General features: G+C 36.6%; 53 protein-coding genes (2 of these 53 running past the window's edge). 31 read left to right on the forward strand and 22 right to left on the reverse strand.

The features are described from left to right. Nucleotides 1–590 carry the 3' portion of a TonB family protein gene (locus tag V4P54_RS01620; RefSeq protein WP_455477413.1) on the forward strand. It extends 193 nt beyond the left edge of the window, so only the last 590 of its 783 coding nucleotides appear in the window; the start codon falls outside the window, past its left edge; its stop codon occupies nucleotides 588–590. A gap of 85 nt (nucleotides 591–675) precedes the next feature. On the opposite strand, the gene V4P54_RS01625 is transcribed toward V4P54_RS01620, so the two are convergent. Further along, entirely contained in the window at nucleotides 676–2,793 is a 2,118-nt protein-coding gene (locus tag V4P54_RS01625; protein ID WP_455477414.1) for a lytic transglycosylase domain-containing protein, read from the reverse strand. A gap of 231 nt (nucleotides 2,794–3,024) precedes the next feature. Here V4P54_RS01625 and dapA point away from each other — a divergent pair, with 231 nt between their 5' ends. Further along, nucleotides 3,025–3,915, forward strand: a complete 891-nt coding sequence (dapA, locus tag V4P54_RS01630; protein ID WP_455477415.1) for a 4-hydroxy-tetrahydrodipicolinate synthase — start codon at nucleotides 3,025–3,027, stop codon at nucleotides 3,913–3,915. A gap of 13 nt (nucleotides 3,916–3,928) precedes the next feature. Continuing rightward, entirely contained in the window at nucleotides 3,929–4,405 is a 477-nt protein-coding gene (smpB, locus tag V4P54_RS01635; RefSeq protein WP_455477416.1) for an SsrA-binding protein SmpB, read from the forward strand. Nucleotides 4,406–4,458: 53 nt separating this feature from the next. On the opposite strand, the gene V4P54_RS01640 is transcribed toward smpB, so the two are convergent. Then, the gene (locus V4P54_RS01640; protein ID WP_455477653.1) at nucleotides 4,459–5,127 is read right to left on the reverse strand and encodes a uracil-DNA glycosylase; all 669 of its coding nucleotides are present in this window, start codon (nucleotides 5,125–5,127) and stop codon (nucleotides 4,459–4,461) included. A gap of 511 nt (nucleotides 5,128–5,638) precedes the next feature. On the opposite strand from V4P54_RS01640, the gene rpoZ reads away from it, so the two are divergent. The 11 genes from rpoZ (at nucleotide 5,639) to panB (ending at nucleotide 15,034) form a co-directional block, all read left to right on the forward strand. Further along, entirely contained in the window at nucleotides 5,639–6,037 is a 399-nt protein-coding gene (gene rpoZ / locus V4P54_RS01645) for a DNA-directed RNA polymerase subunit omega (RefSeq protein WP_455477417.1), read from the forward strand. A 134-nt stretch (nucleotides 6,038–6,171) separates the two neighbouring features. Beyond that, nucleotides 6,172–8,400, forward strand: coding sequence for a RelA/SpoT family protein (locus V4P54_RS01650; protein WP_455477418.1), 2,229 nt, complete (start codon nucleotides 6,172–6,174; stop codon nucleotides 8,398–8,400). Between the two features lie 17 nt (nucleotides 8,401–8,417). Further along, nucleotides 8,418–8,996: an orotate phosphoribosyltransferase gene (pyrE, locus tag V4P54_RS01655; RefSeq protein WP_455477419.1), complete on the forward strand. Its 579-nt coding sequence runs from the start codon at nucleotides 8,418–8,420 to the stop codon at nucleotides 8,994–8,996. Between the two features lie 96 nt (nucleotides 8,997–9,092). Continuing rightward, entirely contained in the window at nucleotides 9,093–9,695 is a 603-nt protein-coding gene (locus V4P54_RS01660) for a DUF2062 domain-containing protein (RefSeq protein ID WP_455477420.1), read from the forward strand. Then, complete coding sequence (gene acpS / locus V4P54_RS01665; RefSeq protein ID WP_455477421.1) at nucleotides 9,692–10,093, forward strand: holo-ACP synthase; 402 nt, start codon at nucleotides 9,692–9,694, stop codon at nucleotides 10,091–10,093. The genes V4P54_RS01660 and acpS overlap by 4 nt, the downstream gene beginning before the upstream one ends. A gap of 84 nt (nucleotides 10,094–10,177) precedes the next feature. Then, the gene (gene lepB, locus V4P54_RS01670; protein WP_455477422.1) at nucleotides 10,178–10,987 is read left to right on the forward strand and encodes a signal peptidase I; all 810 of its coding nucleotides are present in this window, start codon (nucleotides 10,178–10,180) and stop codon (nucleotides 10,985–10,987) included. Beyond that, complete coding sequence (rnc, locus tag V4P54_RS01675; RefSeq protein ID WP_455477423.1) at nucleotides 10,968–11,675, forward strand: ribonuclease III; 708 nt, start codon at nucleotides 10,968–10,970, stop codon at nucleotides 11,673–11,675. The genes lepB and rnc overlap by 20 nt, the downstream gene beginning before the upstream one ends. Continuing rightward, nucleotides 11,668–12,573 carry a GTPase Era gene (gene era / locus V4P54_RS01680; protein ID WP_455477424.1) on the forward strand — a complete coding sequence of 302 codons (906 nt, stop codon included), beginning with the start codon at nucleotides 11,668–11,670 and terminating at the stop codon, nucleotides 12,571–12,573. The genes rnc and era overlap by 8 nt, the downstream gene beginning before the upstream one ends. 1 nt (nucleotide 12,574) lies before the next feature. After that, nucleotides 12,575–13,321 carry a DNA repair protein RecO gene (gene recO, locus V4P54_RS01685; protein ID WP_455477425.1) on the forward strand — a complete coding sequence of 249 codons (747 nt, stop codon included), beginning with the start codon at nucleotides 12,575–12,577 and terminating at the stop codon, nucleotides 13,319–13,321. Nucleotides 13,322–13,348: 27 nt separating this feature from the next. Continuing rightward, entirely contained in the window at nucleotides 13,349–14,203 is an 855-nt protein-coding gene (panC, locus tag V4P54_RS01690; RefSeq protein WP_455477654.1) for a pantoate--beta-alanine ligase, read from the forward strand. Between the two features lie 3 nt (nucleotides 14,204–14,206). Beyond that, complete coding sequence (panB, locus tag V4P54_RS01695; protein WP_455477426.1) at nucleotides 14,207–15,034, forward strand: 3-methyl-2-oxobutanoate hydroxymethyltransferase; 828 nt, start codon at nucleotides 14,207–14,209, stop codon at nucleotides 15,032–15,034. A gap of 693 nt (nucleotides 15,035–15,727) precedes the next feature. Here panB and ygfZ read toward each other — a convergent pair. Continuing rightward, a complete protein-coding gene (ygfZ, locus tag V4P54_RS01700) occupies nucleotides 15,728–16,594 on the reverse strand; it encodes a CAF17-like 4Fe-4S cluster assembly/insertion protein YgfZ (protein ID WP_455477427.1) in 867 nt (288 codons plus the stop codon). Between the two features lie 70 nt (nucleotides 16,595–16,664). Here ygfZ and V4P54_RS01705 point away from each other — a divergent pair, with 70 nt between their 5' ends. Beyond that, complete coding sequence (locus V4P54_RS01705) at nucleotides 16,665–17,993, forward strand: dihydroorotase (protein WP_455477428.1); 1,329 nt, start codon at nucleotides 16,665–16,667, stop codon at nucleotides 17,991–17,993. 140 nt (nucleotides 17,994–18,133) lie between these two features. Here V4P54_RS01705 and V4P54_RS01710 read toward each other — a convergent pair whose 3' ends face one another. Continuing rightward, nucleotides 18,134–18,505, reverse strand: coding sequence for a TIGR02301 family protein (locus tag V4P54_RS01710; protein WP_455477429.1), 372 nt, complete (start codon nucleotides 18,503–18,505; stop codon nucleotides 18,134–18,136). Nucleotides 18,506–18,897: 392 nt separating this feature from the next. On the opposite strand from V4P54_RS01710, the gene cysS reads away from it, so the two are divergent. The 4 genes from cysS (at nucleotide 18,898) to pssA (ending at nucleotide 24,285) form a co-directional block, all read left to right on the forward strand. Continuing rightward, nucleotides 18,898–20,406 (forward strand): cysteine--tRNA ligase, encoded by a 1,509-nt coding sequence (gene cysS, locus V4P54_RS01715; RefSeq protein WP_455477430.1) that lies wholly within the window; start codon nucleotides 18,898–18,900, stop codon nucleotides 20,404–20,406. Nucleotides 20,407–20,745: 339 nt separating this feature from the next. Beyond that, on the forward strand, nucleotides 20,746–22,629 hold the full coding sequence (locus V4P54_RS01720; protein WP_455477431.1) for an ABCB family ABC transporter ATP-binding protein/permease: 1,884 nt from the start codon (nucleotides 20,746–20,748) through the stop codon (nucleotides 22,627–22,629). Between the two features lie 109 nt (nucleotides 22,630–22,738). Next, a complete protein-coding gene (locus tag V4P54_RS01725; protein ID WP_455477432.1) occupies nucleotides 22,739–23,437 on the forward strand; it encodes a phosphatidylserine decarboxylase in 699 nt (232 codons plus the stop codon). Nucleotides 23,438–23,445: 8 nt separating this feature from the next. Further along, nucleotides 23,446–24,285 (forward strand): CDP-diacylglycerol--serine O-phosphatidyltransferase, encoded by an 840-nt coding sequence (gene pssA / locus V4P54_RS01730; protein WP_455477433.1) that lies wholly within the window; start codon nucleotides 23,446–23,448, stop codon nucleotides 24,283–24,285. An 87-nt stretch (nucleotides 24,286–24,372) separates the two neighbouring features. Here the strand turns inward: pssA and V4P54_RS01735 are convergent, their stop codons facing one another. The 9 genes from V4P54_RS01735 to rpsF form a co-directional block, all read right to left on the reverse strand. Next, nucleotides 24,373–25,122, reverse strand: a complete 750-nt coding sequence (locus V4P54_RS01735; RefSeq protein ID WP_455477434.1) for an SDR family NAD(P)-dependent oxidoreductase — start codon at nucleotides 25,120–25,122, stop codon at nucleotides 24,373–24,375. Nucleotides 25,123–25,124: 2 nt separating this feature from the next. Beyond that, complete coding sequence (gene purF, locus V4P54_RS01740) at nucleotides 25,125–26,615, reverse strand: amidophosphoribosyltransferase (RefSeq protein ID WP_455477435.1); 1,491 nt, start codon at nucleotides 26,613–26,615, stop codon at nucleotides 25,125–25,127. Nucleotides 26,616–26,754: 139 nt separating this feature from the next. Further along, on the reverse strand, nucleotides 26,755–27,270 hold the full coding sequence (locus V4P54_RS01745; RefSeq protein WP_455477436.1) for a CvpA family protein: 516 nt from the start codon (nucleotides 27,268–27,270) through the stop codon (nucleotides 26,755–26,757). Between the two features lie 141 nt (nucleotides 27,271–27,411). After that, nucleotides 27,412–28,788 carry a DNA repair protein RadA gene (gene radA / locus V4P54_RS01750; protein ID WP_455477437.1) on the reverse strand — a complete coding sequence of 459 codons (1,377 nt, stop codon included), beginning with the start codon at nucleotides 28,786–28,788 and terminating at the stop codon, nucleotides 27,412–27,414. 6 nt (nucleotides 28,789–28,794) lie between these two features. Continuing rightward, nucleotides 28,795–30,297, reverse strand: coding sequence for a replicative DNA helicase (locus V4P54_RS01755; RefSeq protein ID WP_455477438.1), 1,503 nt, complete (start codon nucleotides 30,295–30,297; stop codon nucleotides 28,795–28,797). Between the two features lie 530 nt (nucleotides 30,298–30,827). After that, entirely contained in the window at nucleotides 30,828–31,424 is a 597-nt protein-coding gene (rplI, locus tag V4P54_RS01760; protein ID WP_455477439.1) for a 50S ribosomal protein L9, read from the reverse strand. 26 nt (nucleotides 31,425–31,450) lie between these two features. Further along, entirely contained in the window at nucleotides 31,451–32,431 is a 981-nt protein-coding gene (locus tag V4P54_RS01765; protein ID WP_455477440.1) for a hypothetical protein, read from the reverse strand. Nucleotides 32,432–32,586: 155 nt separating this feature from the next. Beyond that, the gene (rpsR, locus tag V4P54_RS01770) at nucleotides 32,587–32,835 is read right to left on the reverse strand and encodes a 30S ribosomal protein S18 (RefSeq protein ID WP_455477441.1); all 249 of its coding nucleotides are present in this window, start codon (nucleotides 32,833–32,835) and stop codon (nucleotides 32,587–32,589) included. Continuing rightward, nucleotides 32,835–33,242, reverse strand: coding sequence for a 30S ribosomal protein S6 (rpsF, locus tag V4P54_RS01775; RefSeq protein WP_455477655.1), 408 nt, complete (start codon nucleotides 33,240–33,242; stop codon nucleotides 32,835–32,837). The genes rpsR and rpsF overlap by 1 nt, the downstream gene beginning before the upstream one ends. 342 nt (nucleotides 33,243–33,584) lie before the next feature. On the opposite strand from rpsF, the gene V4P54_RS01780 reads away from it, so the two are divergent. The 7 genes from V4P54_RS01780 (at nucleotide 33,585) to gmk (ending at nucleotide 39,771) form a co-directional block, all read left to right on the forward strand. Beyond that, nucleotides 33,585–34,172, forward strand: coding sequence for an undecaprenyl-diphosphatase (locus V4P54_RS01780; RefSeq protein ID WP_455477442.1), 588 nt, complete (start codon nucleotides 33,585–33,587; stop codon nucleotides 34,170–34,172). 71 nt (nucleotides 34,173–34,243) lie between these two features. Further along, entirely contained in the window at nucleotides 34,244–35,188 is a 945-nt protein-coding gene (gene fabD, locus V4P54_RS01785) for an ACP S-malonyltransferase (protein ID WP_455477443.1), read from the forward strand. Nucleotides 35,189–35,206: 18 nt separating this feature from the next. Beyond that, entirely contained in the window at nucleotides 35,207–35,944 is a 738-nt protein-coding gene (gene fabG, locus V4P54_RS01790; protein WP_455477444.1) for a 3-oxoacyl-[acyl-carrier-protein] reductase, read from the forward strand. Between the two features lie 268 nt (nucleotides 35,945–36,212). Next, a complete protein-coding gene (locus V4P54_RS01795) occupies nucleotides 36,213–36,452 on the forward strand; it encodes an acyl carrier protein (protein WP_455477445.1) in 240 nt (79 codons plus the stop codon). Between the two features lie 99 nt (nucleotides 36,453–36,551). After that, nucleotides 36,552–37,814, forward strand: a complete 1,263-nt coding sequence (gene fabF, locus V4P54_RS01800; protein ID WP_455477446.1) for a beta-ketoacyl-ACP synthase II — start codon at nucleotides 36,552–36,554, stop codon at nucleotides 37,812–37,814. A gap of 106 nt (nucleotides 37,815–37,920) precedes the next feature. After that, entirely contained in the window at nucleotides 37,921–39,030 is a 1,110-nt protein-coding gene (gene mltG / locus V4P54_RS01805; RefSeq protein ID WP_455477447.1) for an endolytic transglycosylase MltG, read from the forward strand. Between the two features lie 75 nt (nucleotides 39,031–39,105). Further along, nucleotides 39,106–39,771, forward strand: a complete 666-nt coding sequence (gmk, locus tag V4P54_RS01810) for a guanylate kinase (RefSeq protein ID WP_455477448.1) — start codon at nucleotides 39,106–39,108, stop codon at nucleotides 39,769–39,771. A gap of 20 nt (nucleotides 39,772–39,791) precedes the next feature. Here the strand turns inward: gmk and rsmA are convergent, their stop codons facing one another. From rsmA to lptF, 6 genes are all read right to left on the reverse strand, one after another. Next, nucleotides 39,792–40,622 (reverse strand): 16S rRNA (adenine(1518)-N(6)/adenine(1519)-N(6))-dimethyltransferase RsmA, encoded by an 831-nt coding sequence (gene rsmA / locus V4P54_RS01815; RefSeq protein ID WP_455477449.1) that lies wholly within the window; start codon nucleotides 40,620–40,622, stop codon nucleotides 39,792–39,794. Next, entirely contained in the window at nucleotides 40,619–41,626 is a 1,008-nt protein-coding gene (gene pdxA / locus V4P54_RS01820) for a 4-hydroxythreonine-4-phosphate dehydrogenase PdxA (protein ID WP_455477450.1), read from the reverse strand. Before pdxA ends, rsmA begins: the two co-directional genes overlap by 4 nt. Continuing rightward, entirely contained in the window at nucleotides 41,626–42,582 is a 957-nt protein-coding gene (locus V4P54_RS01825; protein ID WP_455477451.1) for a SurA N-terminal domain-containing protein, read from the reverse strand. Before V4P54_RS01825 ends, pdxA begins: the two co-directional genes overlap by 1 nt. A 96-nt stretch (nucleotides 42,583–42,678) precedes the next feature. Further along, nucleotides 42,679–45,039, reverse strand: coding sequence for an LPS-assembly protein LptD (locus tag V4P54_RS01830; protein ID WP_455477452.1), 2,361 nt, complete (start codon nucleotides 45,037–45,039; stop codon nucleotides 42,679–42,681). Then, nucleotides 45,040–46,131 (reverse strand): LPS export ABC transporter permease LptG, encoded by a 1,092-nt coding sequence (lptG, locus tag V4P54_RS01835; RefSeq protein ID WP_455477453.1) that lies wholly within the window; start codon nucleotides 46,129–46,131, stop codon nucleotides 45,040–45,042. Beyond that, nucleotides 46,128–47,318: an LPS export ABC transporter permease LptF gene (gene lptF, locus V4P54_RS01840; protein WP_455477454.1), complete on the reverse strand. Its 1,191-nt coding sequence runs from the start codon at nucleotides 47,316–47,318 to the stop codon at nucleotides 46,128–46,130. The genes lptG and lptF overlap by 4 nt, the downstream gene beginning before the upstream one ends. Nucleotides 47,319–47,671: 353 nt before the next feature. Here lptF and V4P54_RS01845 point away from each other — a divergent pair, with 353 nt between their 5' ends. Further along, nucleotides 47,672–48,118 carry a DNA polymerase III subunit chi gene (locus V4P54_RS01845; RefSeq protein WP_455477455.1) on the forward strand — a complete coding sequence of 149 codons (447 nt, stop codon included), beginning with the start codon at nucleotides 47,672–47,674 and terminating at the stop codon, nucleotides 48,116–48,118. Nucleotides 48,119–48,219: 101 nt separating this feature from the next. Then, a complete protein-coding gene (locus tag V4P54_RS01850; RefSeq protein WP_455477656.1) occupies nucleotides 48,220–48,483 on the forward strand; it encodes a hypothetical protein in 264 nt (87 codons plus the stop codon). Here V4P54_RS01850 and V4P54_RS01855 read toward each other — a convergent pair. Then, entirely contained in the window at nucleotides 48,480–49,769 is a 1,290-nt protein-coding gene (locus V4P54_RS01855) for an MFS transporter (RefSeq protein WP_455477456.1), read from the reverse strand. The two genes, V4P54_RS01850 and V4P54_RS01855, sit on opposite strands and share 4 nt — an antisense overlap. Nucleotides 49,770–51,267: 1,498 nt before the next feature. Here V4P54_RS01855 and V4P54_RS01860 point away from each other — a divergent pair. The 3 genes from V4P54_RS01860 to ndk all read left to right on the forward strand — a co-directional run bounded on the left by V4P54_RS01860 (nucleotide 51,268) and on the right by ndk (nucleotide 55,783). Then, nucleotides 51,268–51,699 carry a hypothetical protein gene (locus tag V4P54_RS01860; RefSeq protein ID WP_455477457.1) on the forward strand — a complete coding sequence of 144 codons (432 nt, stop codon included), beginning with the start codon at nucleotides 51,268–51,270 and terminating at the stop codon, nucleotides 51,697–51,699. A 590-nt stretch (nucleotides 51,700–52,289) separates the two neighbouring features. Next, nucleotides 52,290–54,953 carry a BafA family autotransporter gene (gene bafA / locus V4P54_RS01865; RefSeq protein WP_455477458.1) on the forward strand — a complete coding sequence of 888 codons (2,664 nt, stop codon included), beginning with the start codon at nucleotides 52,290–52,292 and terminating at the stop codon, nucleotides 54,951–54,953. Between the two features lie 407 nt (nucleotides 54,954–55,360). Beyond that, nucleotides 55,361–55,783, forward strand: a complete 423-nt coding sequence (gene ndk, locus V4P54_RS01870; protein WP_455477459.1) for a nucleoside-diphosphate kinase — start codon at nucleotides 55,361–55,363, stop codon at nucleotides 55,781–55,783. 101 nt (nucleotides 55,784–55,884) lie between these two features. Here ndk and pgsA read toward each other — a convergent pair whose 3' ends face one another. Together pgsA and uvrC are read right to left on the reverse strand one after the other, a co-directional pair. Next, a complete protein-coding gene (pgsA, locus tag V4P54_RS01875) occupies nucleotides 55,885–56,466 on the reverse strand; it encodes a CDP-diacylglycerol--glycerol-3-phosphate 3-phosphatidyltransferase (RefSeq protein ID WP_455477460.1) in 582 nt (193 codons plus the stop codon). A 73-nt stretch (nucleotides 56,467–56,539) separates the two neighbouring features. Further along, nucleotides 56,540–57,671, reverse strand: partial view of an excinuclease ABC subunit UvrC gene (uvrC, locus tag V4P54_RS01880; RefSeq protein WP_455477461.1) — the 3' portion only. It continues 854 nt past the right edge of the window; only the last 1,132 of its 1,986 coding nucleotides appear in the window; its start codon lies off the right edge, out of view; it ends in the stop codon at nucleotides 56,540–56,542.

Consider the following 57,671-nt stretch of genomic DNA (forward strand, 5'->3'; position numbering starts at 1 on the left):
TAAATGATAATGATATGAATTTATCGAATATTGACACAGTTCCAGAAACATCAAATCCTGATTCTTTAGAGCAAGAATTTGAGGTATTGGAACAAGCAGAAGAAATTCAACAAAAAGATTCTCAGCATACTGAAGAAAACGGTTTTGTTTTGTCAAAACCTTTTGAAAAGCCTATTCCGCAAAATATGGAAGATAAATCCTTTGTAAAGAAGCAGTTACCAAAACCCAAAACGCTAGCAAAGCGAAGTAATGCGAAGGTTATGCACTCATCCTCCTCTGCGACTAATTGGAATGCAGGAGTGCTTGAGAGTACATTGTCAGAGAAGTGGTTGGCAAAAATACAGGAGCAATTGGAAAGGCAAAAAAAATATGCTGTTGGACAACGCACAGGTGCAGCAAAAGGAACAGCGCAATTAGAATTTAGAGTGCGTGAACAGGGAAATATTTTTTCTAGCCGCATTGTACGCTCTACAGGTAATCAGGAACTTGATAAACTAGCTATGGAGGTACTCCAACGCGTTGGAACTTTTCCACCACCACCACCGTCAGAGGTAAATAAAATTATTAGAGTTTCTTTGATATTTAGTTGATTATTACATAATTTTCATATTTTTTTATTCTTGTTATAACGTTGTTATTTATAAATGAAAAAATAGAATAAAAGAATTTTCGATATTATTTCCATTTTCCAGAAATTAAATCTGTTTTTATATCCGCTGTTCCGATAAGCCTAGCTTTGTAAATTTCATAATTTTCCATAACGCGCATTACGTAGTGGCGTGTTTCTGTGTAGGGGATGCGTTCAATCCAGTCGATGACTTTATCAATAGGCTGTCCTCGAGGATCACCATAACGGTTTATCCACTCATTGACTCGGCGGGATCCTGCGTTATAGCTAATGAGAGTTAATATGTAGGATCCATTAAAATGTTCTAGCTGTTCTCTTAAAAAATGGGCTCCTAACGTTGCGTTATAACTAACATCATTACGAAATTTTTTTTGTGACCATGCAATTGAATGTTTTTTTGCAAGCGCTTTTGCTGTTGTGGGCATTAATTGCAGTATGCCGTGTGCGCCTGCTTTTGATATAGCCATTTGGTTAAATTCACTTTCTTGGCGTGCAATAGCATAGACAAGTGCTTGTCCTGCTAGAGAAATATTGGCGGATGTTGGAATAGCACCGATAGGGTGGGAAAGAGCACCAACATTTTTACCTTGAAAAACAGCAGTTTTTCCTATTTTGAGGCTGGTATGATAGTCGCCATTTTTTTCTGCCATAACAGCGAGGAGAGTTAATTCACCGGGGCTTTCTATTTTTTCACTAAGTTCCTTATAGAAAATTTTAGCGAGATTAGCATAGCCAATCGTTTCAAGTCGTTGAATTGCTTTAATAGCTTTTCGTGCGCTAAAACGTTTCCTTTCGATTGTTGTTGGTTTAGGAAAGGGAATTTCGAGTTTTTTCTTATTTAGTCGTGATGCTGCCAACTGACCATAATAAGTTGCATTAAAGTAGGCAGCACGATGAAAGTAAGTTTTGGCGGTTTCATGTTCGCCAATTGCTTCTGCAGATCGTCCCATCCAGTAATATCCACAGGATGTTGAGTGAGGTGAGGATGATAATTGAGGAATACGTGAAAAATGGTGTATAGCCAATTTAGGATCATGAAGGAAACGCAATGCATACCATCCTGCATGAAATTCAGCATCGACTGCCAGTGAAGATAGTATCCCAATGTGGGTTGAAACAATTTGATAGGCAATGTTAGGTTTGTTCAAATCTAGCATTTCACGAGAAAGGGCACGTCGTTCTATCCACCATGTATCAGGATTAATAAGACTTAACACATCTTTTGGCGCCTGCATCATGAGTGTTGCTGCAGCATGGTATTTTCTATTTCGTCGAAGGTGGCGAATTTTAGCAAACTGTAAGAGAGGATCTTTTTTCCATGATTTTTCTGCGGCTTGTAATTTTTGTGCGGCTCTTGGATCATTTTTTTCAACAGCGACAAAAGCATGAAAAAGAGATTGAGCGTGAGCTAATTTTGCAACACGTTCAGCTGAGTTAATTCGATGTGCATAAAGCATAAATTTCATACGTTTCAGATGGTCGATAGGTTTTAACAAGGTATTTGCATTTTTAAGAATAAGCTCTTCTTCTTTTGTATTAAGCTTTGTTTTATGCCACCATGGTGCAACAATTTGTTGAGCACGGGTGGTTTGTCCAGTTGCAATAAGTGATTTAGTTAATGCAGACATGCCTTGTGCTGTAAGAGGGGGAGTATGAGAAAACTTTTTTATGATTACATGTGTTGAATTTGTTTCGTTAACAAAAGCACGTTCGGCATTCTGCTCCATAATGGCTATTCCGGGCCATCCTTTGAGTTCGTTGATTGCATTAAGTATTTCAGAACTTGGTATGTTAGTTTGAGTTGATATACCAATTGCCCATGTTAAAATGCAACGATCGAGATTATTTTTTTTTATTGCATTACGAATGATAATTGTTTTTACAACGTTGTTATTTGAGAGTGCATCTAGTCCATATTTAAGCTGATTAAGTGAAGTTGTATCATTGATTGCAGTAGGGTGATTGTGGGCTGTATTACGAATCTCTTGTAACAGCTTTTTAGGCTTTTCTCGTGTAATAGTAAAGAAATTAGGTCGTTTCGAGGGGATTGGTAATTTTTCTTTTTGAAGGGTTGTTTGTGCATATGTACTTGAAAATGAAATTATTGTGGCCAGTATAAATACAGTAAAGTTTTGTATGAAAAAAACAGAAAAGGATATGTGCATAGAGAAAAGACCTACAACCTCACTTTTTGTAAATAATTATAGTTTTCATAAAACAGAAGCATAAAAAACGAGTTAATGTATGACCGATATCCTATAGGAATATTCTGAATCAAAAAATAGACAGATTGATTTTAGCTTCTATGAAATTCATCTTGCGTCAATGATGGAGCGGGATTATGCTTTCTCGTTGGCAATTCGTAAAGGTTATTTAATATTACAAGGGAGTTTATTATGCTCAAGGGAGCCTTGACTGCACTTATCACCCCGTTTGATAATAATGGTGCTATTGACGAGAAAGCATTTTGCAATTTTGTTGAATGGCAAATTACACAAGGTATCAACGGTGTAAGTGCTGTCGGGACAACAGGTGAGTCGGCGACTTTAAGCCGCGAAGAACATAAACAAGTTATAGAACTGTGTGTTAAACAAGTTGCTAAACGTGTTCCTGTTGTTGCTGGAGCGGGATCAAGCGATACAAGCGAGGCTATAGAGCTTGCGCAACATGCAGAAAAAAAAGGTGCAGATGCAGTTTTAGTTGTTACCCCTTATTACAACAAGCCCAATCAGCGTGGTTTATACACGCATTTTTCTTCTGTTGCGAATGCGATTTCTATCCCGATTATAATTTATAATATTCCTGGACGTTCTGTTATCGATATGTCTGTGGAAACTATGAGAGATCTTTGTAAGGATTTTAAAAACATTATTGGTGTAAAGGATGCGACAAGCAAAATTGAGCGTGTTAGTGAACAACGTGAAAAATGTGGTAAAGGTTTTGTGCAACTTTCTGGTGATGACTGCACGGCATTGGGGTTTAATGCACATGGAGGGGTAGGATGTATTTCTGTTTCATCCAATGTTGCTCCAAAACTTTGTTCAGAACTTCATTCAGCTTGTCATCATGGTGATTATAAAAAAGCACTAGAATTAAATGATCGTTTAATGCCTCTTAACCGCGCAGTATTTATTGAACCAAATCCTGCAGGTATTAAATATGCAGCTGCGAAGTTAGGACTTTGCTGTGATACTGTTCGGTCGCCAATTGTTCCGTTATCGGATCCAACAAAGAAGATTATTGATACCGCTTTACAGCATGCAGGTCTTCTCAGTGGATTGAAGTGATTTTGACACAAACATGAACAAAAAAAAGACTGCACCAGTACGAAAAATAATTGCTGACAATCGTAAAGCTCGTTTTAATTTCGAAATTATCGATAATATTGAGGCTGGTCTCGTTTTACAGGGAGCAGAGGTGAAGTCCTTACGTTCTAATTCTGCCAATATTTCTGAAAGTTATGCTAGCTTTGAAAATGGAGAATTATGGTTAATTAATAGCTATATTCCTGAATATACTCAGGCGAATCGCTTTAATCATGAACCACGTCGTTTGCGTAAGCTGTTGATTTCAAAAAGAGAAATGAATCGTTTTTGTAATGCTGTTTCTCGTGAAGGGATGACACTTGTTCCGCTTAAACTTTATTTTAATGAACGAGGTCGTGCCAAATTAGAGATAGCTCTTGCACGTGGGAAAAAGCTTCATGATAAGCGTGAAACGGAAAAAAAACGCGATTGGGGGCGCGAAAAGGCAAGGCTTTTAAAAAGACATAAATAACAGGATTTTTTGTATTTTTTCATGGTTGTACATGAGGGCTTTGTTAAAAAAAATCAGCATTGATCCAAATGTATTCTAGCTGCATGAAAAATATTATGGAACATAGTATCTGTCAGTCGTCCGGTGTTTGTATTATATCGTGAGCAATGATAACTCGAAAAAATGCGTAATCTTCCGATATTACTCGTTTCCCCATGTCTAAAGGGGTGTGCTGAGATTTTTGCGTTTAGGGCGCGTATGGTTGAATGATGAGCAACAGTACCAAGGGTAATAACTGCTTTAAGTTTAGGAAGGTTTGTTAAAAGGGGTGAAAAAAAATTTCTACAAGTATTAATTTCGATGCCAGTAGGTTTATTCTCTGGTGGAACACAACGAACTGAATTAACAATTGCTGCATCAATTAGTTCGAGACTGTCGTTTGCCCTTTCTTCGAATGTTCCTCGAGCAAAACCAAATTTTTTTAAAGTAGAATAAAGTAATCGTCCGGCGTAATCGCCAGTGAATGGTCGCCCAGTTCTGTTTGCTCCACGTAATCCAGGAGCAAGTCCTACAATTAAAAGGCGTGTTGTAATCGCGCCTTTGTAGGGAAAAAATGGGCTTACAGGTGCATTATGCCAGTCTGGTTCTTTTATACGCCAATCAGAGATAAATTTGTGTAAGCGAGGGCATAAATCACAATCTTGTGGTGGTTTTGGGCAAAGAGATATTAATTGATTATTCATATCGGTAGACATAAATCACTCTTTATAAAAAAATCTCATTACAATTATGCTATTATAAACAATCTCATAATCAATATAAACGAGTTGTTTATAAGAAAAATTTTAAAATGAATAATACATTGTTTGTAAGCTTGTAAGATAAACTTTTGTGTTGCTGTTGCTGATAACAGTTTTACGATTAAGCTAGTGCTGTATTAAATTTTGTTTAAAAAACAATAAATTTTAATAGTCTATAAAATTTAAAAGTCAAAAAAAATTAAGGAGAGTAATTTTATTAAAAATTATATTTTTTATCTAACTTGATATCATTAGATTCTCTGTTCATAATAATACTCGCAGTTTATTTGAACAGGCTGTATGTCTTTTGGGAACCTTCCCAAGAATTTTCTTAAAGTGATCTTTTAGCAAAAAAATATTAAATTTTGTGTTGTTTTTCTTGTGTTTTATTTTGATTGTTGTATATATTTTATACCCATTATGGAATGTTTGAATCTTTAAGAAAGGGGCAGAGATGGCCCGCGTAACGGTAGAAGATTGTATTGATAAAGTTGATAATCGCTTTGAATTAGTGCTTTTGGCTGGGCATAGAGCGCGCCAAATTTCACAGGGTGCGCAGATTACGGTTGATCGTGATAACGATAAAAATCCTGTTATTGCGTTGCGCGAAATAGCAGAGGAAACTTTATCTTCTGCCGATTTAAAAGAGGATCTTATTCATTCGTTGCAGAAGCATGTGGAAGTAGATGAGCCGGAATCGGCGGGAGAATTTATTTCTCACTCCGGCGAAGTTGATGGCGTTTTTGGTGCCTCATCGGAGGAAGAGGGGTGTTCTTTTGATTATATGTCAGAAGAAGATCTTTTAGCAGGCATTGAAGGTTTGGTTGTTCCTGAAAAAAGTGATGATTATTAACCGTTTCAATTTGTATCATTGCTGTGGGAATGAAGCGTGATGTCACGTAGTGGCGATTTTTTTCTCGTCTTTGGCACTGAAAATATTTATATTCAATGGGCGAGTGTCTGTGAAAATATAGGGAATGTGCATCTATGATGCGTCAGTGTGAGCTTGTGGAGCGCGTTCGGCGATATAAGTCTGACGTGGATGAGGATTTATTAAATAAAGCTTATGATTACGCAATGCAAAAGCATGGTCATCAGAAGCGCGCGTCAGGTGATCTCTATTTTTCTCATCCTTTGGAAGTAGCTGCTATTTTGACAGATATGCGGTTAGATGAGGCAACAATTGCTGTTGCCCTGTTACATGATACAATTGAAGATACAAGTGCTACACGGGTAGAAATTGACCAGCTTTTTGGTTCTGAGATTGGCAAGCTAGTTGAAGGGCTTACAAAACTTAATAAGCTTGATCTGGTATCAAAGAAGGCTGTACAGGCAGAAAATCTCCGTAAGCTTCTTATCGCTATTTCCGACGATGTTCGTGTTCTTTTGGTAAAACTTGCAGATCGTCTTCATAATATGCGTACTCTTGGTGTTATGCGTGATGATAAACGTAGAAGAATTGCTGAAGAGACAATGGATATTTATGCGCCGCTTGCTGGGCGTATGGGTATGCAAGATATGCGCGAGGAATTAGAAGATCTCTCTTTTTTTTATTTGAATCCAGAAGGTTATCATACTATCACCAATCGACTTTCTGAATTATCGAAACGAAACCGCGATTTGCTTTCTACAATCGAAAATGAATTGACAAAACTTTTTTTGGAGAATGGTATTAAAGCTGATGTTAAAAGCCGTCAAAAAAAATCTTATTCAGTATTCCGTAAAATGGAAAGCAAGGCATTATCTTTTGAGCAATTATCTGATATTTATGGGTTTCGTGTAATTGTTGAAACGGTGAATGACTGCTATCGTTCTCTTGGTGTCATTCACACTACGTGGCCAATGGTTCCTGGTCGTTTTAAAGATTACATTTCTATTCCAAAGCAAAATGATTATCGTTCCATTCATACAACGATTGTTGGACCTTCAAGGCAGCGCGTTGAATTACAGATTCGAACTGCTGCTATGGATGAAATTGCGGAATATGGCGTTGCTGCGCATTCTATTTACAAAGATCATGGTTCTAATTATTCGAATTCAAAATTGTCAAGTGAGACAAATGCTTATGCATGGTTACGTCAAACAATTCAATCCTTGTCAGATGGAGATAGTCCAGAAGAATTTTTAGAACACACAAAACTTGAGCTTTTTCAAGATCAAGTTTTCTGTTTTACTCCAAAAGGTCGATTAATTGCGTTTCCACAAGGTGCAACACCTATTGATTTTGCGTATGCAGTTCATACCGACATCGGTGATTCCTGTGTGGGAGTAAAAATCAACGGTCGCATTATGCCTCTAATGACCAAATTACAAAATGGTGATGAGGTTGATATTATACGTTCACAAGCTCAAATCCCGCCAGCAGCGTGGGAAGCTTTTGTGGTAACGGGAAAGGCACGTTCAGCTATTCGCCGGGCAACTCGTGCAGCGGTTCGTAGGCAATATTCTGGTTTAGGATATCGTATTTTAGAGCGTTCATTTGAATATGTAGGAAAACAGTTCTCAAAGGATGTACTTAAGCAGGTTTTACCGCGTTTGGCACACAAAGATGTGGAAGATGTATTGGCCGCTGTTGGACGTGGTGAGTTGCCTTCTTCCGATGTAATTAAAGCAGTTTATCCTGACTATCAGGATCACCGTATAACACAGAAATCTTCCTTTAAATCTGGAGAAGAGGGATGGTTCAATATTGAAAATGCTCAGGGTATGATTTTTAAAGTTCCAGAAAATGAAAAAAGTGAAACAGTGGAGAGTAACACTCAGGTCAGAGCATTGCCTATTCGGGGGACACGTGGGGATATTCCAGTACGATTTTCTCCGGAAGGAGCTGTCCCAGGGGATCGGATTGTTGGCATTATGCAACCAGGGGCAGGGATTATTATTTATCCAATACAATCTTCGGCTTTGATGGCATATGATGATCAACCAGAACGATGGATTGATGTGCGATGGGATATCGATACTCAGATGAATGAACGTTTCCCCGCTCGGATTAATGTTTTGGCCGTTAATAGCCCTGGTTCTTTGGCTGAAACAACTCAGGTTATTTCTGCAAATGATGCCAACATTCAAAATCTATCTTTTATCCGTACCGCACCAGATTTCACAGAAATTATGATCGATTTAGAAGTTTGGGATTTAAAACATTTGAATCGTATTTTTTCTCAATTAAGAGAAGCAAATTCAGTTAGCGCAGTGCGCCGAGTTCATGGATAAAAACGAAAGATTTTGCAATGAACACACAAGATGTTATTGATATTTTTAAGCAAGCAGATGCTATTTTAGAAGGACATTTTATTTTAACATCAGGTCGTCATAGCGCTGTTTATATGCAGAAGGCGAAGGTTTTTATGCATGCAGATTTAACAGAAAGATTATGTGTTGGATTAGCTGAAAAGATTAAAAGATGTATTCATAAAAAAATTGATTATGTTGTTGGGCCTGCGATTGGTGGTCTTATTCCATCGTATGAGACTTCACGTCATCTTGGTGTTCCTTCTATTTGGGTAGAACGTGTTAATGGTGTTTTTCAGCTGCGTCGTTTTGATATCAATAAAGGTGCTCGTGTTGTTATCATCGAAGATATTGTGACAACGGGTCTTTCTATTCGTGAGACGGTTTCAGCTTTAATTTCTGTAGGAGCGGACGTTTTAGCAAGCGCATGTATCTTTGATCGTTCTGGTGGTAAGGTTGATGTTGGAGTTCCGTTAATTTCCCTTGCTGAGTACGAGCTAGTCTCTTATTCTAGTGATGCATTACCCGCTGAGCTTGCTATGATTCCGGCAGTCAAACCAGGAAGTCGAAATATTTAAAAATACTTACTGTCTTTATATTTTTTTATTTTTGTGTAAGAACTTGGTGCAACAATAAGAATTGCCTCTTTTCGTAAGACATATATTGAGAATCATATGCTTTTTCGCCGTCGAGAACCAACAGATTTTATTAAGCGTATTCGACTTTGGTTATGGCCACGTCGTTCATTTTCTCGCTCATTTAGCTATCTGCGAAAGCGTGTTTTGCGTATATCAGCAACGCCGCATAAAGTGGCTTTAGGTTTTGCTATCGGTATTTTTTTAGCATGTTCTCCTCTTTTGGGAGTGCATATTATCTTGGCAGTATTTTTTTCTTGGATTTTGCGTGGTAATTTTGCTGCTGCGATAATTGGGACTGTTTTTTCTAATCCATTGACATTTCTTTTGATCATAATGGCTGATTATAAGGTAGGATATTTATGTTTGTCGCTCTTTAGCGATATGAATGAGATTTCTCTTTCTCAAATCCGCATTTTGTTTGATGGTTTAACGCTCTCCAATATGTCTTTGCTTTTTAAGGGCACATGGAGTTCGATTATGAGGCCGATGATTTTAGGTGGTATACTTCTAGGTTTTGTTTTTGGTAGCTTATCCTACATAAGCGTCTACAGAGCTATAGCTCGTTTTCAACGAAAACGATATCAGAAAATTATGAAAAAAAAATGCTCATGGCAAGAAAACTCAGGTAATATTATATGATAGTTAGTCTTGGAAGCGACCTTATCGATATAAGACGTATCGAGAAGATATTGGCTCGTTATGGTAATCGTTTTATTCAACGTATCTTTACGGATGCTGAGAGGAGCAAATCTGAAAACTCTTTTAAAAAAAACTCTTTTTATGCAAAAAGGTTTGCTGCTAAAGAAGCGTGTGCTAAGGCCTTAGGAACTGGAATTGCTTGTGGTATCAGGTGGAAGGATATAGGAGTGATAAATTTGCCATCTGGAAAGCCAACCATAGAATTAACTAATTGTGCGCAATTACAATTACAAAAATTATCACCTCCTCACCATGAGGCTATTATTCATCTTAGCATAACGGATGATTTTCCTTGGGCGCAGGCATTTGTTATTATTGAAGCAGTTTCAAGGGGATAGATGCAGGTAGATATTGTTCTTTTGATGTTCGAACAATATGATGAAGAAGATAAATTGTGTTTATGATTAAGAAGGTAATTTGTAATGGTTCAGAAAGAAAAGACGCATAAAAAGAAAGAAGATGGAATCCTCGATTTTATTTTCGTTTTAATACAGGCTCTCTTTTTGGCTGCGTTTATTCGTACGCTTTTTTTTCAGCCTTTTAGCATTCCCTCCGGTTCAATGCGTCCAACTTTGTTAATAGGAGATTATCTTTTTGTTTCTAAGTATGCATACGGATATTCTCATTTTTCTATTCCTTTTTCTCCTCCTATTTTTTCAGGACGTATTTTTTCATCTCAGCCTCGTCGTGGCGATGTTGTTGTTTTCCGTTTGCCGAGTAATCCAGACATTGATTATATAAAACGTGTCGTTGGACTTCCTGGTGATCGTGTACAAGTTCGTAAAAGTGTCCTCTATATTAATGATGAGGCCGTTTCACGTAACTTTCTTGGAAGAGTTAATAATCCTGATATAACAGAAGTGAATTATCCTGTTGATGTTTATCGCGAAACAATGTCCAATGGTGTCAGTTATGATACACTTGATTTAGGTTTCTTCCCACAAGTTGATGAAACAAAAGTCTTTGAAGTTCCTCAGGGACACTATTTTATGATGGGCGATAATCGCGATAATTCTGATGATAGCCGTTTGGATGTTGGTTATGTTCCAGAGGAAAATCTTGTTGGCCGAGCAAGTTTGATTTTTTTCTCTATCAGCAATGGTTCAAGTGCGTGGAAAATTTGGCGTTGGCCGTTTGATATACGTTGGAAGCGTTTGTTTTCTTTCATTAATACAGTTCATGATTTACCGCTTGATAAGCAGGGGATCAAAGATGAACAATTCGATAATTAATCAGCTTGAAAGACTGACTGGGTATCATTTTAAAGATAAAGATAAATTAAAAAGGGCGTTAACTCATTCTAGTGTACAAGATCCAGAGAATGGGAATTATGAGCGATTAGAATTTTTAGGTGATCGAATTCTTGGACTTTTAATTGCAGAAATGCTGTATGAATTTTTTCCACGAGCGAGTGAAGGTGAGCTATCGGTACGTTTGAATGGTTTGGTAAATGCACAGACGTGTGCTGATATTGCACTGGAAATGGGGATTCCTGATATGATACATGTTGGTTTTGAGATGAAAAGCTTAGAAGGTCGAAGACTCACCAATATGTATGCAGATGTCGTTGAATCTCTTATTGCTGTAATATACCTTGGTGGGGGATTGGAAAGTGTTCGTCCTTTCATTCGAAAATATTGGCAGAATCGGGCGAAACAGATGGATGCTGGTCGACGTGATGCGAAAACAGAATTGCAGGAATGGGCTCATGTGCAGGGAAGTGCACAGCCACATTATCGTGTCGTAAAGCGTGATGGTCCGGATCACGATCCTGTTTTCGTCGTAGAGGTAAGTATTTCTGGTTTTGCACCGGAAATTGGAAAGGGTCCTTCTAAAAGATATGCTGAAAGAATGGCAGCTGAAAAAATTTTACGACGAGAGGGAATATGGAAAACATCGGTGAAAAATAATCATGGATGATGTTATCAAAACGCGTTCTGGTTTTGTTATACTCATTGGGCTACCTAATGTTGGTAAGTCGACGTTGGTTAATCAGTTAGTTGGAACGAAAATTTCAATTGTAACGCATAAAGTACAAACTACACGAACTTTGATTCGTGGTATTGTCATTCACGATGATGCTCAGATTGTGTTGATTGATACACCAGGTGTTTTTCGTCCTCATAAACTGCTAGAACGTGCCATGGTATCTGCTGCTTGGGGGGGGGTAAAGGGTGCTGATGTTCTTCTCATTTTGATAGATGTTCAGAGTGGCCTTTCAGATGAAGTTTGTGCAATGTTGGATATTGTAAAAACAGTTAAGCAGGATAAGATTCTTGTTCTTAATAAAATTGATACGGTTGCTAAACCTTTTCTTTTGGAACTTACTGCAAAAATTAACAAACGGGTAGAATTTTTGCAGACATTTATGGTGTCAGCCTTGAATGGTTCTGGTTGTAAAGATTTGCTTCATGCACTGAGCAAAATGATGCAAAAAGGGCCGTGGCATTATCCCGAAGATCAAATTTCTGATATGCCCATGCGCCAACTTGCTGCTGAAATCACACGGGAAAAACTTTTTCTTCGTTTTCATGATGAACTTCCCTATTCTTCGACTGTTGAAACAGAAAATTGGGAAGAATATTTAGACGGTTCAGTCAAAATTAATCAGGTCATTTATGTAGAGCGCGATAGCCAGAAAAAAATTATTCTAGGAACAAAAGGAGATGCAATTAAGGCAGTTGGTCAGGCAGCACGTAAGGAATTGATGGAAATTTTGGATCAGAAGGTTCACCTTTTTCTATTTGTAAAAGTGCGTAGTAATTGGGATACAGATTCAGAGCGTTATCGTGAGATGGGATTAAATTTTTTAAAGTAAGATGAAATGGAAAGAACCTGCCATTATACTTGGCACACGTAAGTACGGTGAAACAAGTGTGATACTTGAAATTATGACGCGCCAGCATGGCCGTTACATGGGAGTAGTAAAAGGAGGACGTTCTCGTCGTATGGCGGCGCTTCTACAACCGGGGAATTTTGTAGAAGCTGAATGGTGGGCGCGCTTGGATGAACATTTGGGGATTTTTAGACTTGAGGCGCTTGATTTACATGCTGCACGATTAATTATCTTACCGGAGGCACTTTATTCCTTGCAGTTAATAGCATTGCATTTGCGCCTTTTACCTGAGCGTGATCCGCATCCAATTTTGTATGATATTTTATATCTTTTTATGCAAAATTTTGATGAACCATTCGTAAATGCTGAATTATCTGTTCGTTTTGAAATGCATCTCCTTGAAGAACTTGGTTTTGGTATTGATTTATCTAGCTGTGTTGTAACGGGTGTCAGAGAAGGACTCTGCTATGTATCGCCAAAATCAGGACGTGCTGTCTGCGAAGAAGCAGGACGTCCTTGGAAAGAGAAGCTCTTGATTTTACCGCAGTTTCTTGTGCAAAGAACTACCCGTCCTGTTGATTTTAACGACATAATGAACGGATTTGTTTTAACAGGATTTTTTTTAACGAGGCATATTTGGGAGCCGAGGAACATACAGCATCCATCGGTGCGCATCAATCTAATACAATTGTTTGAGCGACGATTTCGTACAAAAACATTGATTTGTTGATTTGATTAAAGTGAGTCAAATATGAAAATGAAAATCCTAAAAACAATTGCTAAAGTACGAAAATGTCTTGCGGAGGAAAGACAGTTGGGACACTCCATTGGTTTTGTTCCAACTATGGGCGCATTGCATGATGGTCATCTTGCATTAATCCAGCAAGCAATGGCAATGTGTGATCGAGTATTGGTTTCAATTTTTGTCAATCCAAAACAATTTGATCTTCATGAAGATTTTGATAAATATCCGAGAGATTTGTTAGGTGATTATTCTTTATTAGAAAAAACAGGTGTTGAATATGTTTTCGCTCCTTCTGTAGAAGAGATGTGGCCACTTGGCAATGAGACAATTGTTAAGGTGGAAAAATTATCGCGAATTTTGATAGGAAGATTGCGTCCGAGACATTTTTGTGGTGTTGCTAGTGTTGTTGCTAAGCTTTTTAACATTGTTCAGCCAGATAAAGCCTTTTTTGGAGAAAAAGATTTTCAACAGATCATGATTATTCGTCGTATGGTTAAAGATTTAGCTTTTCCTATTGAAATTGTTGGAGTGCCTATTTTACGTGAAGATGATGGTGTGGCGAGATCTTCACGTAATCAGCTTTTAACATTAGAGGATCGTAATGCTGCAAGAATTATTCCTAAAAGCGGTAAAGCTGCTGAGAAACTTTATCACCAAGGTGAGAGATCTGTTAATAAATTATGCAAAGTTGTTCGTGATATTCTGCGACAAGAATCGCGTGCGATTGTTGAATCAGTTGATTTACGAGATATGGAAACTTTATGCACGATCAAAGGAAGACTGGATAAGCCTGCAGTTTTATTATTAACTGTTCGCTTTAGGGATGTTAGGCTTATTGACCAATATATATTGCAACAGAAGAGCTAAAAAATGAATGCACACAAAGCTATAAAACGTACTACTGCTTCTAAAATACGGTCAAGAAAAGGACAAGAGCCGATCGTCGCTTTAACAGCTTATCAGGCTTATACTGCGCGGATTGCGGATCCATATTGCGATTTTCTTTTGGTTGGTGATAGTGTAGGGATGGTTGTGTATGGATTTGATACAACACTTCCTGTGAGTGTGGATATGATGATTTTGCATGCACAGGCAGTTGTGCGTGGATCTAAGAGGGCACTTGTTGTTGTGGATATGCCTTTTGGCTCTTATGAAGAGAGCAAAGAACAAGCTTTTCTCAATGCATCGCGTATTCTCGCAGAAACGGGGTGTGGTGCGGTGAAGCTTGAAGGAGGTGTTTATATGGCGGAAACAATTGATTTTTTGTGCAAACGCGGCATTCCAGTTATGGGGCATATTGGTCTCACTCCACAGGCGGTAAATCGTTTTGGAGGGTTTAGGACGCAGGGAGGTAAGAAAGGGGATTGGAAAAAGATCGAAGATGATGGTGCGGCGATTGAAGATGCAGGTGCTTTTTCTGTTGTTATTGAAGGGGTTGTAGAACCTTTAGCAGTAAAGCTTACAGAAAAACTGTCTATTCCCACTATTGGTATTGGTGCATCTAATCAGTGCGATGGACAGATATTGGTGATGGAAGATATGTTGGGCTATGGTGCTTATGCACCTAAGTTTGTGCGCCGTTATGGTGCTATTGAACAAGTTGTGGAGACTGCGATCAAGAATTATGCAAATGATGTTAGATCGCGCGCTTTTCCGAATGATACAGAAGTTTATAAATTAGAGTTGAATTCAATTTAATACAAAAGCATTCTCAAAAGAATGTATGCTGAAAAATTATAATCGGTGTGTATTTCTTTTATTTAAAAGAGAAAGATATGATTGTTTCTCTTATTTTAGCATATTTCCCATCTTAGGCGATACACATCTTTTTATTTCTTATGCTCAATTTAAACAGTGAGTTTTTAGGTAGTAAGTTATAGCGAATATCAAAAATCTAGTAATTCTAAAAAAATTATCGATGATGTAAAGGCGAAAATAGAAGGATAAGGAAGCTAGATTTTTTGATGTTGAGGTTATTGAAACAGATTGAGAAGTTATACTAAATTTGTTACGTGGAGTATGGTTCAAATTTTGTTCATTAGGCATTTTGTATACGTTTTTTATGGTTTGTATTTTTCCCTATAACAACTTTAAAGGATGAAATTATATCACCGATGACGTATTCTGGTGCATAATGAAAAAAAGCATGGCTGTTTTATTTTGAAAAGAATTTTAAAATATTGTCTCTGCCAAAAGTGAATGCTGTACAATACAATAGATATTCTCTCCTTTCTTTTTGGCTATTCCAACATGTAATATAAACGAGCCCATGCGCGATACTTTCGATCTCGATATCAAATAGAGAAAAATTTAGTAAATCAGTTTGCTGTTCTGAAAGCATCCTTCACTAAACACACTCTTCTTCGTTTTTGGATAATGCATATTTAGCAATTAGTTAATTTTCTCAGTGCTTTCAGGAAAAGTAAAGTTCATATTTTCAGCAATACTTATTGTGACAGGGTAGTTTTTTACTGTAAACGGAATACCGTTATCCATAGCATCTTTGACATGATCAATACGCATTAAAGTTAAGGCTTCATTTCCAGCGCATGTCCCTAGGCAACCAAGCACCTTAGTTCCTGCCTCTACATTGGATTCTGGAATCAATTTGTTTTGGCTTTTTACTACTAAAACACGGCGACGTGCTGTGCTTCTGTGATGCATTCGAGAAATAACTTCTTGTCCAATATAACAACCTTTATTAAATGTTAATCCACCTATTTGATCGTAATTAATATCGTGTGGAAAGACTTTACCTATTTCATAATCTTTACCACTTTCTGCGATTGCATAACGGATACGCATTTTGTCCCAATTACTATTATAATCGATAGCAAAAGAAGGTATTTCCCCGTAAATTCTTCTTATTTTTTCTTTTTGTGGAAATCTCTTATCAACAAAACTTAAGCTACAATCTGAGATATCCATTTCATTGTTCCAGAAAACTGTAACAACCTCTTGTAATGGTTGTGTAATCTCTACATTTGAATGTAATTTGTAAAGAAGCAGCTGTTTCTGAAAAGAATCGGCTAAAGATGTATTAATATCAATCAAATAACCATAATCTATCTTACCGATTAAAAAATCAGCAACAACTTTTCCTTGTGGGGATAAGAGGGCTCCAGGAAAAATTTCTTGTGATCCAATTCTTTTGACATCTGTTGTAATGAGAATTTGCAGAAAATGTGTTGCTTCTTCACCTGTAACTTTAATAATTTTACGATTGTTTAAGAAAACGGCATTTTGTTTTTCAATCATGGTTCTTGCCTTTTTTTCCAAAGTTACCTAATCGATATAGGAAAGATATATTTAGAGGGTATGTATAGCCATGTCTAAGACATTTGATACAATTTTTAAAGGGGCAATGCTTGTCAATCATGATGGAAAAAGCAAGCGTGACGTTGGCGTTATTAATGGTTGTATTGCTGAAATTGGTGATCTTACATGCGCCTTTGCTGATGAAGTTATTGATTGTACAGGGCTTCATATCTTACCTGGAATCATCGATAGCCAAGTTCATTTTCGTGAGCCAGGGGGTGAGCATAAGGAAGATTTAGAAAGTGGTTCATATTCTGCGGTTTTGGGAGGAGTGACAGCGGTTTTTGAAATGCCAAATACCAATCCATTAACTACTTCAGAAGAAGCATTGGCTGATAAGGTTAAACGTGGATTTCATCGTATGCATTGTGATTTTGCATTTTGGGTTGGGGGAACGCGTGAAAATATGCATGAATTAGCAGATCTCGAAAAACTTCCTGGTGCAGCTGGAATTAAAGTATTTATGGGCTCTTCCACAGGAGATCTTCTGGTAGATGATGATGAAAGTGTGCGTTTTATTTTGGAAAATACACGCCGTCGTACAGCTTTTCATTCTGAAGATGAAACGAGGCTCAAGGAGCGTAAAATGCTTTGCGTTGAAGATAATCCAGCATCACATCCGATTTGGCGCGATGAAGTTGTAGCATTAAAATGTACACAGCGTTTAGTTAAAATTGCACATGAAACAAAGTCACGCATTCATGTTTTGCATCTTTCTACGGCAGAAGAAATTGATTTTTTAAAAAATCATAAAGATGTTGCAACAATTGAAGTTACCCAGCACCATCTAACCTTGACAGCTGATGATTATAAACGATTTGGAACATTGATTCAAATGAATCCCCCTATACGTGGGAGGAACCACCTTGAATCTCTCTGGTATGGTGTTCAGCAGGGTATTGTTGATGTTTTGGGTTCAGATCATGCACCACATACACTTGAAGAAAAGCACAAGCCTTACCCTTCTTCTCCTTCGGGGATAACAGGTGTACAGACAACAACAGCAATCATGTTGACACATGTAAATGCGGGAAAGATATCTCTTGAGCGTTTTGTTGATATGACTTCACATGGGCCAAGTCGTGTTTTTGGCATAAGCCGTAAAGGACGCCTTGCTGTTGGATATGATGCTGATTTGACCATTGTTGATCTTAAACGGGAAGAGATTATTACAAATGAATTAATTGGTTCGCGTGCAGGTTGGACGCCTTACGACGGTAAAAGGGTTAAGGGGTGGCCGATTGGGACCATTGTTCGTGGTATGCGTGTCATGTGGGAAGGTGAAATTATTACACCTTCACAAGGCGAGCCTATCAAGTTTGTAGAATCTTTTGCATGATAAGATACAAAATGTATGCTTCTCAGAAGTTAACCCCGTTACACTGATACTGATTTTCTCACCAATGTCATTAGTGCAATGTAATTATGATAATTTCTATTTGATTGTACTAATTGAGGGAACAATAGTTTTGTTATCAGCTAATTATTTGGATGAATGATAAGACTTTCAGACAAAGATTTACCTTCTTTAATGTATCTTTTGTTTGCTTCTATTGCTGATTGAGTACAATGATGATAATTTTCTGAAAAAGCACGATAAGCTTCATTAAATGCTTCATAAAAATAAGCACGCCTTTGCGGTACTGGGTTTTCTACCTCAATTAATGCTACCATATGATTATACCACTTATTTGTTGGAGTAGAACAAATGTTTTGTATGTAGTGTAAAGATCCTAAAATTTCTGCTAGCCGTAGCAATTTTCTATCATATGATGGGGATTGTTGTGCAAAAGATGGCATTGAGGTTAAAAAAAATGTTATAATATATATTCTTATCAATGCGTTAAACATTATAATTTAGTTCTCCTTATTTAATAGATTTCTGCGCATTTACCATTATAGATAGGATTATTGTGCAATTGAACATATGCCAAAATGTATGACACAAATATTTTTATTATTATCGATAGGGAATACGCTATGAAATTTAAAATATTAAGAGACAGCAAGAAAATGATTATAGGAATATTAAAAATTTTTACAAAATTTTATAGGGTTAAAAATTTCGAATTTTCTGCATGTAATATGTAATTTCATTAGTTTGCTGTGTATTTACGCGTTATTAAAAGGCTTCCATTCTAGATTTACCATTAAGGAAAAAGTGTAATTTCTATCAGTAAAATGGGTTTGTATTGCAATGGATGATGGATACAACGTAATGGTGTCGTTAATGGAGTATGATTATGAGAGAATTGCGATTTTATAATACGCTTACACGCAAAAAAGAAAAATTTATACCCATAGATTCTGCCAAGGTACGCCTTTATGTCTGCGGTCCAACAGTGTATGACTATGCCCATATAGGCAATGCTCGTCCTGTGATAGTTTTTGATGTTTTATTTCGTTTATTGCGTCATGTTTATGGTAGCGATCACGTTATATATGTACGTAATATTACGGATGTGGATGATAAGATTAATGCAAGAGCAGCTTGCGAATATCCAGATTTAGAGCTGAACGATGCCATCCACCAATTAACTGAGCGCACATATTTTCAATTTCAACAAGATACGATAGCGCTGGGTTGTTTATTGCCAACTAGTCAACCACGCGCAACCGATCATTTGGATGATATGTGCTCTTTAATTGAAAGATTGCTTGAAAGGGGGCACGCTTACATAGCAGAAAATCATGTATTATTTTCTGTGAGCAGCATGAAACATGATCCTCATTATGGTACGTTTGCAGGACGTTCTCTGTATGAGATGAGAGCTGGTGCACGTGTTGATGTTGCTTCTTATAAAAGGGATGACATGGATTTTGTATTATGGAAGCCATCTGAGAAAGGAGAACCAGGATGGAGGTCACCAGCAGGAATTTCCGGCTTAGGCCGTCCTGGATGGCATATTGAATGTTCTGCAATGTCGATGGCAAAGCTGCTGGTTCCTTACGGTGGAGGCTTAACGTGTGATGATCCAAAAGAAAATATTTTTGATATCCACGGAGGTGGTATTGATTTAATTTTTCCTCACCACGAAAATGAGATTGCACAAAGTTGTTCCGCTTTTGGAACTGAACGAATGGCTAATTTTTGGATGCATAACGGTTTTTTGCATATTGAAGGAAAAAAGATGTCTAAAAGCCTTGGAAATTTTATAACTATTCGTTCTATTTTAGAGAGGAATTTTTTTGATCTCGATAATGTTGTAACGGATGAAAATAAACAAGAATGGGCTGGTTTAGCAGTACGTTTTTCGATGTTGCAAACGCATTATCGTGAACCGTTAAATTGGACAGATCGGCGTTTAATACAATCTAGTCACGAATTGTATCGTTGGTATGAATTGCTTCGTTGCAAAAGGGAATGTTTCGAAAAAAATGAAGTTTTGGATGATTCTTTCATAAAAGCATTGTGTGATGATCTCAATACTCCGAATGTATTTACTTTTTTACGACAATTTTATAAGGCAGGAAATACTGTTGCTCTTGCAAATGGAATGAATTTATTAGGATTATTGCGACAAGATTGGATTAAAGAAGAAGAATGCTCATTATTTGTAAAAAAAAATTCTCTTGATCAAAAATTTATTTATAAGCGCATTGCAGAAAGGCTACGATTTATCCACAATAAAGAGTGGGAAGCTGCTGATGCCATTCGTGATGAGCTTGCGATGAAGGGGATTCTATTAAAAGATAACAAAGATCCACGGACTGGTGAGCGTGTAACTGTGTGGGAAATAAAACGGTTCTAATATTCATATTTCAAGAGTCTTTACAAAAAGAAAAAGATAAGTAGGGTTTCTATGATGAGTATGTTACATCGTAAATGAAGCAGTACGATTTTGGGAAGAATTTTAAAAGTTGTGTAAAATTTAAAAGTATATTTGCAGAAAGATAGCATGAAAATACAGACAAAAAATAATGAACTTTATTCTGGATTATTTCTTGTTCCTTTTTCAAAAACAGTCTAACCTCGAAAATTATGTATGGCTTATCAGAAATGTATAAAATAGAGACAATTTAACATAGAATAGCAAAGAGAGGGAGTGTTGTAGTGTTTATTGAGTGTGTGATAGAGAAGTAAAAGCTTTATGAAACGGAATGAAATGACAAAAACCGTGTCATCAAAGGCGGGGCAGACTCTGCGTACACTTTATAATCTGTGGCCTTACATGTGGCCGAAAGATCGGAGAGATCTGAAAATACGCGTTATATGGGCAGCGTTTTTTCTTATTTTGGCTAAGATAATTCTCATATCTGTACCGTATTTTTTCAAATATGCTACAGATTCACTCGGTGTGAGTTTTGCATTTCCTATGTGGTTTTCGTCTAGTTGGGTCATTCCCATTATGCTTGTTCTAGCTTACAATATCGCGCGTATTGTTCAAGCTGGACTAAACCAGTTACGTGATTCTCTTTTTGCAACTGTTGGACAATATGCTATTCGTCAATTAGCCTATAAGACTTTTGTGCATCTTCATGGGTTGTCTTTGCGATTTCACTTAGAAAGACGAACAGGGGGGCTTTCTCGTATTATTGAACGTGGCACGAAGGGAATTGAAGCTATCATTAGATTTTCAATTCTTAATACAGTACCAACGGTTTTGGAATTTGTTTTGACTGCACTCGTATTTTACATAAATTACGGTGGGCGCTATTTTTCCATAATTGTTGTGACAGTTGGTTTGTATACTTTGTTTACAATTAAGGCAAGTGATTGGCGTATCGGTATTCGGCAAAAAATGAATACAGCGGATACCGAGGCCAACACACGTGCTATTGATTCTCTTTTGAATTTTGAAACGGTTAAGTATTTTTGCAATGAGACTTTAGAAGCTCATCGTTTTGATTCTTCTATGGCAGGTTATGAAAAAGCTGCAACTAAAATTTGGACATCATTAAGCTGGCTTAACTTTGGTCAAGCTCTTATTTTTGGCATTGGAATGACGATCTTAATGCTAATGTCGGCTCATGAAGTTTTTCATGAAACCCAAACTTTGGGAGATTTTATTTTTATCAATGCATTTTTAATACAGCTTTCTGTTCCGCTAAATTTTATTGGTTTCATTTATCGTGAAGTTCGGCAAGGCTTAACAGATATTGAAGCCATGTTTGATCTTTTAGATGTTCAAGAGGATATCGTGGATAAACCAGATGCAAAACCACTAGTACTGGTTGATGGAAAGATTCGATTTAATCGGGTAAGGTTTTCCTATGATTCAGCTCGTCAGATTCTTAGAGATATTGATTTTGAAGTTCCTGGGGGGAAAACAGTGGCAATTGTTGGTCCATCAGGAGCTGGAAAATCGACGATTTCTCGATTACTTTTTCGATTTTATGATGTTGAGTCAGGTTCAATCACAATTGATGGACAGGATGTGCGTGATGTAACTCAGAAAAGTTTGCGTGAGGCTATCGGTATGGTACCTCAGGACACAGTGTTATTTAATGATACGATTGCATATAATATCTGTTATGGGCGTCCTAATGCTACAGACGAGGATATGCGACAAGCTGCTGAAATGGCACAGATATCAGAATTTATTGAAACACTTCCGGAAGGTTATCAATCTATGGTAGGTGAGCGTGGTCTCAAGCTGTCAGGCGGAGAAAAACAGCGTGTGGCTATTGCGCGGACATTATTAAAAGCTCCTCCGCTTCTTATTCTTGATGAAGCAACAGCAGCCCTCGATACAGCTACAGAACAAGAGATTCAACAGGCATTAGATATTGTAAGTCGTGGGCGCACAACATTAATTATTGCCCATCGTCTTTCTACTGTTGTAAACGCTGATGAGATTTTGGTTCTTAAAAATGGTCGTATTATTGAAAATGGAACTCATGCCGATCTTTTGCGCAAAAAAGGTTTATATGCTTCAATGTGGAATAAACAGCTTGAAGCATCACAAGCAGAAGAAAAGCTACGTAGAATGCGTGAAGAGGATGAGTTAGGCATTGTTAATCGTAAAAAATAAAATGAATAAAATAGCTTATAATCTTGTAATTAAAGCAATAAATTTAGGTGAACAAATAAGAATAAAAAATTTATTACATATTAAATTATATCTATGAATAGGAAATTATATGAGTATTCTACAATCTGTCCTTAATGGCTTTGTTCCAATTCATAAAGAAGGTTATCCCTTTATTGTGGTGTTTTTTGTTGCGTCGCTCATTCTTGGTTGGGTATGGGGACCGTTGTTTTGGTTTGGGCTTATTTTAACAGTATGGTGTGTATATTTTTTTCGTGATCCAGAGCGTGTTGTACCTTTGAGTTCAAATTTGGTTATTTCTCCTGCTGATGGACGTATCTCATTTGTTGAGAAATGTATTCCACCTGAAGATTTAGGATTGGGTGATGAGGAGATGATTCGTATTTCCGTGTTTATGAACATCTTTTCATGCCATATAAACCGTATTCCTGTAAGTGGTACAGTAAATTCTATTGTTTATCGTCCAGGTCAATTTGCTAATGCTGAGCTTGATAAGTCTAGTCAGTTTAACGAGCGTAATGTAATGGTAATTGACAGTAAACATGGTAAAATTGGTACAGTTCAAATAGCAGGAATGTTTGCTCGCAGAATTGTTTGTTGGCTAAGAGAAAATGATTCAGTTACAGTTGGACAGCGCTTTGGATTGATTCGTTTTGGTTCCCGCCTTGATATTTATATCCCAACAGAAGTCAAATTGTTTGTTTCAGTTGGACAAACAGCAATTGCTGGGGAAACGGTCTTAGGTTCTTTTGATGATACAAGTACTACATTTGACTTCAGATTTGATTAGGAAAGACGATGGGAAATTTTTCACTATTTTCTTCATTTAATCCTGAAGAGTCGCATGATGATGTCGCAAATCGGTGGCGTTCTCCTACGCCGATGCGGTATATTATCCCTAATGTCATAACTATTTTGGCGATTTGTGCGGGGATGAGCAGTATCCGTCTAGCTTTTGAAAATTGTTATGAAGCCGCCATTTTAATGGTACTTTTGGCAGCAATTTTAGATGGTGCGGATGGACGTGTCGCTCGTTTTATTGATGGAAGTTCATCGTTTGGAGCACAGATGGATTCTCTTGCTGACGTTATTAATTTTGGTGTTGCTCCGGCTCTTATTGTTTATTCTTTTATTTTAACTCAAGCTTCTCAGGTTGGTTGGATTGCAGCACTCGTCTATTGTGTTGCTTGTTGTTTGCGATTAGCTCGTTTTAATGTGATGTTGGATAATGCTGATATGCCGAAATGGCAGGGAAATTACTTTGTTGGTGTCCCTGCACCAGCAGGAGCGCTACTGCTTTTATTACCTGTTTATTTAGGAGCTCTTGGTTTGAGACCAAGCTGGGGCTTGGCGTTGCTTTTTAGTCTTTATACTTTGGTGATTGCTTTTCTTTTGGTTAGTCGTTTGCCGGTATGGAGTGCAAAAATAATTGATCAAAATTTAAGGCGTGACATCGTTGTTCCAAGCATGCTTATTGTTGTTATTTATGTAGGGTTTCTTGCTACTTACACGTGGCATACTTTGTTAATAACAGCTGTAGGCTATATGATTTTTTTACCTTGTAGTTTTGTTGCTTATAATAAACGTGCTGCTTTGGAAGGGAAAAAAGCTGATTTTGAAGTTTTACCAAAAATATAGACTTCTGTGCTTTTTTTAGGAAGAAGAAAAGTTGAAGCTTGAACGTAAGAAGGATTTAGTTTGAGATTCTTATTTCTGTAATTGTAGTTAATTTGGTACATGGTAATTCATAAACTTATTTTTACGAACATCAAAGAGTCTACCTGTTTCTTTTAAATAAGGTGATGATAAGTAGGCTATTTTTGCTGCGATTTCTTGTGGTGAAGGTAGTGTTTGTGAATCTTCATCCGGCATGGCTTGTGTACGCATAGCAGTGCGCGTTGCACCTGGGTTAACGCAATTGATTTTAATAGAGGTTTTTTCTAGCTCTTTTGCCCAGCAGCGAGCAATAATTTCTAAGGCAGCTTTAGAAGCCGCGTAAGGTGCCCATGAAGCACGAGCAAGATGAGCAACACTCGAGGACATAAGAATCGCTCGCCCAGCATCAGATTGGCGCAACAAGGGTTCAACCGCTTTTATCAAGCGCCATTGGCTCATAAGATTTATTTGAAAAACATCTTCAAATACGGTGTTTGCAATTTGAGCTATTGGTGCTAGTGTTCCAAGAATTCCCGCATTTGCAACCATGATATCGAGCTTTTTCCAACGTTCAGCAATGAAGATACCAAGGGCATCAATATCTTCCATATGGTGTAAATCGAGTGAAATTGTGGTTACAGAAGCACCTTTTTCTTGAATTTTGTTCTCAAGATTGGTGAGACCACTGACCGTTCTAGCAATAGCAATAATGTGAGCACCACGCGTTGCAAGCTCTAATGCTAAATGGTAACCTATACCTCTTGAAGCTCCAGTAATGAGTGCAACACGACCAAACAGATTAAAATTCAATTTCCTCATTATTAATTTCTTGTTTTAAGAACAGATAACTGATGAATTTTAGGGATACTTTCTTGGTCAACAAGATATGTTGGGTACTGTCCAGTAAAATAGTGGTCGGTAAATTGAGGACAGGCGTTGTTTCTCTTTTCTCCTGCAACTGCAAGATATAAACCATCTGTTGAAAGAAACTCCAGTGAATTAGCTCCAACAAAATTACACATAGATTCTAGATCTGGGTATTGGTTAGCTAAAAGATTTTCTACTTTCGGCGTATCAATACCATAAAAATCAGGGTAAAAAATCATTGGACTAGAAATGCGCATATGGACTTCTTTTGCTCCAGCATCACGAAGCATTCGCACGATTTTAACAGACGTCGTTCCACGGACAATAGAGTCATCTACCAAAATAACGCGCTTACCTTCTATAACAGAACGGTTTGCAGAATGTTTTAATTTAACTCCCAAAGCACGAATTTGCTGCGTTGGTTCAATAAAGGTACGACCAACATAATGGTTACGAATAATTCCAAGCTCAAATGGAATTCCAATTTCCTGTGCATAGCCAATTGCAGCAGGTGTTCCTCCATCAGGAACAGGAACTACAACATCACCATCACAGGGAGCTTCTTGTGCTAAACGTATACCCATATTTTTACGTACTGTGTAGACACTGCGTCCTCCAACGATTGAATCAGGACGGGCAAAATAGACATATTCAAAAAGACAAAGCCTTTCTGGAACTTTTACTTCAGGTTCTATAATTTTCTTAGTAATTTCTCCATTTTTTTGTATTTCGCATATAATAATTTCTCCGTTTTTTACGTCACGAATATACTTTGCTCCAATAATATCTAGTGCGCAAGTCTCCGAACAGAAAATTGGTTTACCATTAAGTTCTCCCATAACAAGTGGTCTAATTCCTGTTGGATCACGTGCAGCAATAAGCTTTGTACGTGTTAGCGCTAGCATGGCATATCCACCTTCTACTTGTCGAATAGCGTCAACAAAGCGATCAGATGACGATTCATGACGTGAGCGGGCAATAAGATGGAGAAAAACTTCTGAATCTGATGTTGATTGGCAGATAGCACCTGAGGCAATAAGCTCACGGCGTAATGTAAGTCCATTTGTGAGGTTGCCATTATGGGCAATAGCAATCCCTCCAGCTTTTAGTTCAGCAAAAAGAGGCTGTACATTGCGTAATGCTATTTCTCCGGTTGTTGAATAACGAGTATGCCCAATAGCACGGTTTCCTGGCAAACGGGCAAGTGTTGCAGGATTTGTATAGTGATCACCAACAAGACCTAAATGCTTTTCTTGGTGAAACATTTTGTTATGGTATGAAACGATACCAGCTGCTTCTTGTCCACGATGTTGAAGAGCATGAAGGCCAAGTGCTGTCAATGTTGTTGCATCTTCGTGTCCAAGAATACCAAAAACTCCGCATTCTTCATGAAGAGCATCATCATCCAATGAAAATTTCTGACAAAGAACATCAGTTTTTATCATCTTATCCTTTCAGTCATGATACAAAAAACAATGTTGCATAACCTAAATTTATTATTTAATAACAATCAGTTTTCTATCTTTGCAGAACAGCTTTTCATAAAGATACATCATGTGCAATTGCAATACAGAAACGACATTTTTAATTTTTTTTTCTGCTATTTTCAATAGCGTTATCAAGATCTTTTGGTAGCATTTCTAGTATTTTTTGACCAAGCGAGTCTAAGATAGGTTTTGTCTTTGCATTTTTCATCCAGCTGGATTGTTGTTCAGGTTTTATGAGGGCATTAACAAGCAATACGCCAATGACTACGATAAATAAGCCACGAAACACTCCAAAAATAAAGCCAGCAAAGCGATCCAGTATACCAATTCTGCTATCAATTATAAAATCTGAGATTTTCATTGTAACAATAGAAGTAATAATAAGAACAATAATAAAAATTGTGACCAATGTTGCAATTAGTGCAATCATTTTGTTAGAAAGATATTGTTCAGAGAAGGGCAATATGTGCTTGAATAAAAATAGTGTTGCAATAGCTGCAATTGCCCAAGAAATTAAAGATAACACCTCACGTGAAAATCCCCTAAGCATGGCCAGCAAGGCAGAAAACAGGATGATTGCTACGACAATTCCATCAAGAGCTGTGATAATCATTTGTTTGTTCCTTATATATAAAATTGCATTTTAAAAATCGATATGCGAATGCATTTTTGATCATGCCATTTTTCGTTCTTATAGCAGGGATCTTTTGCATTTTGTAGAATTTTTTCTATGCTATCGTATATGTGGTATAGACTATTTTTTCCTTGTGGAAATCGCGGCAATTAATTCAGGAAGGTTAGAGAATGTTTTTTGTTGAAAAGTGTGTAATTTTGTTGTGTTGGCCATTACAGTTGGTTGAACAGATCCTTGAAAGCCAAGTTTCTTCGCTTCATTGATACGCTGTTCTGAGTGTGCAACTGAGCGGATAGCTCCTGAAAGGCTGATCTCGCCAAAATATACATAATTTGTTGGTAAAGGAATGTTAGTTAGAGAGGACACTAAAGCTGCAGCAACAGCTAAATCAGCTGCTGGTTCTGATATACGATATCCACCTGCCACATTGAGATAAACATCGTGTTTTCCAAAGCGAATACCACAATGAGCTTCTAGTACAGCTAAAATCATAGCAAGACGATTTCCATCCCAACCAACAACAGCTCGTCTTGGAGTTCCAAGTGAAGAAGAAGAAACAAGTGATTGAATTTCAACTAATATTGGGCGTGTTCCTTCCATTCCGGCAAAAACAACAGCTCCAGGTGCTTTTTCATTCCGTTCACCAAGAAAAAGCTCAGAAGGATTAAGTACTTCTCGTAATCCTTTGTCAGACATTTCGAAAACACCAATTTCATCAGTTGGCCCGAAACGATTTTTGACAGTTCTGAGAATACGATAATGATGACCACCTTCACCTTCAAAATAGAGAACACCATCAACCATATGTTCGACAACACGTGGTCCAGCAATTTGTCCATCCTTAGTAACATGACCAACAAGGACAACAGTTGCTCCTGTTTTTTTTGCAAAGTGTATCATCGCTTGAGCACTAATACGTACCTGTGTAACAGTTCCTGGTGCTGAATCCGCTGCATCCGACCATAAAGTTTGGATTGAATCAATGATAACAGTATCAAGATTTTTATGTTCTCTTAAGGTTGCTAAGATATCTTCAACATTGGTTTCAGTAGCGAGATGAATTCCTGTATTCGTGGCGCCAAGACGTTGTGCACGAAGACAAATTTGTTCAACGGCTTCTTCTCCTGAAACATAGATAACTTTATGCCCATTTCGCGACAGTGCTGCTGCTGTTTGTGTCAACAATGTTGATTTTCCAATACCTGGATCTCCACCAACAAGTAAGGCTGATCCACGAACAAAGCCACCGCCAGTAACACGATCAAGTTCAGAAATTCCAGAACAAATGCGCTGAGCATCTTCAATTTTTCCAGAAAGAGATGTGAGAGCAACTATACGTCCTTTACGAATATTTTGTACAGGACCGCTGCCAATGCCATTATTCGTACTTTCTTCTATAAGTGAATTCCATTTTCCACAGGAGTTGCATTTCCCAGCCCATCTTGAATGAACTGTTCCACAATTTTGGCAAATAAATTGAACACGAATACGTGCCATATTGATTTAACCGTACTGATCTGGAAGATAGTGACTATCTGCCAGATCGCTAAAACGTGTAAAATCTGATTGGAAGGCAAGATGAACAGTTCCTGTTGGTCCGTGACGTTGTTTTGCAATAATAACTTCTGCTTGTCCCATAATTTCATTCATTTTATCTTGCCACTTTACATGTTCTGGGCTGCCTTCCTTAGGTTGTTCATTTTTTAAGTAGTATTCTTCACGATACACGAAAAGAACAATATCTGCGTCTTGTTCAATCGAACCAGATTCCCGTAAATCTGAGAGTTGTGGACGTTTATCTGTTCGGCTTTCAACTTGACGTGAGAGTTGTGAAAGGGCGATAATGGGAACATTTAGTTCTTTCGCTAATGCTTTGAGACCTGTGGTAATTTCAGTGATCTCTTGAACACGGCTCTCAGATGAACGCTTTGAATTACTTGTCATTAATTGAATATAGTCAATAATCAATACATCCAAACCATGTTGCCGTTTTAAGCGTCGTGCGCGTGCCGAAAGCTGCGCAATTGATATACCACCAGTTTGATCGATATAAAGTGGCGTTTTTTGCAATTGTCGTGTTGCACGAATCATTTTTGCAAATTGTTCTTCTGAAATATTACCGCGTCGGAGATCAGAGGAAGAAAGCTCGGTTTGTTCGGAAATAATACGTGTTGCAAGCTGTTCTGATGACATTTCAAGTGAAAAGAATCCGACAATACCTCCCTCATTTTTGATAGAGGAATCGCCTGTTTGAGTATTGCGACTGTAAGTATTAGCAATATTAAAGGCAATATTAGTGGCGAGTGAAGTTTTTCCCATACCAGGGCGTCCAGCAAGGATGATTAAATCAGATGGTTGTAATCCGCCCATTTTTTCATCAAGTGTTTTAATATGAGTAGCTATTCCTGATAATCGTGAAGAACGCTTCTTTGCGGCAGTTGCCATATCAACAGCTTTTTTGATAGCTTCGTTAAAATTTTCAAATCCACTACCATATTTTCCTTTTTCTGCCAGTTCAAACAGACTTTGCTCAATTGTTTCAATTTGTTGATTTGGTGTAAGATCTACAGGAGAATCAAAGGCCGTATTGACAAGTTCATTTCCAAGATCAATTAAAGCTCGTCGAATGAAAAGGTCATAAATAACACGTCCATAATCTTCAGCATTAATGATAGTTACTGCTTCTTTTGCTAAACGAACAACATAATTGAATACAGTTATATCTCCGATTTTTTCATCAGACGGAATAAATGGTTTAATGGTAACTGGATTTGCTATTTTTCCTTTTTGGATAACATAAAATAAAATATCATAAAGTTTTTGATGCAATTGTTCGAAAAAATGCTCTGGTTTCAAAAAATCTGAAACGCGATCAAGGGCATCATTATTAACCAAAATTGCTCCAAGAAGTGCTTGTTCAGCTTCAATATTATAGGGAAGTTGTCGAAAAGAAGGGGAATCTTCTTTTTGTGAAGAACCAAAATTAGCAACACTTATTTCTTCCATAATATTTTTCCGCTAAAATTTTATATTCGATTATTTTAGAAAATAAATCAGATGATGTACATTAAAAGAATAGGATGAAAAATCTTTATTTTATGTCAAATTATGCATTTAATTTGAATTTTTTTTTACCCATAAATACATACACAGACACACATACTGTATATAATACATTTTTTCATTTTAGCTTTTTATATCTCAAAATTGCACCTTCAGCATTAAAAAACAAATAACCCAACTTTAAGTATTTTAAAATTTTGCTGTTGATATAAGTGAAGTCACCCTTAACAAATAGAATCACTTTAAATTGTATGAAGATATTGAGATTTTTTTACTTACGATTTCGTATTCCAAAAGTAACAAGGGTTCAAATAGACCTCACAGGGAAATAATTTTTACTATAAAAACAACAAATACTCAGTTTTTAGGCTGAGTATTTTACGACAGGTCGACTAAAATTAAGATCTAGATATTGAGCAATAGATAATATTAATCAATAAACATAGTAACTAAATATAAGAGAAATATGTAAATTAACTTTCTTCGTTAACACCTTTTTCATTATTGTCATTCATTTCTTCCACAGACAAACTTTCTTGATTCTCTATTAACGTTTCCGATTGAGTGTCATATATTGCTTCGACAGAAGTGAGAGTTTCTCCTTCTGCTTGACGTTGTGCTTCACTGACCGAGCGAGCAACATTGATTGCTACAGAAATTTGAACTTCAGGGTGCAGGCTAATAGTGACGGAATGGAGACCAACGGTTTTTATTGGATGATTTAGTTCAATCTGATTGCGTTCAATAGAAAACCCATCAGCCGTTATAACCTCAGAAATGTCACGTGTTGAGACTGATCCGTAAAGTTGTCCTGTTTCTCCAGCTGAACGAACAACAACAAATGATTTACCATCTAGTTTTACAGCAATTTCTTGTGCTTTGCTTTTTCGTTCGAGATTACGAGCTTCTAATTGCACACGCTGTGTTTCAAAGTGCTTTTTATTAGCCTCATTAGCGCGTAAAGCCTTGCCTCGAGATAAGAGAAAGTTACGTGCATAACCATCTTTAACCGAGACAATGTCACCAATTTGCCCAAGACGTGGAATGCGCTCAAGTAAAATAACATCCATAATTTTTCCTTTCGAATAAACAAAACTTAGCCAAGTTTGTCGTGTGATTGAAAATTGTACTGAATAGTTGCCCAAATACCCATCAAAAGCATCATGAAAGAAATAGGAGGAGCAAAAACTATGGTAAAAATTGCAGTATAAACAAGAGCAAGTATAATAATTCTACCACTTATTCCTTCTGTAATGCTATGGAGGTATGCTAATCCACTGATTGATATAGCAACAGCGTACGTTGTGGCAAAAATACGCGTGACCAAATTAAAGGTGAAACCTAAGTCAATCATTGATGCTATGACCATAACAAAAAAAACGATGAGTCCAGAAATTGGTAGGCGAAAAGTTTTTCCCCAATCATCACGTGGTCTCATCAACCACTTCATATGTTGTGCTGTTACAGTAGAAAAATAAAGATTACCAATGAGAAATACAAAGCTATAGATGGTCAAAGAAATGGCCATCAATGTTGCTGCATGTGTCATTAAAAGTTCACTAAAAGTGATGATATCATCTTCTTTTATAGACTGTGATTGCTGCATAGTACGCGCTATTTTTTCAGTAATTCCTTTCGCAATTATAGGCGTAGACGGGTGTATCTTAATATAGAGTCCAGTGAAGCTTGATAAAAGAGCAATAAAATTGGTTAGATGAAAAATGACAGACGATAGCGGATACCATATCAAGGAATTTTCTTTTTGTGCTGGTTGTGCAAGCCCTAGAAGCCAAGATGCGTATACGGCAGGAAGAAAAAACAGCAGCATGAAGCCAAAACCAATGTAAATATTGGTAACTCCAGTAAGAACAATAGTGGCAATTATTAAGGATACGAGACTAGCTAATGTTCCCTGACAAAATGCAATAATGAAGATTGGAAGTGAAAGGAAACAACCAAAAAGAAAAGAAAGATAAGGCGCGATATTCGCAACACTAATAATCGCCATCCCTATAACGACAACAAAAAGTCCAGCTAAAATACCGGTCATTATTTCATAAACAAGGAAATTTTTCACTTATCGCTGTCCTGCCTTTGCAGTTAGGGGTATTATGATACCCCAACTTTCGTTATTCCAAACACCCGGCTACGCAATCTCGATAAACCGTACTGCTGTTGAATCAAAAAATAAAAAAACTAAAAAAAATCAAGTTGTATAGTAAATTCAACAAACTACCTTATAACATATGGAAGCAAGCTGAGAAAACGAGCACGCTTAATGGCATTAGCCAATTCACGTTGTTTTTTTTGACTAACAGCTGTAATTCTCGAAGGAACAATTTTTCCACGTTCTGAAATATAACGCTGCAATAATTTAACATCTTTATAATCAATTTTTGGGGCATTTGCACCTGAAAAAGGACACGTTTTGCGACGTCTATGAAAGGGACGACGCGTTGTAGTTTGACTATTATCTGTCATCACTCTACTCCTTCTACAGCATCTTCACGTTGACGATTCTGGTAGTTCATTCGCTCTTTATCTTGGCTAAGATGACTATTACGATCGGAACGCGAAAACATAGCAGATTTTTCTTTTTCATGCTTTTCTACGCGAATAGTCATGTAACGTAAAATGTCTTCATTGATGCGCATTTGCCGTTCAACTTCAGCAATTGCTTCGGAAGGCGCATCAATATTAACTAGTACATAATGAGCTTTACGATTTTTGCGAATACGATAAGTAAGAGGGCGAAGCCCCCAATTTTCTACACGCCCAACTTTTCCACCATATGATTCAATAACACCTTTGTAGACATTTACAAGTTCATCAACTTGCTGTGGCGCAATGTCTTGTCGGGCAAGGAACACATGTTCATAAAGAGCCATCATTTTGCCTTTCTTCAATTAAATTTTACTGGGTTTAACGCAAAGCCTCTGCGACTTGTCTTTTTTGGAAATCCAAAGAAGAAAGGACGCGTTGCATTCGAGACATCCGAGAGCGGAGATACGGGAGATCAGAAATATCACATTCCTTACTGGGGTATTCCCAGTCCTCCGTTCAACCTCCAGTTAAAGCACCAGTAATGAACACCAGATATTTACAGCGTATCTTTTAAAATAGCAAGTTTATCAGCATAAAAAATATATTCTACTGTATTTTAGTGTAATTAAATGACTTATACGTAAGGGGGACAATATGAGCCATAAAAAATGAAAAAGGAGATGAAAATGGATTTCTTAAATCAGATTGATGCTTCACTTTTCGAAGTTCTCTCTGGAAATTATCAATCATGGTCAATTTCAGTTTTGTTTGGCATTTTTTGTGCAAAATTTTTAATTTATATTATCCCTATTCATCTTTTTGTATTATGGTTTTGTGGTCAAGAGATGGAGCGGCGTGTTGTGTTAAGTATTTGCGCAAGTATTGGCATGGCTCTTTTTTTAGGCTACTTTATCTCCCTTATTTATTTTCATCCACGTCCATTTGTTGTTGGTATGGCATCTCCACTCATTCAGCATAAGGCAACAGCTTCTTTTCCAAGTAATCATGCTTTAGCTATTGCATGCTATGCTGCAAATCTCTACTTTTATCGATATAAAATTATATCTAAGTTTGCAGTGGTGTGTTTATGTTTAATATGTTGGGGACGTGTTTTTGTCGGTGTACATTATCCCTTTGATGTTTTTGCTGGCACAATTGTAGGAATTTTAGTAAGTTTTGGAATTATTCGATGTATTGCGCCATATTTCCCTCAATTTTTATACCAAATTCCACCATTGAAATATAATTTCAAGAAGGATATTCATTTTAAATAAACTATTTTGTCTTGATTTTTACTTTTAGTGAATAAAATCAAAAAAATAATCGAACTATTGGGAGGTCACTCATGGTGGCAGTATTTACTTTTCCAGGGCAGGGGAGCCAACTTGTTGGTATGGGCAAAGTTCTCGCAGAGCAATTTGTTGCAGCGCGTATGGTTTTTGAAGAAGTTAATGATGCTTTGGGTGAGAGATTATCGGATATCATTTTTGAAGGGCCTGTGAACTCTTTAACACTAACATCAAATGCACAGCCGGCATTGATGGCTGTATCCATGGCTATTATCCGTGTTATGGAACAGTTTGGGCTTGATATAGGAGCAAAGGTAAAATTTGTTGCGGGTCATTCCTTAGGAGAATATACAGCACTTTGTTCTGCTGGTACATTTAGCATTACCGATACTGCAAGACTTTTGCGTATTCGTGGAAATGCTATGCAGGATGCTGTTGCTGTTGGTAAAGGTTCTATGGCGGCACTTATTGGTTTAGATGAACAAGATGTAGAAGAAATTTGTAATATTGTTTCAGGAAAAGGATTATGCCAGATTGCTAATGATAATGGTGGTGGGCAAATTGTTATTTCAGGTGAAATAAATGCAATTAAAGCGGCTGTAGAAATTGCATCGAAAAAGGGGGCAAAACGCGCACTTCTTCTTCCAGTTTCTGCGCCTTTTCATTCATCTTTAATGCAGCCTGCTGCTGATGCCATGAAGAATGCACTTTTATCCGTTAGTAAAATTACTCCTGTTGTTCCTCTTGTTGCGAATGTTTCTGTTTCTCCAGAAAGTGATTTAGAGCGCATTGTTATGCTTCTTGTTCAGCAAGTTACAGGACGAGTGCGGTGGCGTGAAACAATAGAGTGGATCTATTCTAGAGGGGTGGATACATTTTTTGAAATTGGTTCTGGAAAAGTATTAACAGGTTTAGCTCGCCGCATTAATAGGGATATAAAAGGATTGACAATCAGTACAGCTCAGGAAATAGAAGGGGCTTTACGTCTACTTGGTGTCTGATCTTTAAGGAGTCTATAAATGTTTAGGTTAACTGGTCGTAAAGCTCTTGTTACTGGAGCATCAGGAGGAATTGGTGAAGAGATTGCCCGTTGTTTTCATGCGCAAGGAGCGATTGTTGGGCTTCATGGAACGCGTGAAGATAAGCTCAAAGAAGTTGCAAAAGATCTTGGACAAGGTGTTGTTGTGTTGCCTGCTAATCTTTCTGAGCGCGATTCTGTTAAGCAACTAGCTGAAGAAGCAGAAAGGGAAATGGGGGGCATCGATATTCTTGTCAATAATGCTGGCATTACGAGGGATGGTCTTTTTGTGCGTATGCAAGAACAAGACTGGGACGATGTATTAGCGATTAATCTTACGTCTGTTTCTATTTTGACGCGTGAGTTGATATCGTCCATGATGCGGCGTCGCTATGGGCGGATTATTAACATAACATCTGTTGTTGGTGTTGTTGGAAATCCTGGACAAACGAATTATTGTGCTTCAAAATCTGGCTTGATAGGCTTTTCTAAAGCATTAGCACAAGAAATTGCATCACGAAACATTACGGTTAACTGCATTGCTCCGGGATTTATTCAATCTGCAATGACTGATAAACTTAACGATAAGCAAAAAGAGACTATTATGTCGGCTATTCCAATGAAGCGTATGGGAACTGGAAAAGAGGTAGCTTTTACTGCTGTTTATCTAGCAAGTGATGAAGCGGCGTATGTGACAGGTCAAACGATACACGTTAATGGTGGTATGGCAATGATCTAATATTTTTTTTATTCTGCATTGATTTGTAGGGTATATTATTTTAAACAGTAGCGGAGGAGAGTGGGAAAGCAGATCTATTTTTTTTACGTGGAAGTTGATTGATTGTTCATATTTGAATGGGGTGTTGACCATATTCTGTAGAGGATATCCACAGGATGTTTTAGGTTGTGGTTAAAATTTTCAAAGTAATGCATCTATTGCTTGATTAGATAATTTAACATGACTAACCAATTATAGAAAATAAATGTAAATTGTAAGGATTTCGATTATGAGTGATACAGAAGAGCGCGTTAAGAAGATTATCGTGGAGCATCTTGGGGTTGATGAAGATAAGGTAGTAGAAAATGCAAATTTTATCGATGATCTAGGGGCAGATAGTCTTGATACGGTTGAGCTCGTTATGGCTTTTGAAGAAGAGTTTGGTATAGAAATTCCAGATGAGGCTGCCGAAACAATTTTCACGGTTGGTGATGCGGTAAAATTTATTAATAAAGCTTCTTCGTTATAATTGGAAGGCAAAAGCAATTGTGCTTTTGCCTATGTTTTTGGAGAGCTATCTTATAGGTCTGACTTTGAGAGGTAGACTTTCAATTCAAGGTTAACAAGAATGAGACGTGTTGTCGTTACTGGTTTGGGATTGGTGTCTCCATTGGCTGGTGACATCGAGTATAGTTGGAGGCGCCTTCTTGAAGGAAAAAGCGGTGTCCGTCGCATTACGGAATTTGACGTATCTGATTTGCCGTGTCAAATTGCTGCGCGTGTTCCTTTAGGCGACGGGACAAATGGTACGTATAATGCTGATTTATATATGGAGCCGAAGGAGCAGCGTAAAGTTGATGCATTTATTGTCTATGCAATGGCCGCTGCTGATCAAGCTCTTGCAGATGCTGAATGGAATCCAACAAGTGATAGGGATCAGATTCGCACGGGTGTGTTGATTGGTTCTGGCATTGGTGGCATTGAGGGGATTGTGGAGGCTGGCTATACGCTTCGTGATAAGGGGCCTCGTCGTGTTTCTCCATTTTTTATTCCAGGGCGCTTAATTAATCTTGCTTCTGGCTATGTTTCTATAAAGTATGGTCTTCGTGGTCCTAATCATTCAGTTGTGACAGCTTGCTCAACGGGTGCGCATGCAATCGGTGACGCAGCGCGTTTAATTGCACTTGGTGATGCAGATGTAATGGCTGCAGGGGGAACGGAATCTCCTATAAATAGGATATCCCTTGCTGGTTTTGCTGCTTGTCGTGCCCTTTCCACTGGCCGTAACTCTGATCCAGAGCGGGCATCACGTCCTTATGATGCTGATCGTGATGGATTTGTGATGGGTGAGGGAGCTGCAATTGTTATTTTAGAAGAGCTCGAGCATGCAAAAAAACGGGGTGCTCGTATTTATGCTGAGATTATTGGTTATGGATTATCTGGTGATGCTTACCATATTACGGCTCCTTCGGAGAGTGGTGAGGGGGCGCAGCGAAGTATGGTAGCAGCTCTTCAGCGTGCGCAGATAAATGTTAGTGACATTGATTACATAAATGCTCATGGAACATCAACAATGGCTGATGTTATAGAGCTTGCAGCTGTTGAGCGTGTTTTGGGTCATCATGCACCACGAGTATTAATGTCATCAACAAAGTCGTCTATTGGACATTTGCTTGGCGCGGCTGGCGCAGCTGAAGCTATTTTTTGTATTTTGTCTATAAGAGATAATATGGCTCCAGCAACGCTTAATCTTGACAATCCATCAATTGAAACAAAGATTGATCTTGTTCCACATAAACCACGTGAACGAAAGATTAATACGGTTCTTTCAAATTCTTTTGGATTTGGTGGAACAAATGCATCTTTAGTATTTCGACGCTTTGGAAAATAATAAATATTTTTTATTTGTTTTTATATTATCTTTTTCTGAGTTTTTTATTACGGAATTTAAGTAAGAAATTACAATATAGTATCAAAGTTTTTGGGGTGGATGGGTTATGTCCGAGACAAAAAATGAAAAACCGCTAGGAGACATAGATGGTTCTTCTTTGATCTATTTAGAAAATAATAACTGTAAATTAGTGCATAAAACGCGAAAAAATTCGTCTATTGTACGTCATCCATTTGTTATTCTCGGTCATTGTTTTTTGACTTTGATTATGGTTTTTATTTTGGCTATAAGCGTTTCACTTTATATCGGAAAAAATATTTTTGAAAGAAAGGGGATGTTTGAAAGAGAACAAGTTATTCTCATTTATCCTGGATCAGGAATTCGTGAAATTGCTTCTTTTCTTGAAAAGCGTGGTCTCATTCAATCATCTGATATTTTCGTTTACGGGGTTGGTTATCATCAAAAAATTGCTCGTCTTAAAGCTGGTGAATATCTAATTCCATCTCATGCTTCGATGCAGGATATTATGGATATTCTTGTAAAGGGAAAATCGATTGAACATACATTTACAGTGCCAGAAGGTTTAACAGTTCAACAAGTTTTTGATCGATTAGCTGCTAATGAAGTTTTAATTGGAGATCTTCCAGAAATTTTGCCTCCCGAAGGCAGTTTAATGACTGATACTATTCGCTTTATTCGAGGCACGACACGCAAAGAAATTATCAAAAGATTGAGTGAAGGGCAGACAAAACTAATTAATTCAATATGGAAGACTCGTTCGCCTGATTTACCAATCAAATCCATTGATGAATTTGTTATATTGGCATCAATTGTTGAAAAAGAAACGGGGGTTGCATCGGAAAAGCGTCAAATTGCGGCGGTGTTTCATAACCGCCTTGCTAAGCGTATGCGTCTTCAATCTGATCCAACAGTAATTTATGGTCTCTTCGGAGGGAAGGGAAAGCCTTCAGGTCGTACAATTTATCGTTCAGATCTTGAAAAATTAACGCCGTATAACACTTACAAAGTTCATGGGTTGCCGCCAACAGCTATTGCGAATCCAGGTCGAGATTCTTTACAAGCCGTAGCGCAGTCACCGAGCAGTGATATGCTTTATTTTGTAGCTGATGGTTCAGGTGGCCATGTTTTTTCTAAAACCTTGGATGAGCATAATATGAATGTCCGAAGGTGGCGTATATTAAAGCAAAAAAAATAAATATTTTTAAAAATGTAAGAATTTTATGATCGAATCTTCTGAGAGGTTATAGCAAAAATAAGTCAGGGTGATGTTATGAGATTCTTGGAAAGCGAATTTAATACTAAAGAAGTTAGTTTTCGTCGCGGTTTTTTATTTATTCTCTCTTCGCCTTCAGGAGCAGGTAAATCAACTCTCTGTCGACTACTGTTAGAAGAAGGACAATTAGATCTTTCTATAAGTGTGACAACGCGAAAAAGACGTCCTAGTGAGGTGGATGGTGTCCATTATCATTTTATTTCGAAGAAAGAGTTTGAACGTAAGCGTGATAGAGATGAATTTATCGAATGGGCGGAAGTTCATGGAAATTATTATGGAACTTTACGTGAAAATGTTAAAAGTGTGTTAAATTCTGGTCGAGACATGTTATTTGATATTGATTATCAAGGCACTGAACAGCTTAAAAAAAAGATGCCGGAGGATACAGTATCTGTTTTCATTCTTCCACCATCAATGAAAGAGCTTAATTCTCGTTTATATCGTCGAGCAGAAGATAGTCAGGAAATTATTAATTTGCGATTGCAAAATGCAAGACAAGAAATGCAGCATTGGCGTTCTTATGATTATATCCTCATTAATGAGGATTTAAATCAGTCTGTATTATTTGTTAAATCGATTTATTTGGCAGAAACAGTAAAACGTGAAAGATTTTCTTATTTAGAATCTTTCATTGATGGACTTGTTTTGGAAAAGATTGAATAATCGGTAGAAATTTAGCTTTTTTATATAATTAAATTGGCTAAAGTTACAAATTCAGAAATTGATAGTGTTTCAGCTCTTCGTGTTCCATCAATTCCAGCTTTTTTTAAAAGCATTTCACCTCCAACAGTTTTAAGGGTTTGGCGAAGCATTTTTCGTTTTTGTCCAAAAGCAACTTTTGTTATAAAGCTTAATTTTTTTGCGGAGCAAGAGAGAGGTTGTACGCGTGGTATGATATGAACAACAGAAGAAGTAACTTTTGGTGCTGGTATGAAAGCTTGAGAAGGGATATCAAAAACAATTTTGGCAGTTGTGCGCCATCCGGTTAATACGCTAAGACGCCCATAATGAAGAGATTGAGGCGTAGCAGTAATACGTTTTGCTACTTCACGCTGGAACATCAACGTCATTGATTCGTAAAAAGGAGGCCATGGTTCAGCTAAAAGCCAATTTAATAAAAGTTGTGTTCCAATATTATAGGGAAGATTTGCTACAATACGCGGTTTTTCTGTAAAGTTTTCAAAAAGTTTTGAAAAGTTTTGCTTTAGTGCATCCCCACAAATAAGTTTTAATTTTTGAGGATAATGCTTTTTTATATCTAACAAAGCTGGTACGCAACGCTCATCGAGTTCTATAGCTGTCACGATGGCGCCTTTTGCAAGTAAAGCGCGGGTAAGTCCTCCAGGACCAGGGCCAACTTCGATAACAGGTTTTTCCTCTATATTTCCTGCTTGATGAGCAATTTTTGATGTTAAGTTAAGATCAAAAAGGAAATTTTGACTTAAGGATTTATGAGCTTGCAGTCCATATGTACTAATTACCTCACGAAGAGGGGGTAACTTATCTATCGTCATGATATAAAATTATTTTTTGCCAGTTGATTTGCAAGTTTGAGGGCTGAAATGAAACTTTCTGGAGATGCTATGCCTTTAGCCGCAATATCAAAAGCTGTTCCGTGATCTGGAGAAGTTCGAATAAAAGGTAGCCCCAAAGTGATATTAACAGTTGTAGCAAAGTCCAGTGTCTTAATGGGGATGAGAGCTTGATCATGATACATGCACAAGGCAACATCATATGTTTTTCGTGCTTGTTCGTGAAACATTGTATCAGAAGGAAGTGGTCCTACAATATTTAAATTTTTTTTCTTAAGATACTCAATAGCAGGAGTAATAATTTCAATGTCCTCTTTTCCTATTGCACCTTCTTCCCCAGCATGAGGATTAAGACCAGCAACAGCTAGTCGAGGCGAAGTTATTTTAAATCGAGTTTTTAGATCATTTTCAACAATTAATGCGGTTTGAACAATTAATTGATGGGTAAGATGTAAAGGCACATCATTGAATGGAACGTGAACAGTAATTGGTACTGTTTTCAATTGAGGCCCAGATAACATCATAACTGGATGATAGCGTTTAGTGGAATTTTGATAAGCCAAGTTAGCTAAAAATTCTGTATGTCCCAAAAAACCAAATCCTGCATCAGAAAGACTTTTTTTTGAAATAGGGCAAGTAACCAGTGCACCTGCATGTTTATTCTGAATTAATTGAACACCACGTTCAATTGCTTCAATTATTCCAGCAGCATTTTTTAGTGAAGGAAAGCCTAATTGATCACTTTGTCGATTTCTAAGTGGTATTACAGGAAGAGCAATCTGAAAGTTTTTTACAATATCATTTTTAAAGACAGATTCTATTTTAATATCGATCTTTAAAAAACGAGCACGCGAACAAATAACATCTGGATCAGCTAAAATAGCGAAAGGAGGGATTTGACGTACATTACGCAAACTCCACGCTTTTATAGCAATTTCGTATCCAATACCTGCTGGATCACCACCAGTAACAATTATTGTGACCATTATGAATTTTGAATATGTGCTGTTTGCCGCAATTCTTTTAAATACTTCTCACTTAAATTTTCAAGTTTTTGCGGATTTTTTTTCTGATTATCTTGGAGAAAAAACATGAGGCGAGCAACATGATCATCAGAAACCTTTTTTATTTTGCAGATAGCAAGTGCTTCAATACCATAAGAAGTTTCCCGTAATTGTGTCATTTTTCCAACAGGCGTTGCATGAATATCTTTTTCCCATTTTTCAGGAAGTTGTGGTTCCAAAAACTTTCCTAAATTCCGGATGGTAATATCTAAAATGCCCTCTGCCTGTTTTTTAGTGTTTGCGCACCCCTGAAAACGTGCACGGAAATTATTCGCTTCTCTTTGACGTTTTTCAAAAATTTTAGAACGGCGATGCGCAGGAATAACAAAAATAATTTGTTGCAACGTATATTCGTTAGTTGAAGGCTTTACACCACCATTTTTTAATACTCTGTACACAGCATCTTGTTCAGTAAGTACACCAGTTTCAGCTTGATAGCGAGCATTAACAAGACGTCCCCATCCTATTTGTCCACGGATATAATCCTTAAAGTGCTGTACAGTAATATCACTTTGAGTCAAGATTTGATTGAGCTGGTCAATATCTATGTTATTCTGTGCTGCAAAATTCTCAAAGGCATTATTAACCTCATCGTCGCTAACTTCAATGTTGCGACGTTCAACTTCGATATTCTTGAGCGCTTCATCTATAAGCTCATTTTTAGCTTTCGCAGAAAGATCTCCTTGCTTTTGTTGTAGCCTAAGAAAGGCAATACGCTTCTGAATATCATAATTGGTTATAGGACTTCCATTAACTTTGACAACAATCACAGTTTGTGCAAAGCTTGGTTGAATAAGAGGCTCCCGCATCCACAATATGCTTACGCTAAAAATAGCACTAGAAAATAAAACAAGAGCACACTTTTTAAATTTGTTCATATAAGTAAGCTTCTTCATTGTTTCTCAATCGCACTAACCATCTTAAATATGTCTTTCGGTAAAAAATGGCAAATTAAACGCTTTGTACATTCTACTTCATAAATCTGACTTTATCTTTTTTAAGTTATCCGCAACTACACGCAACGAAAGAGAGAGACTAAAATTTTGCGAAGGTTTTCTTTTCTCTAAATCCGTTACCTGCTGATAGCCAAGCGTCAAGTTAAAGCATTCATTTGTATAATTCAAGATGATTCCCTTCTTTATGAACATACCAGATGCTAAATCATATTCTGCATGGCTGTTAATAGACCAATAATTAGACAACTTAATATCGGTTTGAAAAGAAATTTCCTGATGTTTTTTTGCATATTTATAGCTTGGTTGGCTTTGGATATATGCATACTGAACTGCTGCTGAAAAATTTTGCCATTTTTGCGACACTTCAATTTCACTTCGGCGTATTTTCCTTATCTTTTTATCAAAACGTCCTCTGTATGTTAGGATAAATCCATTTTTATGATTTGCGCTTAACATCGCGACATAGTCCGAACGTGTTTCTTCAAGACCAGAATAAGCACTTACATTAATAAGATCTTTTTCTGCAAAAGAATTTTTTCCCGCAAGATGAAAAGATTGTCCGATAATGCCATAAAGAGACCAATCATTGTTAAGATTTCCAGAATATCTCATACCTATATTGGCTCTTGTTCCACCTTCTACACGGTCATATCCAGAGAATTTATCACGTTGAAATAGAGTCGTTGCGTCAAACACGAAGCTTTGTGCGTCTTCGTTTGGAATTTGTCCGATATAATGTTCATTATTACGAATAAAAATTTGTGCTATTGGTTCCACAGTATGTGTAGAGTTATTAGATGTAATGAGGAGAGGATAACGCAATTCTAATCCTGCTGTTGCCATGCTACGAACAGACGATTTTCTAATGGTTAATAAAGAATTATTTATTATATGATCGGCACGGTTTTTGTATGTATTTGTTGCAATGACGTCAGCTCGCAATGCCAAAACAGGACTCAATATGATCCCATTGTCCATATTGATGCGCTTTTTCCATTCTAATTCGTTTGTTAGACGAAAATTATTTCCGACAATGTTAGAAATTTGTACCGCACCAACAGGAAGATTATTCCAGTTATCAGAAATAAAATCAGGGTGTTGACGATAAATTGACCGTATATTGCTATGAATGGTAAGAATTCCATTATAAACTGGTTCATCTGATGTAAAAGAATAGTCGAGTCTGGGAATAATCCATGGTTGCCTAGGATAGCGTTCATGATGTGGATCATTCAAAATCGGGTCTTGAATCTTGAAATGGTAAAAATGCATATCAAAATGATTTTGACCTGAAAGGCCAATCAAATAAAACTGAGAGTTTTGTACAGGATCACTGTAATTTTCAAGTCTATATGTATAACTAAAACCCTGATCGGATTGTGCAAGAACATTCCATCCATAAGACCAGCGTGGATTAATGTGGAAATCTCCTTTTGTTGCCAACATGTAACGGTTTGTGTGTTGGAAATCAATTGTATCATTATCAAAGTTATAAGGTTTGGTTTGATATATGTGAGCGAAACGAATATTGTAATCACCTGTTTCAAAACGTTGACGCCATTCTCCTTCTGTTAAAAGCCCCCGTTGTGTATAGGCCGTAACAGAAAATGTAAGATCGTAGTAGGGTGTGAGATTCCAAAAATAGGAATTCTTGACACCTACACCAAGGTGATCAGCATAAAAGAAACGAGGCGCAAGAAAACCACTGGCGCGCTTTACGGTTGGATCATAGAGCTCAAAATTTGAAAGTTTTACAATTGGGATCCCAAAAAGCTCAAAATAGCTGTTTTCAAATCTAATTTTTTTGATATTTCTATTCCATATTATCTTCCTTGCTTTAATTTTCCACAGTACCTTTTCATCAGAGCAGCTACTGCATGCTGTATAAACAGCATGATCAAAGATCGTTATATTATTGCCGCTTTGTGTAGCATTCGCAGCCATAAAATGGATATTATTTTCTGTGTCAATGCGTAAAAAATTTATAAAGCCTTCTCCAAAGTCTTTGGTCATGTCAATTTGATTGGAATAAATTTTATTCCCATCTTTTTGAATAATTTCAACATTTCCTTGTGCGATAATACGTCCTGTTCTTTTATTGTAAATGAGTTTCTTGGCAATCACGATGTTTCCATCGTATTCAACTTTGACATTTCCTTGTGCATAAACAGTATCTGAATCATGATTATAGATGAGCTCGTCTGCGGATAGTAAGAGAGCGGGTATTGAATTTTTAATGTGATTTTGAGTAGAAGAAGTAAGGTTTTGCGAAAGTGTATGACAAGGTAAAAAAAATCCTAAAATAAAACAAATAATGACTTTTAAAGTTAAATTTCTTATTTTTTTTAAAGTTGTCTTTTTACTTATTAAGGTTTTCACTTAACCATCCTCCTTATGAAGTAAAAAGGAGATTCCAAAAAATAGCGCGATAACAACTGGTATCCAAGCAGCAATTATTGGAGGAATGTATCCAGCATTTCCAAAAGCTTGAACGAGTACAGAAACAACGTAGAGAATGAATCCAGCAATTACACCGCCAAGAATCAATATTCCAGATTGTCCAAAGCGTACAAACTTCAACGATACTGCGGCTGCGATGAGAGTCATTGCTACGAGTAGTGCTGGCAATGCAATCAATGATTGTAAATACATGTCAAAATTATTTGCAGAATAGCCAAAGAAACGTGAAACCATAATTTTTGTTGGTAATTTATAAAAGGGGATAGTTGCAGGATTTGCCAGATTTTCAGTTAAAAATTCAGGTTTTAGATTTGTTTTTATCCAGAATTTAGTAAATTTTTTAGGAGTATGGCCCATTCTATAGATTGTTCCATTTGTTAGTAGCCACGCATCATTCATTAATGTTGCTTTTTGAGTATTAATCCAATTTTTAATTGTTGCATTTTCATTATATTGTACAAAAATTGCATTGATAAGAGATTTTCCCTGGTCTGTGATACATTTTGCACCGATGGTTGTTTTGCCTGAATTTGTATATTGTGTTAGCCAAGGGATACGGGTATCATTAAGAGATGTTGTTTCATTATTACCATTCCATTGAGCTATTATTTTTTCTGCTTTTGAGGATCCCCAAGCAGCTAGTGGATTTATGAGAAGAACTGAGAATAATCCAAATAAAAAAGCTCCTAAACAAGCGGGAATAAGAAATTGCCACGCAGAAACACCAATTGAACGAGTTACAAGAAGCTCAAATTTTCGATTCAACGAAATTAGCATTACCATTGCGGAAAATAACGCAATAAAAGGGATAATTTGTTGCATAATAAAAGGAACACGGAGAAGTGAAAAAAGAAACACACCTTTTACTGTGTAATGAGGGAGATGAGCAAATCGACCAGAATTTTCAGTAAAATCAATCAAAAAAGTGAGAACTAAAATTCCTAAAAAGAAATAACAGGTTGTTTTAAGATAACGTATAAAAAAATACCATCCAAGAGTCCATCCAATCATGATACATTATCCGTTGGATTTTTTGGTTTTGGGTATCCAAATTTTACTATCATTTTTTGAAAAAGCATTTGAATAATGTCGTTAAACTTTGTGGGTATAATAATTTTTCGGTTTGTAAAGAGTATGAAAGGAATTATCAGACTTATCCCTACTGGCATGATATACAGCAGAGGAACATATGCAAGATTGCTATTGGCCTTTTCAGCAACAAAATATCCTATCCAGTAAATTAAAAAAGGGAGAACAATTGCGGAAAAATTTGTGAATATACGAGTTTGTCTATATGAAGATGAGTTTCCAACGATTGCCGTTGCAATTAATGAAAAAACGATAGGATAAAGCCATTCTGTAAGTCTGCGATGCAATACAGCTCTATATTGGAGAGGTTTTAGCCTATAGTAAGGATCATTTTGATCAGGATTTATCAAATCAAAAAGAGTCCTATCTTTCGGATAAACAGTGAGCACATTATTATTGGGGATGAATTCACTTAGATTAAAATTATATGAGCTAAATTGAATAATCGAAACGCTGTTATTTTTGTGCTCAATTCTTTCTATTTCACCGTTGTTAAGGATTAAAAGGTTACCATTTTTATTGCTGATAATAGACGCTTTTTTTGCATAGTAAAAAAGATCAATTTTGGGGTCGCGTTGATCAGCAATAAAGAGATGATCAATAGTTCCATCTAAATTCCATTTTCCAATTTCTATGTAAAGATTGTCTGTTAATTTTTGGAATTTACCTTCATGAACGAAAAAGTTAACGAGATGAGAATTGGAATTTTCAAGCATATGCCGCATATTAAGATGAGTTTTTGGAGTAACAAAATTTGCTACATAAAAGGATGCACATGATGCAATAATAGCGAGAAAAAGAACTGGTTTTAAAACAGTATGTCTAGGAAAACCAGAGGCACTGATGATGGTGAGCTCTGAGTCTCTATTCATTGTAGAAAGGGTGGCTATAATTGCAATGACTAATGCAAACGGAATGACGAGAAAAATAACAGAAGGGATTAATAAAAGTGAAAAGCAAAAGATTGTTGAGAGTGTTTGTCCACTAGTTGTTAGAAAATTAATTCGCGCAAGAACTTTTATTGTCCAGCTTATGCCTGTTGCTGCAAGCATGACAGCACAAAATAGGATAAAAACACGTTTTAGGATATATAATTCGATAATACGCATAGGGGCTGAATAACATCTTTACTCTTTGATTTAGAAGAAGATATTTTACAATGCCTTAGGTTTTTAAATATAGAAAAAAATAAAAACTTTTCATATTCTGCACACCTTATACGCATTTTCACAAAATTAAATAGTAGCAAGTACTCAAACAATCCAGACCTACAATGTCATCATTGTATTATATTTTCAAGTATAGTGTACAGAAAATTCGAAAGGTAAATCGATAAACATTGTTACTAGTTTTTTTCCTTATAAGATGTACGAAATAAAAGGAGATATTTCAAACTATATTTCTTTATTTTTGAAATATAGGAATTCTGTTGGCTTTTTATGGAGAGATAAGGGTTAGGAGTATGGATATTCTTTTTTATCATTTAAAGCAGTCAATATTAGAAGATATTTTGCCAACGCTTGTAGAACGGGCATTAGATCGTTTTGGTAGAGTAACAATTCAATGTACAAGTAAGGAACAACGAGATTCTATAGATACACGTTTATGGACTTATTCCGATGAAGCTTTTATTGGTCATGGAACTGAATGTGATCAATATCCAAATTTTCAGCCCGTGTTTTTGACTACAGGACAAGAAAATCCAAATAATTCAAAAATACGTTTTCTTACAGAGGGCGCTATTTGCTCAGATATCAGTTTTTATCAACGGCTCGTGGTAATATTTGATGGTCAAAACCATGAAAAATTGAATCTTATCCGTTCTCAGTGGGAAAAATACAAAATGGAAAATCATAATTTAATTTATTGGCGACAGACTGAAGATCGCTGTTGGAAAAAGCTGGTTTAATTTATGTACTATATAATTTTTATTTTTTGTGAGGAAAGGAAGAATCCAATATTTATAAAAAATTGGATGTAATTTTTAGTAAAAAATTGAATGAAATGATGATGGTTATTGACAGGATTTTACTTATTTTATGGGCTGTTATGTTTGCTTTTTTTTGTGTTTCATGGCTGGGCACAACACATATTTTGTCAAGAATATTTCCTATTTCTTATATTGGTAATATTGCAGACATTCTATTTCTTTTTTTAAGCGCCCTGTTTGCTGGAATATTGTGGTTAAGTGTGCCTAAGCCAATACCTTTAAAAATAAAATTAGCGGCATTTTTGCCGCCAATCATTGTATTATTTATTTTTACCATGCTTTAGTTGGATATTTCATCGTCTTTAAATCCAATAAAGCAAATAAGTGAAATAAAAGAAGAAAGAAATAAATAATAGCCGATATAGGACGTATCAAAATTTTGCCTCAAATATTCTGCGATATAAGGTGCAAGTGAGGCTCCTGCTATGCCAGCTAAGTTAAAGGTCACAGAAGATCCAGTGTAACGAATTGCCGTTGGGTATGGTGAAGCCAAAACAGCACCAAGAGGGCTGTATACTATTCCCATGATTGATAAACCAATGACAGACATCAACAGAATTCCTACAACTCCAGAGTTCAAAAAGTAAGGAAATGCAAAAGAATAGATACCTGTAATTATTGTGACAAAAATCATCAAACTTCTGCGTCTAACACGATCGGCAATCCTTCCAGTTATGACGGTAAAAATTCCACAAAAAACGGCACCAACAACTTCTACCTGGAGGGCCTGCTGAAATGATAACCCCAAATGGTTTGTTGAATAACTCAATAAATACGTAGTAACTATATAAAATAAAACAAATGTCGTCATTCCCGCAAACGTTCCGAGAAACAGGATTCTTGGACATTTCAAAAAGACGTCCACTATAGGAGCTTTAACGCGCTCTTTACGTTCAAGAGTTTTTTTGAACTCAACTGTTTCGTGAATTGAAAGACGAACCCATAGCCCGATAATCATCAAGACAACCGAGGCAACAAAGGGAATACGCCACCCCCATGTTAAAAGCTCATCATTATCAAGAAAGTGTAATAGACCCAAATAAACAATGATAGATGAGAACAGACCAATCGGAACCCCTAATTGAGGAAACATCGCATACCAGCCACGCTTCCCTGGGGGAGCATTTTCTGTTGCAAGCAAAACAGCACCTCCCCATTCACCTCCTAATCCCATTCCTTGGCCAATACGACATATCGTCAAAAGGAATGGAGCCCACCAACCAACGGTTTCATAGGTAGGAAGTAAACCAACAATAGCTGTTGATATCCCCATTGTGAGAAGAGCTGCAATGAGTGTCGCTTTTCGTCCAATTTTATCTCCAAAATGTCCAAAGACGACTGATCCAAATGGGCGTGCAAAAAAGGCCGCACCAAATATAAGGAAAGATTGCAAAATAGCGAGCTGATCGTCTTGGGCTGGAAAAAAAACGTAGGGAAATATAAGAGCTGCGGCAGTCCCAAAAACATAAAAATCAAAAAATTCAATTGTTGGACCGATAAGGCTTGCAAATAAAATCCGTGCAGGAGAATTTTTTTTGCTTGTATTTTGTTTTTCTGAGTTTGTAGACATGAAAAAATGTCCCTTTCAGTGTATAACAAATCAAATAATGAAATCAGTATCCTACGAAATGAACACACCAAAATTACAAGAACTTTTTACCAATGTCGAGTCAATGTTCCTATAACCTTAATGCATTAAAACAATTAATAAAATATGATAAACATACAGTGATTGTATAATAAATTCATTTAAATAAAACGCAATAAAAACACTACTCTTGATTAACAATGCATTTCTATAAATCTATAAAATGGCGCGGTCATTTAAAATTTGGTCTCAACTCCTCCTCTCATATAGTATTACATTTTCTATTTGTCTAAAAATCAACTACAGCACTGCAAAGGTGGTATTTAATATCCGAAAAATGTTCAAAAAATGTTTTTATGGATAAAATTAAGACACTTTTCAAGTGTGAAAAATTAATTTTATATTTTTTGTTGTAAATAAACTGAGAGCACGTACACGATATTTTGCTTATAAGATATTAGCATACTTGATGCTTTGCTATACGGTAATCCATAATTCTAAGAGTATAAAACGAGCAACTATGTTGCAGTATTTTGTGTAATTTTTTATTTAAAGCTGTGTGGCGCAAAATGTTCAAATTAAAATAAAGTTTTTTCATTAGTGATCAGAAATTTTAAAAGATTACAAATATAGACAAAACAATGGCTTTGGAAGGGTTCATTTATATCTTTGAAAGTTTTAGTGAGAAGCTCTGAAAAATTAGAAAGGTATTGAAAAGTTGTTGTCGTAATTAATCGAATTATAATGATGGAGTAGAAAGGTTAGCAGAATAGGAAAGGGCTCAAAAAAACATCTAAATTAACCATGCTGATTATTTAGGATAAGAAAGAATGAGAAAAAATTCTTTTTTAAATAGTATTGATCGATATAAGCCTTTGGAAGGATACTATATTTCAAACATAAGATTTTATTTTACTTCATAGTTTTGTTTTTTTGCGATAGATATATACAGTTGTATATAAGATCATTTATAGAACGATGTTTTCAGGAAAAATGGAAAAATTGATCTCTATTGAGGAGCATCTCTCAATTGATAATATGGTTCAGAATGAAAAAATTCTATTTGTATCTTGATTGTCATTAAATAAAAATAACTAATTAGGTATCGCTATTGTACTTTTTGTACACAAAATTAAAGAGTTGATTAACAAGATACGATAGAGAAATTTGACTAGGTCAATAGCAGGTCAAAGAAAATAGTAATAATTCTAGGTTGAAAATAAATGCTGCAGATCTAATTACACTTTGTGCTTGGGGGGGGGAGATATGGTCAATGTAATGTAGGTGTAAATTGGGTTATCTGATGCCTGTAATTAGCAGATGCTTTATGTAGATCGTTAGTGAAAATGAAAGTGAAGTAAAATCTTTTTATCGTTCTTCAGGATATCATGTAAGTAAGGAAATACTTCATGATAGTCTTGATAAGAAAGCAAAAATAGAAAAGCGCACAAAAGATAACATGCCCAGAGGTGGCTTTACTGTGATAAATCCTAACAAAATGTTCATTTTAAAAAATCTAGATAATGACGATACAGTATTTAAAAAGGATCCAGAACTCATCTTCATTAAGGATATAGCAGTTCTACAAGATTTTGTGCTTGGTAATAACGGTAGAGTTCATATTACCAACAATTGTGACACAGGAAAGATGGGGAAATCGGTTAACAATACGGTTATGGATTGCGGACAGACCTATGTCTATGAAAGTGATTTCAGTGAAAATACCAAAGTCGAATATGCTGGAACTAAAAGTGTTAAATCTTTGGAAAACAAAGTTTTTCAAAAAATACTATCGTTTACAAAGGGAGACAACAAAGGATTGAGAATGGAGGGAGAGCAGAAGGAGCTAAAGTTTATCAAGGGGAACAGCTTGTTTTTGGAGAAGGGATTGTTGGTGATAAAAAAACAGTAGTAGTGCTTATAACACTGTAATTTATGGCAAAGATACAACATCTGGACAACAGAAAGTACACAATAAGAGTACAGGAAATCACCATACGGTAATTAATGAACAGCATCAATTTATTACTGATTTATCTGGAAACTCAGGTAAATTTTGGTGGGGGATGGCTTGAGAAGTTTTAAGTTAAATATTTATGCAGAAACACATTATTTGAAAGGACGTAAGAGGAAGCAATCGCTTCAAGATATTTTTGGTATACACTATACTTTTTAAATATACATTTTATTCTCTGATCCACTTCATAAGTATGATTGCTATGCAGGCGAGGTGTTTATCAGTAGAGTTGTGCTTTTTAAAAATGCGTGGACGTAAATATAATCATGCGCTTTCTATAGGTTGTTTCATGTTATTGCAGCTTGTTTCTTTTAAAAAGACACAAGATGATTTTTATTTTTTATAATTGTTAAATAAAGATACTGATATTACAGGAATACATAAAGATATGAAACATAAATAAAACACATTATGATATAATCTAAAGTAAGCTAGCTATATAACCGCGGTATATTTTTCTAATTATTGAACGTGGAGTTTGAATTATGCGGTGTAAATGCAAATTAAGTTTTTCAATATTAATGATTAGTACCAGCTTTGTGCAAGCTGCTGCTGTGGGCTCAGACGAGGCTTTGAACCATTTTCTAAAAAAAATGGAATTTAGTGGAAAGATAGTACAATCAGGTCACGTTCTGATTGTTCCCTTTGTAAGCACTAATACTAAAATTGAAGATGGTGGTGTAGAGATTGTTGAGAACAGTAAATCCTCTGTAAGCTCTACTATTGATCCAGGTGGGAAGCAGATAGTTACGCGTGGTGGAAATGCGATGACAACTTTGATTGATGGGGGTAAACAGTTTGTTTTCGAAGAAAAAGGCTTTATGGGTACAGCATCCAGAAGAAGCAGTGCCTATGATGTTGTTATTCGTGGTAAAGATGGAAAATTAGGACAACAGAATGTGTATGATGGCGGGAATGCATGGAATACTAAAATTATGGGAGGGGGAGAACAAAATCTTTATAAAGGGTATAGACAAGAGGGAGGATATGCATCAAATACTCAAGCCTTTAAAAATGGTCGGCAAAATGTTTTAGCAGGAGGTAGAGCTAGTAGCGTAATTTTAGAGGATGACGCGCTTCAAGTGGTATATCCTGGTGGGTACGTGGAAAATTTGATGATCAAGGATCGGGCAAGTTCGTGGGTATATTTTGGAGCAAAATTAGCTGGAAAAACAGAGGTAAATGGTCATGGGAAGCTTAATTTGTATTTTGGTGATACCACAAGTTATATGACACAAGAAAATCTTTCCATAGACGGACGAAATGATGAGATATTGTTTCTTGTCGGGGCACGAAATGGCAAAGATAGTGCCCAAATGAGTGTTAAAAACTTAGGTGGAGATGGAGGATCTGTTCAATTTTTTTCTGTTCCTTATGATCCACACCATTTTTTGCTTCACATCGAGAATCTTTCAGGGAGACTACATTTTCAACTGAACATTAGTAGCAAAGATAGTCGGAGTGATTATTTGATGATTGATAATGGGAGTGGCAGTCATACGATAAGTGTTCTTGATTCTGGCGCTGAAATTACAGATTTTATCACACGAAGGAGCGATTTCATTACTGAGCTGAATTTGATAACAGAAAAGAGCACTGGAGAAGGAGCAAATTTTACCCTAGCAAATCACTCTGGTAAAGAAACCACTGCGGTTGATGGTGGAACGTATATGTATGAGTTATTGCAGAGAGCAAAGAGTGGTAACGAGAGAATCTGGTATTTGGGTATACGTAGTGATAATCCAAGACGTTCGAACTTACGTCCTCAGCGTGTAACGAAAAAAACTCAAGTATCTTCTTCAGAAGCGCTATCTATTGCGAGTATCGATAGACAAGGGAGGCGCCATGATTCTCTACAGCGACTTGGTAAAAAAATCAAAAACTCAGATCTTTCTTCTTCTTTGCTCACTGAAGAAACTTCTACCAAGCCATCCAACAGGAGGAGACCTCCTCGGCATTTAAGTGAAAGTTCATCGGCTTCTGTTCCATTGTCTTCTGTTTCTCATAGAGACGGAGTGATTATTCCAAATAGCGAAAATCGTTTTTCGGAAAAGATTCGTCTTCCTGTAGTTTCTTTATCTTCTGACAATACGGCTGTTGATAGGATTGATTTGGAAAAAAATAGTCTTGGTTCAGAATCGGAGCAACGATCTGTTTTTTCTTTAGATGCTGTATCTGTTGCAGATAATTTAGATAATCAGGATCATCTTTTCCCATATTTGGAGCAGAATTTTTTTACTACTCCCTCGACCGATGCAGTTTTATCAATGTCAGTAGCTCCAGAGCTTATTTTTAACAGTGAGCTGCAAGCAGTCCGTTCTGGGAGGGGAATTTTAGATAGAAGTAAGAAAAATACAGCGTTGTGGACTCATGCGATTAAAAGTAGGGAGAATACTGCTACAGGTCATACAGATTTTAAGCTTGAGCAAACAGGAATAGTGTTGGGTATTAATGGCTTAAGTGAATTTGCAAATGGAGAATTCTATCTTGGTGGTTTCGGTAGTTATGACAAAGCACGTGTATCCCATGCTCGAGGTGGTACAAGCAGCATTAATATCTATAGTGTTGGAGCTTATGCGACTTATTTTGATCATAGTGGATGGTATGTAGATAATGTTTTTAAGTACAGCCATTATGATAATAATCTTTGTGCTGTTTCAACGAATGGCATATCCATTCAAGGAGATTATAAGCAATGGGCAATGGGAACATCTCTTGAGACAGGCTACCGTTTTAAAACATCACAAAAAAGTTGGTTTCAGCCTTATGCCCAATTAAGTTGGCTAAAAGTTGAAGGCAAGGGAATAAAGCTTTCGAATGATATGACCGGTGATATGAGTCCATCAATTTCACTCCGTAGTGAGCTTGGATTATCTGTGGGTTATGAATTTGGATCTCATGAAAATGCCCCATCTACTGCGTATATTACAGCAGCTTGGTTGCGTGAGAATATCAAGAACAATCATACAACAATTAATAAAAAACATAAATTTATCACGAATTTGTCTGGAAATATAGGAAAATTTGGAATTGGTTTGAGTGGTTTTGTTAGTGACAAATTAAATCTTTATGCTGAAGTCCATTATCTTAAAGGACGCAAAATAAAGCAGTCTCTTCAAGGTATTTTTGGTATGCGTTACAGTTTTTAATCCTGTATTTTGTCTCTGGTGATAAATATACAACCTATAATCAAATTGTATATTTAGAATTTCTCGTAGGACTCTTTTCAAGAGAAAATATACAATTTTTGTCGTAATGAGACATACCTTCATAGGGAGGGTATGTCTTAATTTGTATTGGAACTATTTACAAAACAGAAATTAGGAGAGCAAAATTTTTTTTATTATGCAGAAGCTATTAATATTCTGCTGGTAAATTTATTAGAATATTAGAAGAAATAAAGTACGCTAATTTTTATGATATTTAAACTTGCACTGTTGAATAATTGCATAATTTTAAAAATTGACGTGATTTTTTTATATCATACTTGGCAAAAAGTTCTTCGCTCGCTATAGAACAGCTCGATAACATTGTAAACTGAAATAAAGGTGGTCAAATGACTGTAGAACGTACTTTTTCAATGATTAAGCCGGATGCAACGCGCCGTAATTTGACAGGAGAAATTACAAAAATGCTTGAAGATGCAGGTCTCCGTATTATTGCATCTAAACGCGTGTGGATGAACCAACGCGAGGCTAGAAAATTTTATGCAGTTCATCAGGAGCGCCCATTTTTTAATGAATTAATAGAATTTATGTCTTCTGGACCGACTGTTGTACAGGTTTTGGAGGGCGAAAATGCAATTTCTAAAAATCGTGAAGTAATGGGAGCTACGAATCCCATGGATGCAAAGGAAGGAACAATTCGTAAAGTACATGCTCTGTCTATTAGCGAAAATTCTGTTCATGGATCAGATAGTGCTGAGACTGCGAAAACAGAAATTGCTTTTTGGTTTTCTGATGTGGAAATTGTTGGTTGATAAAAATATATATTTCTATTTGGGGATGGAGAGTCCTAAAATTAGCTATTTTAGGATTTTTCATGGAGTTTTGGTTTTTAAGTGCATTTGAATGCGACTTCTTATAGTATGACATGTTTGAGTCCTGCACGAAAATAATCCCATCCTGTCCATAATGTAAGAAGAGCAGCTATCCAAAGCATGATAATGCCAAATTCTACTGCATGAGGAATAATTTTATTGCCTGCTGGACCCGCTAAGAGAAATATGATAGCGATCATTTGTACGCAGGTTTTCCATTTTGCGAGACGAGAAACAGGAACGCTTACTTTCAATTCAGCTAAGTATTCACGTAATCCTGATACAAGAATTTCTCTGCAAAGAATAATAATAGCTGCCCACAATGTCCAACCAGCGATAGTGCTGTCTGCTGCGAGCAACAGGAGGCATGCAGATACGAGAAGCTTATCTGCAATTGGATCTAACATGCGACCGATGTTAGATGTTTGTTCCCAAATACGAGCAAGATAACCATCAAAAAAGTCTGTGATGGATGCGATTACAAAAATAGAAACTGCAACCCAACGCGTTATATCACTTGACTGCAATCTGCCTTCTAAAAAAAAGCATGCAACAACCATAGGAACTGCAATAATTCGTGCATAAGTTAAAATATTCGGAAAAGAAAAAGTATGATTTTTCATAGAGCTGTTTTTAATTTTTTATGAAGTATGGTATGTCTTACTAACGTAACAAGGCAAAGATTGTGAGACAAGCCTATTTTTTATTAAAATGATTATGAATTTTTTGTGCAGTTATCGCAGAAATTCCAATAACTTTTGTTAAGTCTTCTATAGAAGCGTTGACAATAGCTTTAGTGCTTCCAAAATGACATAATAGTGCACGCTTTCTTTTTGCGCCAATATTTTTTATTTCATCAAGAGGATTTTTAAATATTTCTTTTTTGCGTTTTATCCTATGAGACCCAATTGCAAAACGGTGTGCTTCGTCACGTAGACGTTGCAGAAAATGAAGGATAGGATCACGTTGGGGAAGTGTAAAGGACGTCTCTCCTTTTATAAAAAAACGTTCAAGTCCTGCTCTACGATTAGAGCCTTTAGCTATCCCGACAATTTTGATAAATCTGTCTAATCCTAATTCAGACAATATTGTATGAACACTGTTGATTTGTCCTTCACCTCCATCAATTAATACAAGATCAGGCCAGACTGGAAAAAGATTTCCATCTTCATTTTTTGTTTTATTGTTCTCATCAGGTTTACCATGCATTTTAATGAGGCGTGAAAACCTTCGCATAGCAACTTCTTTCATCATGCCAAAATCATCTCCGGGCGTAATATCAGTTGAGCGAATGTTGAATTTGCGGTACTGATTTTTAATAAATCCCGTTTGACCGACAACAATCATCGCACCAATTGCATTTGTTCCCATGATATGAGAATTATCATAAACTTCTATTCGTTGCGGGATATGAGGAATCTTGAATATTTTTGCGATACCTCGAAGTAAATCTGAATGTATTGTGGTTTCAGCAAGCTTTCGTTCGAGCGCTTCCTGAGCATTTATGTACGCATGATTAACAAGTTTTTTTCTCTCGCCTCGTTTTGGTAAAGAGAGAAACACTTTTCGATTTGCTTTTAGACTGAATGCATCTGTAAGAAGTTGTTTTTCTTCTATATCTTCAGATAAAAGGATCAGTTGAGGGATGGGTTTATCATCGTAAAATTGAGCAAGAAAACTTGCTAAAATTTCGGTATTAGAAAAAGAATGATCTGCTTTAGGGAAGTAAGCTCTGTTTCCCCAATTTTGTCCCATGCGAAAAAAGAATACTTGAATGCAGATTCTTCCTTCTTTTTGTACAATTGCAAATACATCCGCTTCTTTCACT

This window comes from Bartonella sp. B41, from assembly GCF_053795765.1.

Coding starts and splice junctions, on each gene's coding strand:
- dapA (WP_455477415.1), top strand. CDS start 3,025: ATGCTCAAGGGAGCCTTGACTGCACTTATCACCCCGTTTGATAATAAT.
- lepB (WP_455477422.1), top strand. CDS start 10,178: ATGGTTCAGAAAGAAAAGACGCATAAAAAGAAAGAAGATGGAATCCTC.
- V4P54_RS01650 (WP_455477418.1), top strand. CDS start 6,172: ATGATGCGTCAGTGTGAGCTTGTGGAGCGCGTTCGGCGATATAAGTCT.
- pgsA (WP_455477460.1), bottom strand. CDS start 56,466: ATGAAAAATCATACTTTTTCTTTTCCGAATATTTTAACTTATGCACGA.
- cysS (WP_455477430.1), top strand. CDS start 18,898: ATGAGAGAATTGCGATTTTATAATACGCTTACACGCAAAAAAGAAAAA.
- V4P54_RS01755 (WP_455477438.1), bottom strand. CDS start 30,297: ATGGAAGAAATAAGTGTTGCTAATTTTGGTTCTTCACAAAAAGAAGAT.
- V4P54_RS01825 (WP_455477451.1), bottom strand. CDS start 42,582: ATGAACAAATTTAAAAAGTGTGCTCTTGTTTTATTTTCTAGTGCTATT.
- recO (WP_455477425.1), top strand. CDS start 12,575: ATGAAATGGAAAGAACCTGCCATTATACTTGGCACACGTAAGTACGGT.
- lptF (WP_455477454.1), bottom strand. CDS start 47,318: ATGCGTATTATCGAATTATATATCCTAAAACGTGTTTTTATCCTATTT.
- V4P54_RS01720 (WP_455477431.1), top strand. CDS start 20,746: ATGAAACGGAATGAAATGACAAAAACCGTGTCATCAAAGGCGGGGCAG.
- purF (WP_455477435.1), bottom strand. CDS start 26,615: ATGATAAAAACTGATGTTCTTTGTCAGAAATTTTCATTGGATGATGAT.
- V4P54_RS01705 (WP_455477428.1), top strand. CDS start 16,665: ATGTCTAAGACATTTGATACAATTTTTAAAGGGGCAATGCTTGTCAAT.
- V4P54_RS01780 (WP_455477442.1), top strand. CDS start 33,585: ATGGATTTCTTAAATCAGATTGATGCTTCACTTTTCGAAGTTCTCTCT.
- bafA (WP_455477458.1), top strand. CDS start 52,290: ATGCGGTGTAAATGCAAATTAAGTTTTTCAATATTAATGATTAGTACC.
- fabF (WP_455477446.1), top strand. CDS start 36,552: ATGAGACGTGTTGTCGTTACTGGTTTGGGATTGGTGTCTCCATTGGCT.
- V4P54_RS01795 (WP_455477445.1), top strand. CDS start 36,213: ATGAGTGATACAGAAGAGCGCGTTAAGAAGATTATCGTGGAGCATCTT.
- V4P54_RS01640 (WP_455477653.1), bottom strand. CDS start 5,127: ATGAATAATCAATTAATATCTCTTTGCCCAAAACCACCACAAGATTGT.
- pssA (WP_455477433.1), top strand. CDS start 23,446: ATGGGAAATTTTTCACTATTTTCTTCATTTAATCCTGAAGAGTCGCAT.
- V4P54_RS01660 (WP_455477420.1), top strand. CDS start 9,093: ATGCTTTTTCGCCGTCGAGAACCAACAGATTTTATTAAGCGTATTCGA.
- ndk (WP_455477459.1), top strand. CDS start 55,361: ATGACTGTAGAACGTACTTTTTCAATGATTAAGCCGGATGCAACGCGC.
- V4P54_RS01735 (WP_455477434.1), bottom strand. CDS start 25,122: ATGAGGAAATTGAATTTTAATCTGTTTGGTCGTGTTGCACTCATTACT.
- fabG (WP_455477444.1), top strand. CDS start 35,207: ATGTTTAGGTTAACTGGTCGTAAAGCTCTTGTTACTGGAGCATCAGGA.
- era (WP_455477424.1), top strand. CDS start 11,668: ATGGATGATGTTATCAAAACGCGTTCTGGTTTTGTTATACTCATTGGG.
- panC (WP_455477654.1), top strand. CDS start 13,349: ATGAAAATCCTAAAAACAATTGCTAAAGTACGAAAATGTCTTGCGGAG.
- V4P54_RS01710 (WP_455477429.1), bottom strand. CDS start 18,505: ATGTTTAACGCATTGATAAGAATATATATTATAACATTTTTTTTAACC.
- gmk (WP_455477448.1), top strand. CDS start 39,106: ATGAGATTCTTGGAAAGCGAATTTAATACTAAAGAAGTTAGTTTTCGT.
- lptG (WP_455477453.1), bottom strand. CDS start 46,131: ATGATTGGATGGACTCTTGGATGGTATTTTTTTATACGTTATCTTAAA.
- V4P54_RS01745 (WP_455477436.1), bottom strand. CDS start 27,270: ATGATTATCACAGCTCTTGATGGAATTGTCGTAGCAATCATCCTGTTT.
- radA (WP_455477437.1), bottom strand. CDS start 28,788: ATGGCACGTATTCGTGTTCAATTTATTTGCCAAAATTGTGGAACAGTT.
- rpsR (WP_455477441.1), bottom strand. CDS start 32,835: ATGACAGATAATAGTCAAACTACAACGCGTCGTCCCTTTCATAGACGT.
- rnc (WP_455477423.1), top strand. CDS start 10,968: ATGAACAATTCGATAATTAATCAGCTTGAAAGACTGACTGGGTATCAT.
- rpsF (WP_455477655.1), bottom strand. CDS start 33,242: ATGGCTCTTTATGAACATGTGTTCCTTGCCCGACAAGACATTGCGCCA.
- fabD (WP_455477443.1), top strand. CDS start 34,244: ATGGTGGCAGTATTTACTTTTCCAGGGCAGGGGAGCCAACTTGTTGGT.
- rsmA (WP_455477449.1), bottom strand. CDS start 40,622: ATGACGATAGATAAGTTACCCCCTCTTCGTGAGGTAATTAGTACATAT.
- V4P54_RS01845 (WP_455477455.1), top strand. CDS start 47,672: ATGGATATTCTTTTTTATCATTTAAAGCAGTCAATATTAGAAGATATT.
- V4P54_RS01625 (WP_455477414.1), bottom strand. CDS start 2,793: ATGCACATATCCTTTTCTGTTTTTTTCATACAAAACTTTACTGTATTT.
- ygfZ (WP_455477427.1), bottom strand. CDS start 16,594: ATGATTGAAAAACAAAATGCCGTTTTCTTAAACAATCGTAAAATTATT.
- smpB (WP_455477416.1), top strand. CDS start 3,929: ATGAACAAAAAAAAGACTGCACCAGTACGAAAAATAATTGCTGACAAT.
- pdxA (WP_455477450.1), bottom strand. CDS start 41,626: ATGGTCACAATAATTGTTACTGGTGGTGATCCAGCAGGTATTGGATAC.
- rplI (WP_455477439.1), bottom strand. CDS start 31,424: ATGGATGTTATTTTACTTGAGCGCATTCCACGTCTTGGGCAAATTGGT.
- V4P54_RS01855 (WP_455477456.1), bottom strand. CDS start 49,769: ATGTCTACAAACTCAGAAAAACAAAATACAAGCAAAAAAAATTCTCCT.
- pyrE (WP_455477419.1), top strand. CDS start 8,418: ATGAACACACAAGATGTTATTGATATTTTTAAGCAAGCAGATGCTATT.
- rpoZ (WP_455477417.1), top strand. CDS start 5,639: ATGGCCCGCGTAACGGTAGAAGATTGTATTGATAAAGTTGATAATCGC.
- panB (WP_455477426.1), top strand. CDS start 14,207: ATGAATGCACACAAAGCTATAAAACGTACTACTGCTTCTAAAATACGG.
- mltG (WP_455477447.1), top strand. CDS start 37,921: ATGTCCGAGACAAAAAATGAAAAACCGCTAGGAGACATAGATGGTTCT.
- V4P54_RS01850 (WP_455477656.1), top strand. CDS start 48,220: ATGGTTATTGACAGGATTTTACTTATTTTATGGGCTGTTATGTTTGCT.
- V4P54_RS01725 (WP_455477432.1), top strand. CDS start 22,739: ATGAGTATTCTACAATCTGTCCTTAATGGCTTTGTTCCAATTCATAAA.
- acpS (WP_455477421.1), top strand. CDS start 9,692: ATGATAGTTAGTCTTGGAAGCGACCTTATCGATATAAGACGTATCGAG.